Origin of the sequence: Imperialibacter sp. (assembly GCF_048007035.1) — a bacterium.
Classification (GTDB): domain Bacteria; phylum Bacteroidota; class Bacteroidia; order Cytophagales; family Cyclobacteriaceae; genus Imperialibacter.
The window spans coordinates 2,854,115-2,909,265 of record NZ_CP180355.1 but is presented as its reverse complement, the minus strand read 5'-3'; the positions used below and the strand labels follow the sequence as shown (position 1 = coordinate 2,909,265).

58 protein-coding genes (2 of these 58 running past the window's edge) are annotated in these 55,151 nt (G+C 46.8%); 23 read left to right on the top strand and 35 right to left on the bottom strand.

Going from position 1 to position 55,151, the window contains the following annotated elements:
* Together ACMVP2_RS12485 and ACMVP2_RS12480 are read right to left on the bottom strand one after the other, a co-directional pair.
* Positions 1-393, bottom strand: partial view of a DUF2141 domain-containing protein gene (locus ACMVP2_RS12485; RefSeq protein ID WP_416867928.1) — the 5' portion only. Its footprint begins 18 nt before the window's first position; the window shows 393 of its 411 coding nt (coding positions 1-393); the start codon lies at positions 391-393; its stop codon lies off the left edge, out of view.
* Positions 390-1,307, bottom strand: a complete 918-nt coding sequence (locus ACMVP2_RS12480; protein WP_226940404.1) for a hypothetical protein — start codon at positions 1,305-1,307, stop codon at positions 390-392. Before ACMVP2_RS12480 ends, ACMVP2_RS12485 begins: the two co-directional genes overlap by 4 nt.
* A 106-nt stretch (positions 1,308-1,413) precedes the next feature.
* On the opposite strand from ACMVP2_RS12480, the gene ACMVP2_RS12475 reads away from it, so the two are divergent.
* Both ACMVP2_RS12475 and ACMVP2_RS12470 read left to right on the top strand, forming a co-directional pair.
* Positions 1,414-2,643: an FAD-dependent oxidoreductase gene (locus ACMVP2_RS12475; protein ID WP_416867927.1), complete on the top strand. Its 1,230-nt coding sequence runs from the start codon at positions 1,414-1,416 to the stop codon at positions 2,641-2,643.
* Between the two features lie 86 nt (positions 2,644-2,729).
* Positions 2,730-3,713: a Gfo/Idh/MocA family protein gene (locus tag ACMVP2_RS12470; protein ID WP_416867926.1), complete on the top strand. Its 984-nt coding sequence runs from the start codon at positions 2,730-2,732 to the stop codon at positions 3,711-3,713.
* Between the two features lie 5 nt (positions 3,714-3,718).
* Here ACMVP2_RS12470 and ACMVP2_RS12465 read toward each other — a convergent pair whose 3' ends face one another.
* From ACMVP2_RS12465 to rmuC, 3 genes are read right to left on the bottom strand one after another with little or no spacing between them, the layout of a single operon-like run.
* Entirely contained in the window at positions 3,719-4,297 is a 579-nt protein-coding gene (locus tag ACMVP2_RS12465) for a Uma2 family endonuclease (protein WP_416867925.1), read from the bottom strand.
* A gap of 16 nt (positions 4,298-4,313) precedes the next feature.
* Complete coding sequence (locus tag ACMVP2_RS12460) at positions 4,314-4,694, bottom strand: co-chaperone GroES (RefSeq protein ID WP_151997806.1); 381 nt, start codon at positions 4,692-4,694, stop codon at positions 4,314-4,316.
* A gap of 59 nt (positions 4,695-4,753) precedes the next feature.
* On the bottom strand, positions 4,754-6,088 hold the full coding sequence (gene rmuC, locus ACMVP2_RS12455; RefSeq protein WP_416867924.1) for a DNA recombination protein RmuC: 1,335 nt from the start codon (positions 6,086-6,088) through the stop codon (positions 4,754-4,756).
* Between the two features lie 357 nt (positions 6,089-6,445).
* On the opposite strand from rmuC, the gene ACMVP2_RS12450 reads away from it, so the two are divergent.
* The 3 genes from ACMVP2_RS12450 to ACMVP2_RS12440 all read left to right on the top strand — a co-directional run bounded on the left by ACMVP2_RS12450 (position 6,446) and on the right by ACMVP2_RS12440 (position 8,922).
* Complete coding sequence (locus ACMVP2_RS12450; RefSeq protein ID WP_416867923.1) at positions 6,446-6,781, top strand: hypothetical protein; 336 nt, start codon at positions 6,446-6,448, stop codon at positions 6,779-6,781.
* Positions 6,782-6,910: 129 nt separating this feature from the next.
* Positions 6,911-7,459 (top strand): DUF3124 domain-containing protein, encoded by a 549-nt coding sequence (locus ACMVP2_RS12445; RefSeq protein ID WP_416867922.1) that lies wholly within the window; start codon positions 6,911-6,913, stop codon positions 7,457-7,459.
* An 11-nt stretch (positions 7,460-7,470) separates the two neighbouring features.
* The gene (locus tag ACMVP2_RS12440; protein ID WP_416867921.1) at positions 7,471-8,922 is read left to right on the top strand and encodes a potassium/proton antiporter; all 1,452 of its coding nucleotides are present in this window, start codon (positions 7,471-7,473) and stop codon (positions 8,920-8,922) included.
* A gap of 63 nt (positions 8,923-8,985) precedes the next feature.
* Here the strand turns inward: ACMVP2_RS12440 and ACMVP2_RS12435 are convergent, their stop codons facing one another.
* Entirely contained in the window at positions 8,986-10,461 is a 1,476-nt protein-coding gene (locus tag ACMVP2_RS12435) for a flavin monoamine oxidase family protein (protein WP_416867920.1), read from the bottom strand.
* Between the two features lie 300 nt (positions 10,462-10,761).
* Between ACMVP2_RS12435 and ACMVP2_RS12430 the strand changes: the two genes are divergently transcribed.
* Entirely contained in the window at positions 10,762-12,504 is a 1,743-nt protein-coding gene (locus ACMVP2_RS12430) for an ABC transporter ATP-binding protein (RefSeq protein WP_416867919.1), read from the top strand.
* A 69-nt stretch (positions 12,505-12,573) separates the two neighbouring features.
* Here ACMVP2_RS12430 and ACMVP2_RS12425 read toward each other — a convergent pair whose 3' ends face one another.
* From ACMVP2_RS12425 to rimO, 3 genes are read right to left on the bottom strand one after another with little or no spacing between them, the layout of a single operon-like run.
* Complete coding sequence (locus ACMVP2_RS12425; RefSeq protein WP_416867918.1) at positions 12,574-13,131, bottom strand: 5-formyltetrahydrofolate cyclo-ligase; 558 nt, start codon at positions 13,129-13,131, stop codon at positions 12,574-12,576.
* A gap of 6 nt (positions 13,132-13,137) precedes the next feature.
* Positions 13,138-14,700, bottom strand: coding sequence for a bacillithiol biosynthesis cysteine-adding enzyme BshC (bshC, locus tag ACMVP2_RS12420; protein ID WP_416867917.1), 1,563 nt, complete (start codon positions 14,698-14,700; stop codon positions 13,138-13,140).
* 6 nt (positions 14,701-14,706) lie between these two features.
* A complete protein-coding gene (gene rimO / locus ACMVP2_RS12415; RefSeq protein WP_350092130.1) occupies positions 14,707-16,017 on the bottom strand; it encodes a 30S ribosomal protein S12 methylthiotransferase RimO in 1,311 nt (436 codons plus the stop codon).
* A gap of 203 nt (positions 16,018-16,220) precedes the next feature.
* Here rimO and ACMVP2_RS12410 point away from each other — a divergent pair, with 203 nt between their 5' ends.
* Positions 16,221-16,682 (top strand): DUF6452 family protein, encoded by a 462-nt coding sequence (locus ACMVP2_RS12410; protein WP_317489225.1) that lies wholly within the window; start codon positions 16,221-16,223, stop codon positions 16,680-16,682.
* Entirely contained in the window at positions 16,663-17,355 is a 693-nt protein-coding gene (locus ACMVP2_RS12405; protein ID WP_416867916.1) for a DUF6048 family protein, read from the top strand. The genes ACMVP2_RS12410 and ACMVP2_RS12405 overlap by 20 nt, the downstream gene beginning before the upstream one ends.
* 11 nt (positions 17,356-17,366) lie before the next feature.
* Here the strand turns inward: ACMVP2_RS12405 and ftsY are convergent, their stop codons facing one another.
* From ftsY to ACMVP2_RS12380, 5 genes are all read right to left on the bottom strand, one after another.
* The gene (ftsY, locus tag ACMVP2_RS12400) at positions 17,367-18,323 is read right to left on the bottom strand and encodes a signal recognition particle-docking protein FtsY (RefSeq protein ID WP_339785282.1); all 957 of its coding nucleotides are present in this window, start codon (positions 18,321-18,323) and stop codon (positions 17,367-17,369) included.
* Positions 18,324-18,539: 216 nt separating this feature from the next.
* Positions 18,540-18,692, bottom strand: a complete 153-nt coding sequence (locus ACMVP2_RS12395) for a DUF4295 domain-containing protein (protein WP_151997712.1) — start codon at positions 18,690-18,692, stop codon at positions 18,540-18,542.
* Between the two features lie 2 nt (positions 18,693-18,694).
* Positions 18,695-18,877, bottom strand: a complete 183-nt coding sequence (rpmG, locus tag ACMVP2_RS12390; RefSeq protein ID WP_151997711.1) for a 50S ribosomal protein L33 — start codon at positions 18,875-18,877, stop codon at positions 18,695-18,697.
* 20 nt (positions 18,878-18,897) lie between these two features.
* Positions 18,898-19,137: a 50S ribosomal protein L28 gene (gene rpmB, locus ACMVP2_RS12385; protein WP_151997710.1), complete on the bottom strand. Its 240-nt coding sequence runs from the start codon at positions 19,135-19,137 to the stop codon at positions 18,898-18,900.
* Positions 19,138-19,213: 76 nt separating this feature from the next.
* On the bottom strand, positions 19,214-19,384 hold the full coding sequence (locus ACMVP2_RS12380) for a DUF5522 domain-containing protein (RefSeq protein WP_317489229.1): 171 nt from the start codon (positions 19,382-19,384) through the stop codon (positions 19,214-19,216).
* Positions 19,385-19,464: 80 nt separating this feature from the next.
* Between ACMVP2_RS12380 and rocD the strand changes: the two genes are divergently transcribed.
* From rocD to ACMVP2_RS12355, 5 genes are all read left to right on the top strand, one after another.
* Positions 19,465-20,745, top strand: coding sequence for an ornithine--oxo-acid transaminase (gene rocD, locus ACMVP2_RS12375; RefSeq protein ID WP_339785289.1), 1,281 nt, complete (start codon positions 19,465-19,467; stop codon positions 20,743-20,745).
* 124 nt (positions 20,746-20,869) lie between these two features.
* Entirely contained in the window at positions 20,870-22,888 is a 2,019-nt protein-coding gene (locus tag ACMVP2_RS12370; protein WP_416867915.1) for a tetratricopeptide repeat-containing sensor histidine kinase, read from the top strand.
* A 135-nt stretch (positions 22,889-23,023) separates the two neighbouring features.
* The gene (locus tag ACMVP2_RS12365) at positions 23,024-23,650 is read left to right on the top strand and encodes a response regulator transcription factor (RefSeq protein ID WP_339785295.1); all 627 of its coding nucleotides are present in this window, start codon (positions 23,024-23,026) and stop codon (positions 23,648-23,650) included.
* 59 nt (positions 23,651-23,709) lie between these two features.
* Positions 23,710-24,258, top strand: coding sequence for an ExbD/TolR family protein (locus ACMVP2_RS12360; RefSeq protein ID WP_416867914.1), 549 nt, complete (start codon positions 23,710-23,712; stop codon positions 24,256-24,258).
* 4 nt (positions 24,259-24,262) lie between these two features.
* Positions 24,263-24,715, top strand: a complete 453-nt coding sequence (locus ACMVP2_RS12355) for an ExbD/TolR family protein (protein ID WP_416867913.1) — start codon at positions 24,263-24,265, stop codon at positions 24,713-24,715.
* On the opposite strand, the gene ACMVP2_RS12350 is transcribed toward ACMVP2_RS12355, so the two are convergent.
* Genes ACMVP2_RS12350 through ACMVP2_RS12330 form a run of 5 tightly spaced genes read right to left on the bottom strand, consistent with a single transcriptional unit; the run spans position 24,712 to position 28,272 of the window.
* Positions 24,712-25,803 (bottom strand): glycoside hydrolase family 3 protein, encoded by a 1,092-nt coding sequence (locus tag ACMVP2_RS12350; protein WP_416867912.1) that lies wholly within the window; start codon positions 25,801-25,803, stop codon positions 24,712-24,714. The genes ACMVP2_RS12355 and ACMVP2_RS12350 overlap by 4 nt on opposite strands.
* Before the next feature lie 14 nt (positions 25,804-25,817).
* Positions 25,818-26,159 (bottom strand): DUF86 domain-containing protein, encoded by a 342-nt coding sequence (locus tag ACMVP2_RS12345; RefSeq protein WP_416867911.1) that lies wholly within the window; start codon positions 26,157-26,159, stop codon positions 25,818-25,820.
* Positions 26,152-26,439, bottom strand: coding sequence for a nucleotidyltransferase family protein (locus ACMVP2_RS12340; RefSeq protein ID WP_416867910.1), 288 nt, complete (start codon positions 26,437-26,439; stop codon positions 26,152-26,154). The genes ACMVP2_RS12345 and ACMVP2_RS12340 overlap by 8 nt, the downstream gene beginning before the upstream one ends.
* 26 nt (positions 26,440-26,465) lie before the next feature.
* Positions 26,466-27,821, bottom strand: a complete 1,356-nt coding sequence (locus tag ACMVP2_RS12335; protein ID WP_416867909.1) for a neutral/alkaline non-lysosomal ceramidase N-terminal domain-containing protein — start codon at positions 27,819-27,821, stop codon at positions 26,466-26,468.
* Between the two features lies 1 nt (position 27,822).
* Positions 27,823-28,272 carry a DinB family protein gene (locus ACMVP2_RS12330; protein ID WP_339785313.1) on the bottom strand — a complete coding sequence of 150 codons (450 nt, stop codon included), beginning with the start codon at positions 28,270-28,272 and terminating at the stop codon, positions 27,823-27,825.
* A gap of 141 nt (positions 28,273-28,413) precedes the next feature.
* On the opposite strand from ACMVP2_RS12330, the gene ACMVP2_RS12325 reads away from it, so the two are divergent.
* From ACMVP2_RS12325 to ACMVP2_RS12315, 3 genes are all read left to right on the top strand, one after another.
* Positions 28,414-31,575 (top strand): VPS10 domain-containing protein, encoded by a 3,162-nt coding sequence (locus tag ACMVP2_RS12325; protein WP_416867908.1) that lies wholly within the window; start codon positions 28,414-28,416, stop codon positions 31,573-31,575.
* Positions 31,576-31,671: 96 nt separating this feature from the next.
* Positions 31,672-31,902, top strand: a complete 231-nt coding sequence (locus ACMVP2_RS12320; protein ID WP_317489239.1) for a type II toxin-antitoxin system Phd/YefM family antitoxin — start codon at positions 31,672-31,674, stop codon at positions 31,900-31,902.
* A complete protein-coding gene (locus ACMVP2_RS12315) occupies positions 31,881-32,264 on the top strand; it encodes a type II toxin-antitoxin system VapC family toxin (protein WP_339785321.1) in 384 nt (127 codons plus the stop codon). Before ACMVP2_RS12320 ends, ACMVP2_RS12315 begins: the two co-directional genes overlap by 22 nt.
* Positions 32,265-32,272: 8 nt before the next feature.
* Here ACMVP2_RS12315 and ACMVP2_RS12310 read toward each other — a convergent pair whose 3' ends face one another.
* A complete protein-coding gene (locus ACMVP2_RS12310; protein WP_317489241.1) occupies positions 32,273-32,701 on the bottom strand; it encodes a DUF4783 domain-containing protein in 429 nt (142 codons plus the stop codon).
* 104 nt (positions 32,702-32,805) lie between these two features.
* Between ACMVP2_RS12310 and gpmI the strand changes: the two genes are divergently transcribed.
* A complete protein-coding gene (gpmI, locus tag ACMVP2_RS12305) occupies positions 32,806-34,326 on the top strand; it encodes a 2,3-bisphosphoglycerate-independent phosphoglycerate mutase (protein WP_416867907.1) in 1,521 nt (506 codons plus the stop codon).
* Positions 34,323-34,895 carry a hypothetical protein gene (locus ACMVP2_RS12300; RefSeq protein WP_416867906.1) on the top strand — a complete coding sequence of 191 codons (573 nt, stop codon included), beginning with the start codon at positions 34,323-34,325 and terminating at the stop codon, positions 34,893-34,895. The genes gpmI and ACMVP2_RS12300 overlap by 4 nt, the downstream gene beginning before the upstream one ends.
* On the opposite strand, the gene ACMVP2_RS12295 is transcribed toward ACMVP2_RS12300, so the two are convergent.
* Positions 34,892-35,809, bottom strand: coding sequence for a universal stress protein (locus ACMVP2_RS12295; RefSeq protein ID WP_339785330.1), 918 nt, complete (start codon positions 35,807-35,809; stop codon positions 34,892-34,894). The two genes, ACMVP2_RS12300 and ACMVP2_RS12295, sit on opposite strands and share 4 nt — an antisense overlap.
* Positions 35,810-36,105: 296 nt before the next feature.
* On the opposite strand from ACMVP2_RS12295, the gene ACMVP2_RS12290 reads away from it, so the two are divergent.
* Together ACMVP2_RS12290 and ACMVP2_RS12285 are read left to right on the top strand one after the other, a co-directional pair.
* Entirely contained in the window at positions 36,106-37,908 is a 1,803-nt protein-coding gene (locus ACMVP2_RS12290) for an ABC transporter ATP-binding protein (protein ID WP_339785333.1), read from the top strand.
* Positions 37,909-37,985: 77 nt separating this feature from the next.
* Complete coding sequence (locus tag ACMVP2_RS12285; protein WP_416867905.1) at positions 37,986-38,408, top strand: Fur family transcriptional regulator; 423 nt, start codon at positions 37,986-37,988, stop codon at positions 38,406-38,408.
* Between the two features lies 1 nt (position 38,409).
* Here ACMVP2_RS12285 and ACMVP2_RS12280 read toward each other — a convergent pair whose 3' ends face one another.
* Positions 38,410-38,577, bottom strand: coding sequence for a hypothetical protein (locus tag ACMVP2_RS12280; RefSeq protein ID WP_317489247.1), 168 nt, complete (start codon positions 38,575-38,577; stop codon positions 38,410-38,412).
* Between the two features lie 382 nt (positions 38,578-38,959).
* On the opposite strand from ACMVP2_RS12280, the gene ACMVP2_RS12275 reads away from it, so the two are divergent.
* A complete protein-coding gene (locus ACMVP2_RS12275) occupies positions 38,960-39,937 on the top strand; it encodes a TerC family protein (RefSeq protein WP_151997692.1) in 978 nt (325 codons plus the stop codon).
* Between the two features lie 14 nt (positions 39,938-39,951).
* On the opposite strand, the gene purE is transcribed toward ACMVP2_RS12275, so the two are convergent.
* The 5 genes from purE to ACMVP2_RS12250 are packed head-to-tail and all read right to left on the bottom strand — an operon-like array spanning position 39,952 to position 45,786.
* Positions 39,952-40,488, bottom strand: a complete 537-nt coding sequence (gene purE / locus ACMVP2_RS12270) for a 5-(carboxyamino)imidazole ribonucleotide mutase (protein ID WP_339785340.1) — start codon at positions 40,486-40,488, stop codon at positions 39,952-39,954.
* A gap of 1 nt (position 40,489) precedes the next feature.
* Positions 40,490-41,623 carry a 5-(carboxyamino)imidazole ribonucleotide synthase gene (locus ACMVP2_RS12265; RefSeq protein ID WP_416867904.1) on the bottom strand — a complete coding sequence of 378 codons (1,134 nt, stop codon included), beginning with the start codon at positions 41,621-41,623 and terminating at the stop codon, positions 40,490-40,492.
* Positions 41,624-41,640: 17 nt separating this feature from the next.
* Entirely contained in the window at positions 41,641-43,431 is a 1,791-nt protein-coding gene (locus tag ACMVP2_RS12260; protein ID WP_416867903.1) for a MutS-related protein, read from the bottom strand.
* A 15-nt stretch (positions 43,432-43,446) separates the two neighbouring features.
* Complete coding sequence (gene feoB / locus ACMVP2_RS12255; RefSeq protein ID WP_416867902.1) at positions 43,447-45,564, bottom strand: ferrous iron transport protein B; 2,118 nt, start codon at positions 45,562-45,564, stop codon at positions 43,447-43,449.
* 3 nt (positions 45,565-45,567) lie between these two features.
* A complete protein-coding gene (locus tag ACMVP2_RS12250) occupies positions 45,568-45,786 on the bottom strand; it encodes a FeoA family protein (RefSeq protein ID WP_151997687.1) in 219 nt (72 codons plus the stop codon).
* 84 nt (positions 45,787-45,870) lie between these two features.
* Here ACMVP2_RS12250 and ACMVP2_RS12245 point away from each other — a divergent pair, with 84 nt between their 5' ends.
* Entirely contained in the window at positions 45,871-46,035 is a 165-nt protein-coding gene (locus tag ACMVP2_RS12245; RefSeq protein WP_416867901.1) for a hypothetical protein, read from the top strand.
* A 3-nt stretch (positions 46,036-46,038) separates the two neighbouring features.
* Here the strand turns inward: ACMVP2_RS12245 and ACMVP2_RS12240 are convergent, their stop codons facing one another.
* From ACMVP2_RS12240 to ACMVP2_RS12230, 3 genes are read right to left on the bottom strand one after another with little or no spacing between them, the layout of a single operon-like run.
* Positions 46,039-48,516, bottom strand: coding sequence for a bifunctional UDP-N-acetylmuramoyl-tripeptide:D-alanyl-D-alanine ligase/alanine racemase (locus ACMVP2_RS12240; protein ID WP_416867900.1), 2,478 nt, complete (start codon positions 48,514-48,516; stop codon positions 46,039-46,041).
* Entirely contained in the window at positions 48,492-49,352 is an 861-nt protein-coding gene (locus ACMVP2_RS12235) for a GNAT family N-acetyltransferase (RefSeq protein WP_416867899.1), read from the bottom strand. The genes ACMVP2_RS12240 and ACMVP2_RS12235 overlap by 25 nt, the downstream gene beginning before the upstream one ends.
* Positions 49,352-49,684, bottom strand: coding sequence for a tRNA-binding protein (locus ACMVP2_RS12230; RefSeq protein ID WP_416867898.1), 333 nt, complete (start codon positions 49,682-49,684; stop codon positions 49,352-49,354). The genes ACMVP2_RS12235 and ACMVP2_RS12230 overlap by 1 nt, the downstream gene beginning before the upstream one ends.
* A 140-nt stretch (positions 49,685-49,824) precedes the next feature.
* Here ACMVP2_RS12230 and ACMVP2_RS12225 point away from each other — a divergent pair, with 140 nt between their 5' ends.
* Positions 49,825-50,187, top strand: coding sequence for a hypothetical protein (locus tag ACMVP2_RS12225; RefSeq protein WP_317489256.1), 363 nt, complete (start codon positions 49,825-49,827; stop codon positions 50,185-50,187).
* Between the two features lie 45 nt (positions 50,188-50,232).
* Here ACMVP2_RS12225 and ACMVP2_RS12220 read toward each other — a convergent pair whose 3' ends face one another.
* From ACMVP2_RS12220 to ACMVP2_RS12200, 5 genes are all read right to left on the bottom strand, one after another.
* The gene (locus ACMVP2_RS12220) at positions 50,233-50,796 is read right to left on the bottom strand and encodes a hypothetical protein (RefSeq protein WP_416867897.1); all 564 of its coding nucleotides are present in this window, start codon (positions 50,794-50,796) and stop codon (positions 50,233-50,235) included.
* Between the two features lie 10 nt (positions 50,797-50,806).
* Complete coding sequence (locus ACMVP2_RS12215) at positions 50,807-53,083, bottom strand: TonB-dependent receptor (RefSeq protein WP_416867896.1); 2,277 nt, start codon at positions 53,081-53,083, stop codon at positions 50,807-50,809.
* A 152-nt stretch (positions 53,084-53,235) separates the two neighbouring features.
* Positions 53,236-53,967 carry a 1-(5-phosphoribosyl)-5-[(5-phosphoribosylamino)methylideneamino] imidazole-4-carboxamide isomerase gene (locus ACMVP2_RS12210; RefSeq protein ID WP_339785374.1) on the bottom strand — a complete coding sequence of 244 codons (732 nt, stop codon included), beginning with the start codon at positions 53,965-53,967 and terminating at the stop codon, positions 53,236-53,238.
* A gap of 153 nt (positions 53,968-54,120) precedes the next feature.
* Positions 54,121-54,819: a response regulator transcription factor gene (locus ACMVP2_RS12205; protein WP_416867895.1), complete on the bottom strand. Its 699-nt coding sequence runs from the start codon at positions 54,817-54,819 to the stop codon at positions 54,121-54,123.
* Positions 54,803-55,151, bottom strand: the end of a protein-coding gene (locus ACMVP2_RS12200; protein ID WP_416867894.1) for a sensor histidine kinase. 1,283 nt of this gene lie beyond the right edge of the window; 349 of the gene's 1,632 nt are visible here — the last part of the coding sequence; its start codon lies beyond the right edge, outside the window; it ends in the stop codon at positions 54,803-54,805. Before ACMVP2_RS12200 ends, ACMVP2_RS12205 begins: the two co-directional genes overlap by 17 nt.

The following is a 55,151-nucleotide window of genomic DNA, read 5'->3' as shown; positions in this document are numbered from 1 at the left end:
GTGGGTGGCAGTCTTTGCCTGAAAGTCAACTGAAGCTTCTTCGAAATCAGGAGGGCCTAATACCCCCATGGAATCATTTCCAAAACCATAAGGTTCTTTTGGTATGCCGAACAGGCCAGTGTCAAGCTTGCCGTTTTCATTTTCGTCGTGAAACACACTAATGGCATAAGAGCCAAAGGGAAGACTTGTGAATTGCACCAGCGCCGACTCTCCGTTTACCTTTTCTACCCTGCCTTTGTAAAGCCGATCTGTGAGAAAATTTTCTTTTAAATCGTAAAGGGCCACACGAATGTCGCCCTTTACGTTTTTTATCCCTTTGACCTCCACAGTAAGTGTGCCTGATGAATCGCTTTGGAGCCAATTCAAAAGAAGGCTTAGAACTACTACTATCACTTTTCCACTACTCGGTCAAAGTCAAACTCGTCCATGAATTTCTGCGCCTCTTTAAGGTTTTGGAACTCGAAGGATTTAGATTCACCGTCTTTGGCATGAATCTCCACCTTGATAAGAATCACCTTTTTACCACCCAAAGGATCATCAACAAAAGTGGCGTTCTCCGGCACAATAAACTGGCCGTCTTTTCTAACCAGCCCCAATTTCTTGTCTTTGTGCTTTATGCGGTTACAGTACGAGCATTTGTAGTGCTGAACAATTTTGCCTTCCTCTGTTTCCGTGGCTTCGCTGATTATTTCCTCGCTTTCAAGCTTCAGCGTTTGGAAACCACACCTGTCGCACTCAATCGCAATGAGGTTGCCCGGATACTTTTCAATCTTAGTTTCGCCTGTTTCCTGATCTATCCATACATCGTAATCAACACTGAAGATATTCTCTTCCGCCTGCATCCCCTCGTCAAGGTAAACATCCTCTTCTTCTTCACTAAGCAGCTTCATTTTGTTGCCAGTTTTAGGATTGACCCGGGGAGTATATCTGAACTTTTTCAGCCTTTTTGATTGGGCTGTAGGGTAATAGAATTTAAGGATAAGAAATGCAACATAACCGTACAAAGTACCTATGGCAATGGTGATAAACAGCCTAACGAAGAACCACACAAAGTTCAGTTCGACTGTCTCGTCTTTGTAAGTGTTGGCATACGCTGTAATGGCCAGCGCAATGCACAAATGCATCACCCAAAGGAGCTTTGATTCATATTTGCTGGTAAAATCATACTTCTGCTTGAGCTCTTTAAAACTGGAAATGCGAAGCTTTGTAATAATGTATATAGCAACTGCGAGAGCAATCAATATATAGGCTCCATTTTCCATGAAGTTGTGCCAAGCCAAAAGAAATCCCGACGCCTGTTCTTCCATAATTTTCTTTTTAATTAAGGTTCTAATTCAATATTACATAAATTTCATTTACCAAGTAAAATCAAGTTACCTGAACTCTAATAACACATCAAAATAATTATACCCCATGGCCTGGAAAAATATGTCGACCATCGCTCCCAGATACGCTGAGGCCGATAATGTTGCGGATGTTTTTAAGCCTGCGCTTCCTTTGTCCACCCGTATTGCTGTGGCTGGTGCGGGTGCCTTTGGCGGGTGGACAGCGCTGAATTTGCTTAGGCTTGGCTACAAAGTAACGCTGTTTGACCCATGGGGCGCAGGCAATTCCCTATCAAGTTCTGGTGGAGAAACAAGGTTGATGAGGAGCGTGTACGGAAGCAATAGCTTTTATACGAAGCTGGCCAACGAGTCGTACGATATGTGGCTGGAAACGGAAGCATGGGAGGGTAGCAAGCTATTGCATACTACAGGCAATTTGTGGATGGTAGGTGAAAATGACAATGAAATGCAGAGCGCTGTCGCCCAGATGGATGGTTTGAACCTTCCCTACAAGATTTTCAAAGCCAGTGAAGTACCAGATCGATTTTCGTATATCAATTGCTCCGACTTTTCGTACCTGATCCTGGAAGAAAAGGCTGGTGTGCTTAAAGCCCGGGAAAGCTGCCAGGCGGTGCTGAAAAAATTCGTCTCAGAGGGAGGTCAATACTTTGCAGAGGTGTTGACGCCAGGTTCAGTTGGAAATGGTATAATGGGAGTCTGTGAAACTTCATCCGGGAGCAGGCATGAGTCAGACATCTACCTGTTCGCCGGGGGGCCGTGGCTTAAGTCGTTGTTTTCAGATGTGCTTGCACCGCACCTGGCTGTGACCCGGCAGGAAGTACATTACTTTGGTTTGCCTGCTGCAAAAGCTGGTTTTTTTGAAGCAAATTTGCCCAGCTGGATTGACATGGCCCATGATGGTGGCTTTTATGGAATTCCCGGCGGCTTCCACAGGGGCTTTAAGGTAGCGTCTGACAAGCGGGGTCGTGAAGTTGATCCAACAACCCAGAGCCGGATGCCAGAACAGCCGGAAGTGGAAAGGGCAAGGGATTATGTGCATTACAGGTTTCCCGGCCTGGGAACGTTGCCGCTGATTGAGTCCAGGGTCTGCCAATACACGAATACGCCCGATGGCAGTTTTATCCTGGATACGCATCCCGAAGCTTCGAACGTTTGGTTGCTGGGCGGAGGGTCGGGTCATGGTTTTAAGCATGGGCCTGGCTTGGGAAAAATGGCAGCAAGTATTATCGCCGGTCAGCAGGGGCTCCCTACTTTGCTCTCACTCAGCAGGTTAAAAAGTAGTGGTTTGATAGTATAACTATTGTTATAAATTGGCGTTCAAATGAAAATATTGATGTATTTAGCTAAAGATTTGTCTAATACTATTCTAATAAAAGAGAATTAATGAATACCTATCGCTGGGGGATTGTTGGACTGGGGAGAATTGCCCACAAATTTGCGGAAGCGTTAAAAGTGATTCCCACTGCCCAGCTGGTAGCAGTGGCCTCAAGAGACAAAAAAAATGCAGAGGCTTTTGCCGAACGTTTTGAAGCGAAGACGTTTTACGATAACTATGAAGATCTCATTCTCGACAAGGAAGTTGACATAGTTTACATTGCCACTACGCATCCGTCCCACGCATCACTGGCAAAAGCCTGTCTGCGTTTTGGCAAGCCAGTTCTTTGCGAGAAGCCCTTCGCCATGAATTACCAGCAGGCCAAAGAGGTATATGAGGTGGCCCGTGAGTCAGGTGTGTTTATAATGGAGGCTTTGTGGACAAGGTTTCTTCCGTCGATGAAGCGGGTGATTGAGATCGTTAAAAAGGAAGAGATAGGTCATGTTGTTTCTATTCAGGCTGATTTTGGTTTCAAAGCTCCCTATGACCCTGGAGCCCGGCTTTTTAACAAAGAATTAGGCGGCGGGGCATTGCTCGACGTGGGTATTTACCCTGTTTTTCTCACGACAGCCCTTCTGGGTGAGCCGACAAAAATACAGGCCAGCGGAGTGATTGGGCCAACCGGTGTGGATGAGCAGTGTGCTATGCTGCTGGAGTATGACAATGGGGCAATTGCCAGCCTTTCGTGCTCCATTATTTCAAATAATACTCAGGTGGCCAGCATCAACGGATCGAAGAGCCGCATCCAGATAGATCAGCCTTTTTGGGGGCAAACCAATATCAATATTTTTACAGACTGGAAGCCCCGTGGCCTTGTGAAGTTTGACTACCCGAGCAATGGGCTTAACTACCAGGTGGCAGAAGTGCACAAATGCCTGGATGAAGGCAAAACAGAGAGCGATCTTTGGAGCTATGGCGACAGCCTCCTTGTGTTAAAGACCCTCGACAGAATCAGGGAAAAAATTGGGTTGAAGTACGAGGCGGATGTTTAATCCACCTATATCAATTTCGAAAGATCCAGCCGGAAGCCAGGTAGCACGTTTTCGCCGTCCAGGAAAAAATCAAATGAGTCAACCTCTTTGACAGGCTGAGAAGGCTTGTAGATAAACGCTTTTTTCGGTTCCGGGTCGATCAGCCAGCCTAATTGTACTCCGTTGGCTATCCATTCTTCCATCTTTTTCTTCAAGGCGGGGATAGAATCAGAAGGAGATTTAAGCTCAAATACGAACTCCGGTGTAATTGGGGCAAACTTGTTTTTCTGTTCGTCGCTGATTTGATTCCATTTTTCTAACGGCACCCAGGTTGCGGGAGCAGCTTTCATAGAGCCATCTGGCAAAATTAATCCGCCATTGGAAATAGCTATTCCAAGGCTGGAATTTTTCTCTGCCCAGTTGCCCAGCTGTGCTAGAATTTTTAAGCCGAAGCGGCTTGTATGGCATCCCGCCAGTGAATCAATGATGAGATTTCCCTTTACGTCTCTTTCTATACGTAGTTCTTTGTTAGCCAGGCAGATTTCCAGCAATTCGTCATCCGAAAATCGGATTCTTTCAGGAAATTTTAAGAGAGTGGCTGCCATTTAGATAAACTGAAGTCTAATCAAATAAATCCTCTTCCCGCTCCAGCATCAAAATAGCCGACTGCGGCACAATGAAGTACTTTTCTCCCTTGTAGTGCACCTCGAAGGCAGCCTTTTGCAGGAAAATGGCCATGTCCCCTTCTTTTGCCTGAAGCGGCACATATTTCACTTTGTCCTCCTCAGCTTTCCAGGGTTCGTCGTCGTCGGCCTGCATAGGAATAGGGTAGCCAGGCCCGGCTTTCACGATGTATCCGCTTTGTATTTTTTCTTTCTCCTGCACTCCTGGAGGCAGGTAAAGCCCACTTTCGGTTTTCTCTGATTCCTTTTTTGGCTTGACCAATACCCTGTCGCCCACTATCACCAGCTTTTTCAGCTTGTTGTCTGCTGTCAATTCCATTCTTTTTTCCTTCATCAGGTTTCAAAGTTACTCTTAAACCAAAAAACGCACAAAACAGTTTAGTCCATTGATCTGTCGATGAGCCTCTGGTCAAGTTGCTTGGTAGTTTTTGCTCCCAGCTCTCTCAACCGCTCGGTTTTGCGAACAAGGTTGTCCTTGCCATCTACCAGCTTATTCATTGCCGCATCGTAGTTTTCCTTGGTCTGTTTAAGGCTGTTGCCCACCTTCACCAAGTCGGCCACGAAGCCATCGAACTTGTCGTAGAGTGCGCCGGCTTGCCTGGCAATCTCTTCAGCATTTTTGTTCTGCATGTCCTGCTTCCATATGTACGAGATAGTGCGCAGGGTGGCAAGCAGTGTGGTGGTAGACACCAGCACGATGTTTTTGTCCAGGCCTTTTTCATAAAGCGCATGATCCTCTTTGTAAGCAACAGTCAGTGCAGGTTCGTTCGCCACAAACATCATCACGTAGTCGGGCTGGCTTATTTCGTAAAGATTTTGATAGTTGCGCTCGCCGAGCAACTTGATATGGCTGTAAATGCTATCAATATGCATCTTCAGGAATTTCGCTTGTTCCAGGTCGTTTTCAGCATTGAAAAAGTTAGTGTAGGCAGTTAGCGACACTTTAGAATCGAGTACGAGGTACTTATCATCCGGAAGTTTGATAATGTAGTCGGGGCGCTGATTGGAGCCGTCCTCATTCTTGAAGTTCTTCTCTTTAAAGTAATGGATGTCTTTCTGGAGCCCGGCTTTTTCCAGGATTGCCTCCAGCTGCATTTCCCCCCAGCTTCCCTGTGATTTGCTGTCGCCCTTCAAGGCTCGGGTGAGGTTCTCTGCTTCTTTGGTGATTTGCTGGTTCAGCTCCCGAAGGTTTTTGATTTGCTCGCTCAGGCTGCTGTTCCACTTCAGGCTTTCTTTGTTGGTGTCTTCCACCTTTTTTTCAAACTCGGCTATTTTCTCCCGTAGCGGATTGAGCACCTCGGCTATATTTGTCTTATTCTGGTCTGTGAATTTTTTGCTTTTTTCTTCAAAGATTTCCTGAGCAAGGTGCTTGAACTCCACAGTGAAACGCTGCTGAAGCTCTGCCACCTCTTTTTTATGCTCTTTCAGCCTCTCCTGTAGATTTTTATAGTTGGCTTCCAGCGTAGAGTTGCGTGTGCTCAGCTGAATTACCTTTTCCCTTTCTGCCTTAATCTCCTGCACATATCCGGCTGCCTCTTTCTCCACATCTTCCAGCTTTCCCTTCAGTAAGGCGTTTTGCGTATTCTGTTCATTGCTTTTTGCCTCGAACTCACGTTGCAAACTTTGTTTGGTAGTCGACTGCCTGGCTAGCAGGACAAGTGCTGTAGCCACCAAGCCAATGGCCAATCCGATAAGGAGTGAAATCAAATCCATGGTTAACGTGTAAGAGATTTAGTGCCGAAAATAGTGCTGCTAAGTTAAGACCTTCGTTACCCTTTTATTCCCTGATGTGCCACTAATTTTCATTTATTGCCCGCAATCGTAAGTGGGCAAATGTATTGTTCTTAAATAAGTTGATGGGTTAAAGATGCATTACTAAAACAGACCCGCACAACCTATAGAATGACTTTCAAAACTGTTTTAGCCTCGATAGTGCACGGCTTTGGGGATTCCGGCTCGGGGCAGTTGAACAGCTTAAAGATAAACCCCCGACCCTGTGTTGAATGAAGTTTACCATTCCATGGAACTTCTTTGTCTTTCCCTTTGTCTCAAATGTTGTTATTTTGCAATATGCTGCTACGGTTCCGGGTCATCGCACTCTTACTTTTACTCATCATCGCTTTTCCCCCGGGAAACGAGACTGTGCGCACCGTTTTCGACCAACACGATGACGAGCTGACCTCGCTCACATCCGACACAGCAGTGGAGTTTTTATTCCAATCCCGGCTTAACCCCACTCGCCAAAAAACCCAACTACCTTACCTTCTTCTCTTTTGTGCACGCCCTGCTGCGTTTTCGGCTGTGCATGTCAATGGCAATGATTTGGTTCAATCGGCGGGGAATGCCTGGCCGTGGCTGCAGCTTTTCCGATCCACACAACTATTCCCCTTTCATTTCTTCAGGTAACATCCCTTTTTTTTAGTCAGCCGCAGGTGGGTGCTGCTTTCACATTTCCCGCCTCCGCAAAAGACTGATACCGAATATCAGGCGGATTGAATCTGCCTTTATACAGTTTTAACTAAAAAAGAAGCTTACATGGATGATCCAAAAAAACAACTCCTGCGAATTGCAGGGGGCTTTCTGCTTGGGTATATATTTCTCGTAGTCATTACCCTCTACCTGGCCCAGATGCAGGAAGACATTTCAATATTGAGTGAAAGCCACATCGAAGAAAACTATGTGGCTCCACCAGACATCACATTGGCGAGAGGCCAGAAGATGTATGTGCCCGCCTATTCAAGTATCCCATTGTCCGACAATTCCCGGCAGAATCTTTCTATCTTGTTGAGCATACGGAACACCGACCCCACCACGTCAATTAACATCACCCGGGTTGACTACTACGACACCCGAGGCCAGCTGGTCAGGCACTTTACACCCGGCATCGTAGAAGCGGGGCCAATGGAAACTATCGAGTACTTTATTCCGCAGAACGACGAATCGGGTGGGTCTGGCGCCAACTTTTTTGTAGAATGGAGTGCCGAAACGGCCGTCTTCCAGCCAGTGGTGGAGGCACTGATGTATGGAAAAACGGCAGGAAGGGACCATGAGTTTAAAAGCATTGGGCTTGTAGTAAAAAAATAGACAGAAAGCAGATGGTCATAACCAGTCACAATATCCTTTTGGTGGGTTCCATCCTGCTGCTGCTGAGCATTTTTGCCGGCAAAACAACCTATAAGCTGGGCGTGCCTACCCTTATTCTTTTTCTTATTGTTGGCATGCTGGCAGGTTCGGATGGTATTGGGGGCATCTATTTCGATAATCCCGTATCGGCGCAGTTCATTGGCGTGGTTGCCTTGAACATCATTCTGTTTTCAGGCGGGCTCGACACCCGTTGGGACAGTGTGAAACCGGTGCTTGGCCAGGGTATCACCCTGGCCACGGTGGGGGTGTTTCTTACAGCAGGCAGCGTGGGGTTGTTTATTTACTGGATATCAGACTTTACACTTCTTGACGGACTCCTGCTGGGCTCCATTGTATCTTCAACGGACGCAGCAGCTGTATTTTCTATTCTTCGGTCAAAAGGGATCAACCTGAAAGGAAATATAAGGCCCATTCTTGAGCTTGAAAGTGGGAGCAACGACCCCATGGCCTACTTTCTCACCATCACGCTTGTAGGAATTGAACAGGTGCACGAGTTAGATTTTGTTGCGGCGCTGGGGAGCCTTTTCTTTCAATTTGCTTTGGGTGGAGCCTCTGGCTTCCTCTTCGGGAAGCTAAGCAAGCTGGTGATCAACAAAATCAAGCTGGATTTCGAAGGACTATACCCTGTGCTTGCACTCACCTTATGCTTTATTACGTTCTCCGTCACCGATTTTATTGGGGGCAATGGCTTTCTGGCAGTTTACATCTGTGCCGTGATGTTGGGCAACACCAACCTTATTCACAAAAGCTCGACTATCAAATTCTTTGATGGGGTCGCCTGGTTGATGCAAATCATATTGTTCCTTACGCTTGGGCTACTGGTGTTTCCATCCCAAATCATTCCCGTCATTTCAATTGGCCTTCCAATAGCCTTGTTTATGATCCTGGTAGCAAGACCATTGAGTGTGTTTGTGAGCCTGGCGGCCTTCAGGCTTGGGTTTCGTACCAAACTTTTTATTTCGTGGGTTGGGCTGCGGGGCGCTGTGCCCATCGTTTTTGCCACCTATCCCATGGTGGCAGGCGTGGAAAATGCTGATGTAATTTTCAATATCGTTTTCTTCATCACTTTGCTGTCAGTGACTATTCAGGGCACCACCATTTCCTTTATGGCCAAATTATTGGGAGTGAAAGATGCCGACAAGGTACCTGAGGGATTGAGCTCCGGCTTCATCGAAAACGTGAAAGGCACTTCCTCGGAAATACTGGTACGCCCCGACAGCAGTGTGGTGGGAAAGAAAATTTACCAACTGGGCATACCTGCCTCTGTGCTGGTGGTAATGATCAAACGGGACAAAAAGTATTTTGTGCCCGGCGGAGCTACGGAGCTGGTAGAGGGCGACTTCCTATATATCATTGGGGACGATGTTAGCAGTATCGACTCCACCCGAGAGCTTTTCGCCTGACACAAGAGCCTCAGAACAGGCGCCGAGTGTGCTGGGTGTGTCTTCACAACCAGCCTGCCGACCTCAAAAACTATTTACCTCCTTCGCCGCTCTGTTGCCTGACTCAATAGCACCCTGTATCCACCCATGATAGGCGGAAGCATGCTCCCCGGCAAAGTGAATGCGGCCCTCGGCCGTGATCAGGTGGGGCAGGTGTAACGTTAAGTCATTGGGCGTGCCGATGGCGTGCGCATACCCGGCCCAGGGGTCTTCACCCCAAACTTTAATAAAGGCCCCTTCCAGCTGCGGCTTGAGGCCGGGAAAAACCGAGTCGACATGGTTGGCAGAAAAGGCCAGGCGCTCCTCAGCACTCATTGTCATAAACTTACCTGCGTCCCTGCCTTTCACATAGTGAGCGATAATGCCCCGGTTGGCATCCGACTCATAGTGTGGATCCCAGATTTCGGAAGGAAGGTCAGTAGCAGCAAAGCCCGTCAGGCCGTCCTTTCGCCAGTAGCGGTCTTTTACCTGCATCGCCGTGCGACCGAGGTTCCAGCCCCCCATATTGTTGATAGCAGTTTGTTTGGGGCCCGAGAGCGTCTTCACAAAATCCATTTTCTTCAGCACCGGCAATGGCAAGGTACAAATCACCCTGTCGGCCCTGAGTGTGGAGCGTTCGCCTCCTCTATCCACGGTTACGCTTACACCCGTCTCATCCTGATCGACGGCCAGAACTTTGGTGCCGTATTGTATCAATCGCCCAAGGTCTTTGGCCAACGCACGGGGCAGCAGGTCATTGCCTCCCACAATCTTGTTGCGAGTGGCACCAAACGACAGGATTGTCTCCCGAACCATCTCAAGAATCGAGAAGTAGAGTCCTTTTTCCCCTGCTTCTTCCCAACCCAGCATCAGCGCACCAGCGATATCCGGGCTGTAGCCCTCGCTCACAAGAAACTCTTTGAAAGTGAGCTTGTCGTAGCCTGCAATGGCGGCCGGTGGCCAGCTCAAATCCCGGGCATCACCCACCTGAGTCATGATGGATTGAAACGGTTGTGTACTAATGCCCGCCCAGTCCATGGCGACTTCTTTGGGGGTGAGTGAAAAGGGATAATCTTTCAATGGTGCTGGTTGGTTGCTGGTATAGCGGATTTTTTCCCCTTTTACCATGTGCAGCAAACCGCCTTCAGAGGGGTTGAAAGGATATAGCTCAAGCCCGTATTGCCTCACATATTTCATGGTCCACTCATGATCTTCAGGGATTCGGGCGGCGCCCATGTCGGCATAGAGTCCGTCAGCAAACATATTGCGGGCAGTAAACACACGACCTCCGGCCCGCATCTGCCCCTCAATGATTTGGACGTCATGACCCAGGTTGCGCAATTCCATACCGGCCGCTAAACCGGACATCCCTGCGCCGATAATGATCACTTTTTGCTTAGAGCCACGTTTCGATTTCCAGGGGTCGTTGACGGACAGCGCCTGTACAGGCTGTGTGGCCAAAGCGGCTGCGAGAATTGAACTGAGTTTTACAAAGTCCCGGCGGGTAAAGGTAGGGTGCATGCTGTGGTTGGGTTAACGGATAAAATAACTTGATAGCAGATGAAACATGCTTCGATACTGGCCTTTCGAAGTAGTTACAAAAAATGAAAGTACAGAATTTCGTAATAATTCGCTTGCTTTGATAAATGCCATCCACAGGCAAGTCGCACACTAAATGAGATTTTTTATCCTGTTCTTAAAGTAATCTATGATGCCTGTGCGTCTTTCTGACAGGGCGCCCGTCTTAGGTAGAACTATTTACCCCGCTAAATCAGTTACTAATCCGTTAACTTACAACCGAATCCAACCATCCCTTTTTTCATGTCCAAGCCGAAATCAAAAGTAACCGTAGCCCAGGCGTTCAAAGACTTTATCTGGCCACGTCGCAAGATTGTGGCGGTTGGCCTGGTGCTCATCATCATCAGTCGCCTGGCCAGCTTAGTGCTGCCGGGAGCCACCAAATACCTGATCGACGACGTGATCGTGAATCACGATTTACACATGCTTAAGTTGTTGCTCATAGCCGTGGTGGCATCCATTACCTTGCAAGCCGTGACGTCGTTTTCTCTCACCCGCCTGCTTAGCGTAGAGGCCCAGCTGCTCATTAGTAAACTCAGGGCACAGGTGCAGCGAAAGATTTTGTCGCTGCCCATTTCGTATTTTGATAACAACAAGTCAGGCGCCTTAGTCAGCCGTGTCATGAGCGACGTGGAAGGCGTGCGAAACCTGGTAGGTACCGGCCTGGTTCAATTGGTTGGGGGAAGCATTACTGCCGTTATTTCGCTGGTGCTGCTGATTCGCATCAGTCCGATAATGACGTTCTACGTGTTGGTGCCGGTAGGTATTTTCGCCTTTATCGCCATGAAGGCCTTTGGGAAAATCCGCCCTATTTTCAGAGAGCGTGGTGTGATCAACGCCGAAGTGACAGGCCGCCTCACTGAAACCTTGAATGGCGTTCGGGTGATCAAAGGCTTCAACGCCGAAGAGCAGGAAAACAATACTTTTGCAGCTGGCGTGGAGCGGCTTTTTCAAAATGTGAAAGCAAGCCTTACTGCCACCGCACTAGTGACGAGCTCCGCTACTTTCCTGCTTGGTTTGGCTTCCACAGGCATTATGGGCATAGGTGGCTACCAGATCATCACCAACGAGATGACCATGGGTGATTTCATTGCTTTCACCCTCTACCTGGGCTTTATGATTGCACCGATTGTGCAAATGAGCAATATCGGCAGCCAGCTAACCGAGGCCTTTGCAGGACTTGACCGCACAGAGGAAATCATGAACATGGATCCTGAAGACATGCCGGAGGAAAGGCCGATACAGCTGAAAAAGCTGAAAGGTGATTATGCCTTTGAGAATGTCAGTTTTGCTTATGAAGAAGGCAAGGAAGTGATCCACGATATTACGTTCACCGCTCCTTCTGGTTCGGTCACAGCCCTGGTGGGCTCTTCAGGCTCGGGTAAAACAACCATAGCGGGTTTGGCAGCCACCTTCCTCACGCCAAAATCCGGCCGCATTATGCTCGACGGGGAAGACCTTTCGAAAGTGGGGCTGAAAAGCTTCCGTCAGTACCTGGGCGTAGTATTGCAGGACGATTTTCTTTTTGAAGGGACGATAAGGGAAAACATCTTATTCCCAAGGCCCAACGCCACCGAAGAGGAGCTGAAAAATGCGGTAACGGCCGCCTATGTGCATGAGTTTACTGATCGCTTCGAAGAGGGGCTGGACACCGTGATTGGTGAAAGAGGCGTTAAACTTTCAGGGGGGCAGCGCCAGCGTATTGCCATTGCCAGGGCCATTCTGGCCAACCCCAAGGTAATCATCCTGGATGAAGCTACCTCCAACCTGGACACAGAAAGCGAGTCAATGATCCAAAAGAGTTTGGCAGAGCTGATGAAAGACCGCACCACATTTGTCATTGCTCACCGTCTCAGCACCATCCGCCGGGCAGATCAGATCCTGGTGATTGAGCAGGGAAAAATTGCTGAAAGGGGTACGCATGAAGAGCTGATAGAGAAGAAAGGCCGGTACTTTGATTTGTATACTTATCAGGCGAGGATTTAAGGAAGGTAATTGGTAATCAGTAGACAGTAAGTGGCGGCTGGCTTCCCAGTAACTACTTGCTATTGGTTGTCAATTTCTCTCCGGTGCCAAAACCATGTCAAGCTTCACGTCATGCTGTTCCGCTACGTGGATCTCTTCCAAAATAGGTAGCAGAGAGAGTCCTACTTTTTCTATTGCGGGGGAAATCGAAGAAAGAAACCCATCATAAAACCCTTTGCCATAGCCAATACGGTTCCCGTGTTTGTCGGCTACCAGAAGCGGCACAAAAATCACCGTGCAGAGCGAAGGATCAGCCGGAGGAGCATTTACGGGCTCTGGAATCCCCCATTTACTGGTGTTGAAATGTGTTTTGTCGTCAAACCAAACGTGAGACAGGGTGCCTCTCCCAGTGTCGGTAACGGACGTCATCGTGCGAATCCCTTCCTGCCACAGCCATCGAATGATGGGCCAGGTGTCTACCTCTTTAAACTTCTCTATCGGCAAAAAAATATGAACCGGACCACCTCCGATCAGTGCTGCATTGCTTTTCACCTGCTTAAACAGGCTGTCACAAGCCATCCGCCACTCTTCCTGGCTTAGTGCTTTTCTCTTCTCAAGGTAAATTTTACGAAGCGCCGGTTTGTCCATTGAAACTTATTCTTCCATAAAAATATGGAAGGAAAAGTCGAATGCATCAAATCCGTTGAGGAACTCGTCTAAAATAGCAGGATTGGTGAGGTAAAAGTTGAGGAAGTTGTCGTGGCGCTCCTGCAAGGAGCCTCCCGGGAAAAGCTTTTCTTTAATACTTTCAATCTGGTTGATTGCCACCGCCTGATTATTCTCTTCGGCCTTTTGCAGCTTTTTCTCCATGCCTTCAAACTCCTGTAGCAGCCGGGTTTCCTGCTTGCCCATGTAGCCATCCAGCGTTTTATCAATGGCCACTGCTTTGGCTTTCACCTGCTCCATGAGCTTCGCAAAAGCTGCTTTCTCTTCTCCCAGCAGCAGGTCATTTTCGGAGTTCTCCCTCACATACTTCTTCCTGATCTCATGCCCTTCCATAAACAGATCAGCAAGCTTCAAACCCAGTTTTTCAATTTTACTTGCCTGGCTTTTTTGCACCACCAGCCCAAAATTGCGGGGCATCAGCATGGGGAAAGGTAGCTGATAGTGATCGAAAACAGCCTTGAATTGCAGCCAGTAGGCTACCTCAGCCGGGCCACCTATATAGGCCAGATTAGGGAGAATGACCTCCTGGTACACGGGCCTCATGATTACATTAGGGCTAAATTTCTCCGGGCTTTTTTCCAGCAGTTGCCAGAGCTCTTCCCTTGTGAACGACAGGTCAGTATTGTTTACTTTGTAGATGCCGTCCTCTTCTATAATCCTGTCCCGGTGGATGCTGTTCAGGTAAAAGAAGTTGATTTCCCGGGCATGTACCTGCGTCTTAAAGCCAGCATCGTCAAGTTTTTTAGTGGTTTCATCTACCAGCTTGCCCGACACATGCTCTTCAATATCTTTTTTGATGATCGGAGCAAAAATCCTTTTTAAATCCGGGTGATCCCCATCCACCATCACAAGACCTTCATGACCGAATAGCTCATTCACATAGTATCGAACGGCATCAGCCAGGTTGCTGTGGTCAAGATAGGCTTTTTCAAAAACAGGAGCCTTGTCTGGCATCTCATCCAGCACCTTGCTCAACGACTGAGGCATAAAACGCCCTACGGCACCTTTTTGATCAGTTTCCCAGGTATATTTCTTGCCGTACAAATAACAATAGCTAATCTCCTCAAAGTCGTGATCCTCAGAAGCAGCCCAGTACACCGGCACAAAGTGGTAGTCGGGGTACTTTGCTTTTAGTTGTTTACAGGCATCTATCACCGTCACAATTTTGTAGATGAAGTACAAGGGCCCGGTGAAAATATTTAGCTGGTGCCCGGTGGTGACGGTAAATGTGTTTTCTTCAGAAAGTGCGTGAATATTCTCTCTCAGCCTGGGCGACATATCCAGCGCACCATACTGCTCATTGAGTACTGCCTCCAGCCTTAGCCTGTTTTTTTTTGGAAAAGCCTTTTTCAGCGCTATCTGTTTCTCAGCATTTTCAACAGAGGGATAGTATTGATAAAAGTCTTTTAGCGACTCATTTTTTGCCAGGTACTCCAAAAAAATAGGAGAGAACTGTCCAGTCTCTCCCAGGGATATTTTTTCTACTCTCATTTCAGGTTACAACAATTCTCCAAACAAATCGAATTCGGCAGCATCATAAATCTTAACTGTGGCGAAGTCGCCAATACGTAAATAATTTTCTTTTCCATCAATGATGACTTCGTTGTCAACTTCGGGTGAGTCATACTCTGTTCGACCGATGAAATTACCACCTTCTTTGCGATCCACCAACACTTTAAAGGTCTTGCCTATTTTCTGCTGGTTCAGCTCGTAGGAAATGGCTTCCTGAACCTCCATAACGGCATCGGCCCGTTCTTGTTTAACATTTTCAGGAATATTGTCTTCAAAGCTATATGAGTGGGTGTTTTCCTCATGTGAGTAGTTGAATACCCCCAGCCTGTCAAACCTGGACTTTTGCACAAAGTCCATCATCTCTTCAAAATCTTCCTCAGTTTCGCCCGGGTGCCCGGCAATCAGTGTGGTGCGGATGGCAATGCCGGGTACTTTAGAACGCATGGTGGCCAGCAGGTCTTCGGTTTTCTCCCGGGTGGTGCCCCGCCTCATCATCTTCAACATGTTGTTAGAAGCATGCTGAAGGGGGATATCTACGTAATTACAAATGTTAGGGCGCTCTGCCATTACATCAAGTGCATCCATAGGGAAGCCAGCCGGAAATGCGTAGTGCAGACGGATCCAGTCGATGCCATTGACATCCGAAAGGCGCTGAAGCAATTCAGCAAGGTTTCTTTTCTTGTACAAATCCAGGCCATAGTAGGTTGAATCCTGCGCAATGAGCAAAAGCTCCTTGGTGCCGTTTTTGGCTAAATGAGCCGCTTCTTTCACTAACTCCTCAATAGGCCGGGAAATATGGCCGCCACGCATCAGCGGTATTGCGCAGAATGAGCACGGTCTGTCGCAACCCTCCGATATTTTCATGTAAGCGTAGTGAGCGGGGTTGGTGAGGATTCTCTCGCCTACCAGCTCGTGCTTGTAATCTGCCTTGAACTCCTTCAGCAGCCTGGAAAGGTCTCTCGTCCCAAAATAGGCATCCACTTCCGGGATCTCCTTCTCCAGGTCGTCCTTATATCTTTGCGAGAGACAACCCGTCACATATATCTTTTCAACCAGCCCTTCCTTTTTCGCATCTACATAGCGCAGAATGGTGTCGATGGATTCTTGCTTAGCATTGTCAATAAAGCCACAAGTGTTAATCACAACCACATTGGAATCGTCATCCTCAGATTCGTGCACAGCGTCGATTTCGTTGCCCCGCAGTTGGGTAAGCAAAACTTCCGAATCAACAGAGTTTTTGGAACACCCCAGGGTAACGATGTTCACTTTCGTATTTTTTAGTCCTTTAGTTTTCAAATGTCAGATTGGATTTGGCCACTGGTTTCCTCGAATTCGGTCTCTATCTTCCAATGGGCTCGCAAGTTAACAATTTCCTGTGGTGTTAGTTCCCCGTTGGCAAAAGTGTTGCGTTTAGTATGATAGCTCCTATTCAAATTTGGAATAGGGTTAGGTATCCAACAATAAATTCTATTTTTGCCGTTGGGTTAGTTCATATGATCTTGAAGAAATTTTCCTGGCATCTTTGGTTATTAATTTTTGTGTTGGGCTGGTCTGCCTGTGCACCCGACCCGTCCTGCTCGGATATTTACCTGCCTTATGTAACGGCAAGCTTTTACACGGTTAACGACGCTGGTGTTGAAACCGTTGAATCTGTTCAGCTTGACTCGCTTTGGGCCGATGATGCCGATACATTACTTTATGCCGACACAACGCTTTCTATTTATGGATTATACGTCAATCCGGAAGCAGCGAGCACCACTTACCATTTCTGCCTCAACGATACGTGCAACTCAGTGACCTTTGCCTACGACCGAAAGGAATACCTGATTTCGCCAGACTGCGGCCCCCGGTTCAGGTTTCAGAATCTTACGACTGAATTTGAAGGCTTTTACGACTCCGTCATTGTAAACAAGCCAGAACTTACCCTACTTGGAGAAGTCAATGTTAAAATCTACCGCTAGCCAACTTTTGTTTTTTCTGATGCTGCTGCCAGCAGTCAGCTGGGCTCAGGACGAGGACTGGCGTCCGTCAGCGGTTAGAGTGGGAGCAGACGTTTTCGGGCTTGCAAAAACAGCCCTGACCGATGGTTACAACCGGCAGGAAATTCAGGCAGACATTGATTTAAATAAATACTTCTTTGTGTTGGACCTGGGCAGGGAGGAGATAGACAATTCGGCAGAGGGGTTTACACACACCACCAATGGCACATTCTACCGGGCCGGGGTCGACGTTAACCTGACTCCTTACAACCCAAACAAAGACGTTGTTTTTTTCGGGCTAAGATATGCGCACGCCACTTTCGACGAGTCGCTGGCTTTCGATTATGCGGTGCCGTACTGGGGCCCTGCCAGTGTCGACGTGGCTAACGTTGGCCTCAAGGCCCACTGGATAGAGGCTGTGTTTGGCATGAAAGTGAAGGTGTGGAAGCAGTTTTATATGGGCTACACCCTAAGAGGGAAGTTTGGCCAAAAGACAAAGGGAGCAGAAACGCTCATTCCGTATACTGTGCCCGGTTATGGGGTAGTGACCAGTGGCGGAAATTTTGGTTTCGGTTACCACATCTACTATAAGCTGGCTTTCAGGGACAAAGCCGTTCCCTTGCGGCCGAAGGATTCCAAGAAAAAGCTAAAGTAGCGCCGGGCCGCTTAGTTGCGGGTAAAGAACGACTCCACAAAAGCCATTTTGTTGAACACCTGCAGCTCCTCCATTTTCTCACCAACACCAATATACTTCACCGGAATCTTGAACTGATCTGAAATACCAATAACGACACCTCCTTTGGCGGTGCCATCCAGCTTAGTGATGGCCAGAGACGTAACATCCGTCGCTTTTGTAAACTCCTGCGCCTGAATAAAGGCGTTCTGTCCTGTGCTACCATCAAGCACCAGCATTACTTCGTGTGGAGCATCCGGAATAAACTTCTGGATTACTTTTTTAATCTTCGAAAGCTCATTCATCAGGTTCACTTTGGTGTGAAGGCGACCTGCCGTGTCAATAATAACAAGATCGGCCTGTTCATCTACACCTTTTTTCACTGCATCGAAAGCCACTGAAGCCGGGTCGGTATTCATGCCATGCTCCACCACAGGCACGCCAACCCGCTCTCCCCAAAGCTTGATCTGGTCTACAGCCGCTGCCCTGAAAGTGTCAGCTGCACCCAGTATCACTTTATATCCTTTTTGCTTGAACTGATGTGAAAGCTTGCCAATGGTAGTAGTCTTGCCGACACCGTTGACACCCACCACCAGGATCACATACGGCTTTTTGTCTTTTGGCAATTCAAAATCTTCAACATCCTCAGTGTTGTTTTCGGAGAGCAGCCCGGCAATCTCCTCCCTCAGAATGACGTTAAGCTCAGAGGTGCCCAGGTACTTGTCTTTGGCTACCCTCGCCTCCACTCTGTCAATTATTTTTACTGTGGTTTCAATGCCAACATCTGACGATACCAGCACTTCCTCAAGCTCGTCGAGCACATCTATGTCTACCGTCGACTTTCCGGCTACCGCCTTGCCGAGCTTCGAGAAAAAATTCTCCTTCGTTTTTTCCAGTCCTTTGTCCAGCGACTCTTTTTTGTCCTTGGACATGAATCCAAATAAAGCCATATATAATAGGGTTGCTTATTGACTGTGGAGTTGCACAATGAGTATCTCCTTTAGCCAACGGAAAATACAAATTACAAACTTAAACCACCGGAAAATGATTCTCCGTTTGGTTAATATTGAAAAAATAATGGAGGTGCCAGGAGCTGGCCTCCATCTCTTGATAACAAAAAAAGTCCCATGAAGGGACTTTCTTGTCAATAAGTACTGTTAACTAGCTTATTTCGCTAGTGTATCTTTTACGAGGTCAGCAGGAACCATTTCCTCACGGAAAGTATATGCACCAGTTTTCTCAGACCTTACAGCCTTGATCACTTTCGCATAGGTTTTGCCACCTTCTTTCTTCAGGGTTGCAACTACTTTCTTTGCCATGATTATTTAATTTCTTTGTGGACAGTATACTTACGAAGTATGGGGTTATACTTCTTCATCTCAAGTCTTTCAGGAGTATTTTTCCTGTTTTTTGTGGTAATGTGACGTGACGTGCCTGGTAGACCAGTCGTCTTGTGCTCTGTGCACTCTAGTATTACCTGAACTCTATTTTTGTTCTTAGCCATGACTATTCTATTCTTCTAGCTTAAAATACTACGTTGCCCTTAGCTCTCGCCTTTTTCAAAACAGCGCTGATACCATTCTTGTTGATGGTTCTTAAAGCAGTTGATGAAACCTTCAATGTAATCCAAAGATTTTCTTCAGGGATAAAAAAACGCTTTGTGTGCAGGTTTGGGTAAAACTTGCGCTTCGTTTTATTGTTTGCATGAGAAACATTGTTTCCCACACGTGTGCTTTTTCCGGTTATCTGACAAACTCTCGCCATTGTCTTATAAGTGTATTTTTGAAATGGGTCTGCAAATATCGGAAAAATTTGATTACCAACAAACGAGGGTGAATAATTATGCATCTTTTCTTTTGTAGTTGTAAGGGCAGTGCCTGCACCCGCTCTTGCAACAATAGCCTCTTTTCAGGTGGTATTCCTTTGTAAAGACAAGGAACCCCTCTTTGGTGTGGTAGTAATCTTCGGTCTTTAACCCGTACTCAACCTTCTTTGCTGATTCTTTCTCCATCGCCTTTTTCGGTCTAGGGGCTTTTATTTACCTTTGAAACCCTGCCCAACAGGCAATTGTTCAATCCTAAAGTCAAAGATATGATCAAGACAATGAGTAGCAAAGAAGCGATGGAGCTGGAAAACAAGTATGGAGCGCATAACTACCATCCGTTGCCGGTCGTACTTTCGAGGGGAGAAGGAGTCTTTGTGTGGGACATTGAAGGGAAGAAGTACTACGATTTTCTTTCGGCCTACTCAGCTGTCAATCAGGGGCACTGTCATCCAAAAATCATTGGCGCTTTAAAAGAACAGGCGGAGACTTTGACGCTGACGTCGAGGGCCTTTTATAGTGATGCCCTTGGTGCCTTTCAAAAATATGCCACTGAATATTTTGGCTTCGAAAAAGTGCTGCCAATGAATACTGGCGCTGAAGGCGTCGAAACTGCACTTAAAATTTGCCGGAAGTGGGGTTATGAGAAGAAAGGCATTGCTGCCGACCAGGCAAAAATCATTGTCTGCGAACAAAATTTCCATGGCCGCACCACTACTATCGTGTCTTTTTCCAGCGATGAGGGGGCCAGAAGAAACTTTGGGCCGCTTACGCCTGGCTTCGTAAAGATACCCTATAATGACATCGAAGCTTTAAAAGAAGCCTTGAAGGATCCCAATGTTGCCGGGTTTCTTGTGGAGCCTATTCAGGGTGAAGCAGGAGTTTACACACCAGCCGACACCTATATTAGAGAAGCCGCTGCTTTGTGCAAAGCCAGCAATGTTCTTTTCATTGCCGATGAAATTCAAACGGGCATCGCCCGCACTGGCAGTTTGCTGGCAGTTTGCGGCAACTGCTCGTGTGAAGGCAATTGCGAGCGACAGCCTGCAACTTATACAAAGCCTGATATTCTCATCTTGGGCAAAGCCATGTCGGGTGGTGCTTATCCGGTGTCTGCCGTTCTTGCCGATGACCGTATCATGGATGTGCTCACCCCAGGCACTCACGGGTCTACCTTCGGTGGCAACCCACTGGCATGCAAGGTGGCCATGGCGGCGCTCGACGTTGTAAAAGAGGAAAAGCTGGCGCAGAATGCCCGCCAACTGGGGGCGATCTTTCGTGAAAGAATGAGCAAGTTCATAGCGACAACGAAGCTTGTGAAAATGGTGCGGGGCAAGGGACTGCTCAACGCCATTCTCATCAACGATACAGAAGACAGCAGCACTGCCTGGGATATTTGTGTAGCTCTTAAAGACAATGGCCTTTTGGCCAAGCCAACCCATGGCAACATTATTCGGTTTGCCCCCCCATTGGTAATGACCGAAGAGCAGCTTCACGATTGTTGCGACATTATCGAAAAAACAATTCGGGAGTTTGAGCAAAAAAGCTGATTGGTAAACTACAGCTGCGATTTGTTTTTATATGTGAGCAACAGGCTTGGCTTATACCCCATAAGGGGCATTTGCAATTCCATGTTGCTCATCTACCTTTATGGGTTTACAGCCAACTGCTAGTATGAGCCTAAGGGGAGTATTATTTTTTATTTTCTTGCTTTTGAGGGGGGCAACCCTATTGGCGCAAAATGCCGAACTCGACAGCCTGGAGAAAGCTTTGCCACGCCAAACGGGCAACGACAAAATATCCACCCTCAACGCCATTTCCTGGCACTACCGGCAGGCAAATACAGAAAAAGCCATGGAGTTTGCTAAGTCTGCCCTTGGCTTATCGCAATCAGCAAATTATCTGGAAGGAGAAGCATTGTCACTTCAATCGGTTGGTGCTGTTTATGAAGCCACCAGCAACTTTGACAGTGCGCTGCATTTCTTCAACAAGTCCCTGGCCATCAAGCAGGCACTTGGTGACACTACCGACATCGCCGCATCACTCAACAACATAGCCATGGTGTATGACCAGCTCGGCAAAGATGAAATGGCGCTGACCAACTACTTTCAGGCTCTAAGGATGTACGAAGCCGTCAATGACCTTTTCTCCGAAGCCATGGTACTTGGCAACATTGGCATTGTCTACAAAAAACAAAAGGACTATGACAAAGTGCTCACTTACTACGAGCGGGCCCTGGAAATTTACGAAAACGAACAATCGGTTTTCGGCTCATCAGTGGTGCAGGGAAACATCGCCTCGATTCTTATTATTCTTGGAAACTACAATCAAGCCATTGAGGTTGCTAAAAAATCGCTCCAGGGTTATGAAAGCCTCGGATACAGCAGGCTCATGGCCTACCCACTAGGCAACCTGGCAATCGCTTATGACAGCCTGAAAGAGCTTTCGGTTGCCCGTGACTATTACATACAGGCACTAACACTGCATAAAGAAAATAACAACACGGCTGAAGTTTCCTTCACACTAAAGAACCTTGCAGGCAACGAGCTGGCGTCGGGAGAGTACACGAAGGCACTGGCTCACGCCACGGAGGCGTATGAGCTGGCCTCAGTCACCAAAGCTAATGACGTGCTGATGCAGGCATTGGTAATAATTACAAAGTGTGAGCAGCGGTTGGGCAACTACCAGAAGGCATTTACCTATCAACAACAGTACATAAGCCTACGAGACAAAGCCTTTGAAGAAGAAAAGACGAAGGCAACATTGGAGCTTGAAGCGAAATATGAAACTGAAAAAAAGGACCAGGAGCTTGAGCTGCAACGCCTGTCTCTTGTTGAAAAGGATCTTGAGATTCAAAAAAGCAGGGTCGCCCAGCTGGCACTTGGAGGCGCCTTACTTTTGCTTTTCGTATTCGGCCTGCTTGTAAGAGCGAGAACCAAGCTTAGCTACCAGAGAAAGTTGGATGAGGAAAAACTGGCTAAGCAAGAGGAATTGCTAAGGGCCGTGATCAGCTCAGTGGAGGGTGAAAGAAAGCGCTTTTCCGAGGACTTGCATGACAGTTTTGGCCAGCTTATTTCGGTATTGAAAATCAACGTCGATTCACTGTCGGCAGCACCTCCTTCTGCCTCAGCCGACCGCCAGCGAATGTTTGACCAATCGGTGTCGGTGCTCAACGACATGTATGGTGAGTTGAAAAACGTATGCTTTAACTTAATGCCAAAGGCGCTGATTCAACACGGACTGCCAGTTGGTGTCAATGAGTTGGTGTCACGAATCAATCACACAGGAAAGCTCCGTGCGGAAAGTCATTTCTTTGATCTGGATAATCGGCTAGTCGATATTCAGGAAATATCCTTGTACCGGATTGTGCAGGAGTGGACGAACAACATCCTCAAATATTCCGATGCCAAAAATATTTTTATTCAAATCACACGTGATGAAGAGGAAATAACGCTTACCATAGAAGACGACGGCATGGGCTTCGACGAAAAAATACTAAAAATGGGCGAGGGAAACGGGTGGAAAAACTTGCAGTCACGCACTAATCTGATGAAAGGCACAATTGATCTGGACACAGCCACAGGCCGAAAAGGTACTATGCTGACGGTGAACGTTCCGGCTATTCTAAAGAGAGATCAATCGAAAACAGACGCTGATAAAGTGGAAGCATTACTTACCTATGCGCTGTTTTAGTAAGGGCTGGTACGTAGTGCAAAATCACCTGCCGGGGGGATGTTGAAAAATTGATTGCCTGACTAATTTTCAGACATGAAGCCTTTCAGCAATATTTCCTCTAAATTCATCCGGAAGTTTAGCGGAACTAGAAAAATGAATAGAACAAAGGTGTACCTGGTCGATGACCATGCCATCCTCATGGATGGTGTCAAGTCGTTGCTCAATGCTACCGATGAGTATGAAGTGGCTGGCACAGCTTCTACCGCCGAGGATGCATTGAAATACCTTCAGAATGAACCGGTTGATATTCTCATTTCGGACTACAGCTTGCCTGGAATGGACGGCCTGGGGCTGGTAAAAGTGATGCAACGCATAAAACCGGAAGTGAAAATCCTCATTATGAGTATGCACGATGAAGCACATCTGGTAAAAGAAATTCTAAAGGAGGGCATTAAGGGTTACTTGCTAAAGAAGGACTCACAGAAGGAGCTTATTGCGGCACTTGACCAAATAAGAGCTGGCAGAACTTATCTGAGCAATGAAATCAACACGTTGCTGATCCAAAATTTACAAAACCCCGATGAAGGAAAACTGCTCACCGAACGGGAAAGGGAAATACTGAAGCTGATTGCGAAAGAATACACGAATAAGGACATTGCTGAAGAACTGTTCATTAGTGAACGCACAGTGGAAACTCACCGCAAAAATATCTTTCGCAAAACCAAGACTAACTCATTGGTCGGGTTGATCAAGTTTGCCTATGCCAACAACCTGGTGTAAAAAAGGCCAAATCAAACTGTGACTTTTGGGCTTCCTCCTGATTATACAGGTAAAAAGCCATGAAAATCACCCGAAAAGTAAACCAGGAGCCAGTCAATACAGGCTCAATGGCGGACATCGCCTTTCTGCTTCTCATATTCTTTCTTGTCTCCACCACCATCCTTCAGGAGAAGGGATTCATGATCACCTTACCGCCAGATCAGGAGAAACAGCCTGTGATGCCTGTGAATGATAGAAACCTCTTCAAAATAAGCATCAACTCCAAAAACGAATTCCTGATTCAGGACGAACCCAGGCAAGGCCTTGTCGGGCTCAGGGAAGAGCTGAGAATGTTCATTTTGAACCCCACCGCAGCAAGCGACCTGGCTGAATCGCCCAAAAAAGCAATCATATCCCTGAAATCGAATCGTGGCACCGATTACGCTGCATTCATCGCTGTACTCGATGAACTAAAGGGTGCTTATTACAACATTTATGGAGAAAGGGTTGGACTGTCTGGTGACGAGTACCGTCACCTCGACCTGGACGATCCCCGGCAGCTAGCCTTGTATGAGAAAGGAAAAGAGGGGATTCCTATGAATATATCCATTGCCGAACCAAACAAATAGCGCCATGAAGTCATTTAAACGAAAGACCGTTGTGAATGCCGAGATTTCTACGGCGTCGCTTCCTGATATCGTCTTCCTACTGCTGTTCTTTTTTATGGTAACGGCTGTTATCAGAACCGACGAAAACCTCGTGAAGTACGAAGTGCCCAAGGCGAAGCATATCAACAAGGCTGAAATGAAGACCCTCATCAGGGAGCTTCAGGTGGGCTTGCCAGCCAATGCCCGACTAGGCACGGAGCCGTTGATTTCCGATGGAAGCCACTATTTGAAGATCAACGAGTTGGTACAGTGGGTCAACCAGGAAAAGGCTACCTTACCGGAGGCATACAAAGATCAGATGATCATTGTGCTGAAGGCTGATGAAGCAGTGAAGATGGGGTTGATCGCCGATATACAACAGGAACTACGGAAGTCGAATGCGAGAAAGGTGCTGTACAGGTCAAAGGAAAATATTTAGAATCCTCGGGCTCTCTTCAGCTTCACTATTCTGTCATAAGATTGCTTGATTCTGTCTTTTGAGATTTCGCCATTTTCCACCTTGCTTCGGATGATCTGATGGATTTGCTTCGCCGAATACCTTTCTGTTTGGCCCACATTATTGCAAATCAGCAGCATGTCTACTCCTGCGTTGATAGCCAGCTCAATGGCTTTGTCCATGCCATAGTGTTTGCTGATGGCATGCATCTGCATATCATCGGAGAAAACAACGCCGTTAAACCCGATGAAGTCCCTGAGGATGTTTTGAACAATTTTCTTTGAAAGTGTGGCTGGCAGAGAATCAGGATCGAGGTGTGCATTCACAATATGCGCCGACATCACGGCATCCAGGCGGCCGTTGTCAATAAGCAACTTAAAAGGTCTGATTTCGTCAAATTGCCAGCTATTGCTCACGTCGGCCATACTGCTGTGCGTGTCCTTGCTGGAGCTGCCGTGGCCGGGAAAGTGCTTGATGGAAGTGACAATGCCTTCCTCCTGATGTGCTTTAATGAAAGCAGCTGCATGCAAGGCCACTGAATCAGCATTGCTGCTGAAAGACCTGCCGAGCTTTACGATGACCGGGTTGTCGGGATTCACCGCTACATCCACCGACGGAGCAAAGTTAAGGTTGAAGCCCAATTTTCGCAGCTGGACTGCCATGCGCTTGGCCTGGACGTACGTACTGTCGGGAATGCCCTGCTTACCCAATTCTTGCGCCGACTTCGTTGTGACAAACCCATATTTCGGCTTCAGGCGGTTGACTCTTCCACCTTCTTCATCAATGGCAATCCACAAAGGAATAGCTGACGCATATTTCAGTGTGTTGTTGAGCTGCCGGAGATTTTCAGCTGTATTGGTTTTGGTCAGGTTTTTCTCAAAATAGATCACTCCACCCACCTTGCCATCTTCAATGGCCTGCAGCAGCAAATCTCCCTTTTTAATAGATTGCCTTTCCTCCAAACCAATCATGATCATTTGGCCAATCATGATATCGAGGCTGTCTGTTTGGGAAAAGGTTTTGGAAGAAAAAATGAATATACATAAGAAGAAAAACAATCGTTTTTTCATAAAGCGTATCCAGCTTAGTCAATTTCGTCGAGTAGCAGTAGTAACTGAGCCCTCAGCACAGAGAGGTCATTTTGAACAATATCCCATATGATTTCCAGATCCACTCCGAAGTATTCATGCACAATCTTATTTCTAAGTCCTGAAATTTCTCTCCAGGGGATATTCGAGGACTGTTTGAAGTCAGGATGGATCCGTTTTGATGCTTCACCAATTACCTCAAGATTTCTAACAACTGCATCAATTCTTAACTCATCGTGAAGGAAGTCTTCGAAGCTAAGGTTTAATGTGTATCGCTCAATTTTGCCGATGCAGGAGAGAATGTCTTCTACCATGAGTTTGGAATCTCTTTCAGACATAAATGAGATCCTTTTCGATAAACTTCCAGTATCGATCGTCAATAGCTCTTCTTGAAACAAGGTCCACTTTTTTACCCAACACTTCCTCCAGTTCGTCAGCTATGGTTACAAATTTTAGACCTACCTGACCATTCAGTTCCACAACAATATCCACATCGCTTTCCGCAACAGCTTCTCCACGAGCTATTGAGCCAAAAATTGCCATACTTTTGATGGGGTACTTAACGAACAATGCACTCTTGGCGGAAGTCAGCCTTTGTATGATGTCCTGGGTTGTCATTGGGTTAGTTTTACCGAATTTAAGAATTATTCAGTAGCGGTTTCCACGAGGGAACTTATTATTTCCGAAAAATAAGCACCATTGTAAGGCCCAAACCAGTTCATGGTGCGTGTCTCGTACTTATTCAGGTCATACCATTCATCTTTCGTAATATAACCTATATAGCCCCCGTTGAAGCTGGTCACCATCAGATTTTGCCCCCGAGCCCTGGCCATGCTGTCGAGTGGCGCCATCAGCTCCCCCGAAAAGTCGCAGGGTGTGCCAACCAAAAGGTTGTCCCCAATCTTCAAATAACTAATGCCCGAATCATAGTTGCCAAACAACCAGTAAAACACCCACGGCCGTGCGCTGATGTTCTCCGACACCTTGAAGCTCGGCTGGCGCAATTCCAATGGAAGGTATCCGCTCGAAATCGACTTCACGTATTCCGGCTGTATTAGAAAACTAATCTGGGCAAATTGTTCTGACAGGTGGTCGGAAATATATTCCGCCTTTTCCCAGCCCTCAATTCCTTTTGGGCTATTAGGCCCTTGACTGCCCACAGCACCCGCACCGTATATCACGAAGTCTGCCAGAGAGTCGGCGACAAAGGTTTTTCGCAATGCAGCCGGGTAGTCTGCCGACAAGGCCAGGAAGCTGGAGGGTAGCGTGGTGGCATGTGCCGCAAACGTTGTAAACAAGGCACTTTTGCCGGAGTCTTTCACCACCTTCATCACCCTGAACCACGGATCGATCGTTCCTTTTTCTTTTACAAGACGATTGTAAATAAGCTCCCCGGCATCGAATGTCGCAAACCCGATTTTGGCCCTTTCTCTGTTTCCTTCCGCATCCTTTATGCTTTGTATCACCGCTTCAGCAATAAAATCAGCTACTTCCGGTTGGTAAGTGCCTGCAAACAACGTTCCTGTCAATCCGGGACTCCAGGCCCCAATGCTGCAATGCGAGTGGACGGCAGTGAAAAAAGTGTTTTGCATAGAGTAGCCTAATGACGGAAGCAGGTTTTTTAACCTGATAACCACCTCGGGGGGCGTGATAAGGAGATCAAAGCTTACGATTGCTGCCTTTGCTTTCCCGTTGGAAAACACCATCGCTTTCACACCAACAGAATCATGAACACCCTCAAAGTGGGCTCCTTTTCTTTTTCCATATCCAGCCAATGGAATTGACTCAGGATAAACCAGAGAAGCTTCCGCCCAGCCAACTTGCAGCGTGTCGCCAACTGAGTTTTGGTAGGCGGCAGCCAGGGAGTCCATCCTGGCATGCATGGCCTCATAGTAGGGCATTTCCTGATAGGGAGTCCTGTCAATGGTCGTCAGCAGGCTTAACGCCAGTACTAAAACAACGCCGACAATCCAGGCCAGTACTTTTAGGAGGCGCATCATATTAGCTGGCCACTATTCTGCGGAAGTAATTGATCTGTCCGTAATGGTAGTTAAGGTGCCCACTAAGATGAATGAGGAAGTTTTGCGTCGTCATTGGCTTGCCGAAAACCTCAATAGGGTAGTTGCTGTGCAGTTGCTCGGACGTCATTTTGGCCAGCGTTTCAAGCACAGCCTTTCTTGTTGCTTGTAGCTCACTCGCCAGTTCGCTTTTGGGCAGTCCCTTTTTTCCAAACTCCCCCTCCCTGTCTCTTACGAAAGATGTTTTGCCAATAACAGCGCCAATGAAATGCTGCAGGTTGCCTGCCAGGTGGAGGAAAAGATTGCCAGGCGAATTATTGATTTGCCCTACGGTTTTCCACAAAACAGCATCGGGTGTCAATTCGAGCTCTTTCTGTAGCCTATCTATATCTCTTTCGAAAAGCTCCATTAAATCTTTAACAACAGTTTCCATCGCTTCTTATTTTTGTATTCAAAGACTAAAATTCCCGGCCAGTTCTATGAGTGGTGTTGGGCTTTAGGCTCGAAATTAAGACATTGGAAGAAAATACTACCTCAAAAAACCTATTTACTTAGAGATATAACCAACCTGAACATGATGAAGAGAAATCTATTGATTCTTCTGGCACTAATCCCCACCATGCTTTTTGCGCAGAAAAAAGGAGCCAAAGAAAAAACAGAACAAGTAGCGCTGGATGAAAAGCTTTACGCTGGACTTGAGTGGAGAAACATTGGGCCGACAAGAGGAGGCAGGTCCACAGCAGTGGCCGGTGTGTTGGGCGACGACCAAACCTACTACATGGGCACGGTTGGTGGTGGAGTATGGAAAACAACCGATGCTGGTATTACCTGGAAAAACGTCACCGATGGCTTTTTCAACACCGGAACGATCGGGGCAATTTCCGTAGCCGCATCCGATCCAAATGTCATCTACGTTGGCACGGGCGAGGCACCTATTCGTGGGGTGATGACTTCCAGTGGCGACGGTCTTTACAAATCGACCGACGCTGGCAAAACCTGGAGCCATATTGGGCTGGAGAACTCCATGCACATTTCTAAAATTGCTATTCACCCCACCAATCCAGATTTAATCTACGTGGGCGTTCAGGGTAATCCTTATGGACCAAGCGACAACCGGGGCGTTTACAAAAGCACCGATGGAGGCAAAAGCTTCAAGGTTGTACATTTTGTCAACGAATTCACCGGAGTGAGTGACTTGAGCATGGACGAGTCGAATCCCAGGATTCTTTATGCAGCCATGTGGGATCATCAACGCCTGCCATGGTATTCGAGAAGTGGCGGCGCTGGAAGCGGCATATTCAAAAGCGTTAATGGCGGCGAAACCTGGGAAAAGCTTTCAGAAGGTTTGCCAAAAGTGGTGATGGGCAAAATTGGTGTGACAGTTTCGCCAGCCGACCCCGAAAGAGTGTATGCGATTATCGAATCGGACGAAGGAGGCTTGTACCGTTCGGATGATGCTGGTAAAACCTGGAAAAACATGAACAAAGAGAGGGTGCTGAGAGCTCGTTCGTGGTACTATATGCATATTCAGGCCGATCCGGCAAATGCAGACGTTGTTTATGTGATGAACGCCCCACTGCTCAGAAGCATCGACGGCGGAAAATCTTTTGTCAGCTTGCCTGTGCCACATGGCGATACCCACTCAATCTGGATCAACCCTGATCGACCAGCCAACATGGTATACGGCGGTGATGGCGGCGCTGCTATTTCCTTTAATACTGGCAAAACCTGGAGTACGATTGAGAACCAACCCACTGCACAGTTTTATAGGATCAATGCTGACAATCGGTTCCCCTACTGGGTGTATGGCGGCCAGCAGGACAACTCATCAGTAGCCATTCCCAGCAGCACCAACGGGCCGGTGATCGACTGGCAGGATTGGATTGCGGGCGTAGGTGGCTGCGAAAGTGCTTATGTAGCATTTGATCCTAACAACCCAATACTGATGTATGCAGGCTGTTATCAGGGGATTATCGATGAGTATAATCTGGCCAGCAAAAAATCGAAGGGAATAAAAGCCTACCCGGAAAGCGGGCTGGGCGAACCGTCCGACGAAGTCAAATACCGGTTCAACTGGAATGCACCAATCATTGTTTCTCAACACAACCCCAACACAATTTATCACGCAGGGAACAAAGTACTCCGCTCTACCAACCGGGGATTGACTTGGGAAGAAATGAGTGGCGACCTAACCAGAAACGATTCCACAAAGCTGGGGCTCATGGGCGGCCCGATCACCAACGAAGCCGCTGGTGGAGAAATCTATCATACCATTTATTACCTGGCCGAGTCTCCTCATGACGCAAAGGTTCTTTGGGCAGGAGCAGATGACGGCTTGTTGCATATTACCAGAGATGCCGGAAAGACGTGGACGAATATTAGCCCTAAAGAGGCAGGTGAGGGAATGATTAACTCTATCGAAGTATCTCCACATACCCCTGGCACTGCCTATGTAGCGTTTACAAAATACAAATTCGGGGACTTCACTCCTTATTTATACAAAACGACAGACTACGGTCAAAGCTGGCAAATGCTTACCAAAGGTATTGGCGCAAAGGCATTTGTGAGGGTTGTGAGAGAAGACCCTAACCGCAAGGGGTTGCTTTTCGCCGGCACCGAAAGAGGACTTTACATCAGCTTTGATGGTGGGCAGCAGTGGAGCCAGTTCAAGCTTAATTTTCCGATGACGCCGGTAACTGACCTGAAGATTCACCACAACGACCTGCTGGCGGCTACTTCAGGAAGAGCATTCTGGATTCTTGATGATATCACCTCTTTGCAAGAGCTGACCCCACAGCTAGCAACAACTGATGCCTATTTGTACAAGCCACGGGAAGTTGTTAAAAGCGGTAATGCTTTCGATTTGCCAAATGTAACCGTAGGCAAGAGCGCCTATAAAGGAGCCCTTATCCGATATCATTTGAAGGAAATGGGGGAAAAAGACTCCACATTGTTAAAACTTGAAATAGCTGATGCAGAAGGTAAGGTTTTACGAACTTTCAATAGCGCTTCTAAAAAGAAAGCAGAGCAACTTCCAAAAAAGGCGGGCATGAATGTGCTGAAGTGGGACTTAAGAGGTGAAAATATCGAGACAGCCGAAGGCGTATTTGTACCAAGCTTTGGTGGCGGGGGCATGTCGAGCTATATGGTGGGCCCAGGCACTTACACAATAACGCTGACCTTTGGCGACAAAACAATGCAGCAGGCACTCAACATACTTCCTGACCCTAGGGACGCTGCAACACTGGCACAGCACCGGGAAAAGCAGCAAGTGCTGGAAAGGATAGCGCTGGACATTGAGGACATATACCAATCGCTGAAAGACCTGCAGCAAGTGCGCAAGCAACTGAAAGCCATGGATGAAAGACTGGGCGATTCTGACGAATACAAATCGATCAATGACAAGAGCAGGGCCATTATAAAGAAAGTGGGAGCGACTGAAGAAAAACTGATCCAGCCGAAGCAGGAAACATTTCAGGACGTGGTCAACTTCCGCAGCATGCTCGACAGCCAGCTGTATGACCTTTTGCAAACCATTGACGGGAATTCGCCCCCGCTTACCGATGGCGAGAAGGAACGCTATAACGACTTGAAAGAAATATGGAATACAAGGAAAACGGAAATCATGCAGATTTTGAACGATGATGTTCCGGCCTACAACAATATGCTGGAAGAGAAAGGTGTGCCCTACGTGGCTCCGAATAATGACAAGAAGGAAGAAAAGTTAGGAAGCTGATAATATCAACTATTGATCGACAAAAAGGCCAGTTGCAGTACTGGCTTTTTTGTTTTACGTACGAACTATTTATATTTATCGTACGTATTGTCAACTATGGGAATAACAACTTCAAAACTAAGGCAGAACATTTATAAGTTACTTGATCAAGTGGCTGAAACTGGCGAGCCCCTGGAAATAAAACGAAAGGGAAAAACCCTCAAAATTGTAGTGGAAAATCAAGCTTCTAAGTTGGCTAACTTGAAAAAACGTGATGTGATTGTGGGAGACGCTGAGGAGCTTGTTCATATAGACTGGAGTAGCGAATGGAACAAGAAGCCTATTTAGACACACATGTCGTTATCTGGTTGTATGGGGGAGAAATTAATAAAATTTCGCCGAGAGCAATCTCAGTCATAGAAGAATCCAAACTACACTATTCCTCATTTGTAAGACTTGAGTTGAAATATCTCTTTGAAATAGGAAAGATAAAAGTAGCCCCAGATGTTGTTCTGAAGAGTTTGGAAATAGAGATAGCCCTTACTAATCGGGACAGCCCGCTGCATGTGCTTGTGAATAAAGCGATGGAACATTCCTGGACACGAGATCCATTCGATAGAATGATTGTAAGTCAAGCGCAATTAGAAAATTTTGTCCTGGTAACCAAGGACTCACTTATTGGAGAAAACTTCGAGAATGCAGTTTGGTAATTTGGAGACTATTCCTTAGTCAAGTCAAGCGTATCCACCAGATACTTGCCATTGAACGATTTCAGCAGCATGTATACCCTGTACGTTCCGTTGGGGTGTGAAAGCTGACCAATGGTGTAGAGCAAACCTTCTTTCGAATTTCCCTGGTGTATATAGTCAAATGAAGAAGGAGGATTCTCTTTGAAGAAATCCTTCATAATTATTTCGGCCTGTGTTTTACTGTAATTCGACTTTTCGCCGTCTACATTCAGCGACACAGTTTCGTTAAAATAGCGCACAAGCTCTTTGGAAGAGCCAGCTTTAATAGCCGCTTTCACATTGCCTACTACCTCCGTTTGTGTTTGGCCAAAGGCCATGGTAGCAGTAAAAAGAAATAATATTGTAAACCGTTTCATGATTCTGAATTCAACAGTTGTGAGCAACAAAAATTGCGCCATTATTGAGCAGTTTGAAAAATAGAGACTAAGAATTTGATAGAATGAAACTAACATAATCAGGCAGCAGTTACAAAAGAAAAAAGGACAACCGTATATTTGCCCCTATGAATAAGAAAGTAATTCTGATGATTTTGGATGGCTGGGGAATCGCCTCCAACCCGAAAGTGTCTGCTGTTGATGCAGCCAATACACCTTTTGTAGATTCGCTCTATAAAAAATATCCACACAGCAAGCTTCAGGCCTCGGGTCTGTTCGTCGGTTTGCCGGACGGACAAATGGGCAACAGTGAAGTAGGGCATATGAACCTCGGAGCCGGAAGAGTTGTGTATCAGGATTTGGTAAAGCTCAACAAGGCAGTCGAAGAAAACACCCTTGGCGATAACGAAGAGCTGATCAAAGCATTGGTTTATGCCAAAAAGAACAATAAGAAGGTGCACTTCATTGGGTTGGTTTCCGATGGCGGTGTTCATTCACACATTCTGCATTTGAAGGGGTTATGCTCTCTTGCCCATGAAAAAGGGCTGGAAAAAGTATTTGTGCACGCCTTCACTGACGGCCGTGACTGCGATCCAAAGTCGGGGCTTGGCTTTCTGAAAGACCTTCAGTCGCATATGAGCAAAACTGCCGGGGCCGTTGCAAGCATCACTGGGCGCTACTTTGCCATGGACAGAGACAAGCGTTGGGAGCGGGTGAAGCTGGCCTACGATGCTATGGTGAAAGGTGAGGGCAAAAAAACTGGTGATGTATTGAAAGAAATGCAGGCCTCATACGATGAAAATGTTACTGACGAATTCATCAAGCCTATCATACATACGGACGCCGCTGGGAAACCGCTGGCTGTTATAGAAGAAGGAGATGTGGTTTTGTGCTTCAATTTCCGTACTGACAGAGGAAGGGAGATTACCGAAGTGCTCACGCAAAAAGACTTTCCAGAGCACGGCATGAAGAAATTGCCGCTGTACTATGTGACCATGACCAACTACGACGACACCTTCAAAGAAGTGAAAGTGTTGTTCGATAAGGACAATCTGGTCAATACCCTTGGCGAGGTACTGGCAGCCCACGGCAAAAAACAGATTAGGATTGCAGAAACAGAGAAATACCCCCACGTTACGTTCTTCTTTTCCGGTGGAAGGGAAGAGCCGTTTGATGGGGAGAAAAGGCTTCTTTGCCCGTCGCCTAAAGTGGCTACGTACGATTTGAAACCCGAGATGAGTGCTGAGGACATTCGTGACGCCATCATCCCGGAGCTAAAGAAGCAAGAAACCGACTTTGTTTGCCTCAACTTCGCCAACCCCGACATGGTAGGCCACACCGGGGTGTTTGAGGCGGCTGTAAAGGCGGTCGAAACTGTTGATCGTTGTGCTGAGGCTGTTGTGAATGTGGCCCTTGAAAATGGCTACAGCACATTTATCATTGCCGACCACGGCAACTCCGACATGATGATCAATGAAGATGGATCACCCAATACAGCCCACACCACCAACCCTGTGCCGTGTATTCTCGTAGACAACGACTATCGTGGCCCGATTAAGGATGGAAAACTCGGAGATTTGGCGCCAACGATTCTTAAGATGATTGGCATTCCAAAGCCAGCAGAAATGACTGGCGAAGAACTTATATGAGGAATATTGTTATCGGCTCATTAATGTTGGGCCTGGCGCTGAGTAGCTGTGAAAGCAGCTCCTCAGCGAAAAAAATTTCGAATTACTTTGATGTGGCTGAGTTGTTTCTGTCGCAGGCTAAACTTATAAAAAACGTTTCGTTTGAAAAATCTGCCTCTATTGACAGCCTCATTGAGACGAAGACGCTAAAGTTTGATAGCCTTGAATGGACCAAGGAGCTATCAATGTTCATTAATATGGACATTAACAAAGCAGTGCTGGTCGGGGCGTTCAGTGAGGAAAAGACCAATTCATCTGATGGCAGCAGCGTTCTTTACAAAAAGAAGCCAGAGGTTGAATCTGGTGTGCAGTGGATGAAGCTTGATTATGATAGTCAGGGGAATGTGGTTGCGTTTTCAGGCAGGTTCGAAGAGGAAAACGCATTATACCAAAACAGTCGTGAGCTATCTGCCACTTTTGCTACGCAAAACGGGATGTCCACCTTAGAAAGCTACAGCATCAGGGGCTTTCAAAAAATATTGATGAAGGACACAGTAAACTATCAAATTGAGGCAAAAGCACTCAATTAAAGGTTCTTGAAGGCTTGCATGAATCCCATGTTTGCCTTTTTGTCTTTTACGATCATATAAGGAATCTCTTTATTGGCCCGTAAGAGCTCAACAGCGACACTTCCCATAAGCAAGGCAGCCACCATCGTTCTTCCTTTCGAACCGAGGATGATCATGTCGGCCGATTGCACTTTGGCCTCCGTAAAAATCACATCAGCTGGCTTGTCATCTTCATCAAGGTTAAAAACTTGTGTTACATCCTCCCCATTGATTTGATATGCACTCAAAAAAGTCTTCATCTGCTTTTCCGCATTGTGCTTCATAATGATGGCAAAATCGACGTACTCTTTGCCGGTGTAGTGATAGCCAACGGGAACTTTGTAGACATTTTGAAGAAGAACCTCCACATTTCCCAATTTTTTTAAGGCCATGGCCTGATCAACTGCCATGGCAGAGTTTTTGGAAAAATCGACAGGTACCATCACCCTATCTAGTTTGAAAGAAGCGTTTTCAGGCACAAACAACACTGAAGCATGGCAGATGGCGGTTATTTTTGCTGCATTGGTGCCAGCACCCTTCAAAGATTTTTTGAGCCCCATCACAATCAGGTCTATTTCCTTCACCTGCGACCATTTCAAAATCTGTTCAGTCTCGTTGCCGTCTTTCACTACTGCCTCATAAGGCGTGTCACATTTATTCGCAAAATACTTGGAGGCCTCGTCATTGATTCCTTTTTCAAGCGCCTCATCCGCCGGCCCGGTGATGTTCGGGAACATTTTCTTGATCTCCTCAGGAATCTCCAGCTTTTTTGAGACATGGATAAAGTAGACTTTTGCCTCGGGAAGCACTTTGCTAAGATGGGCTGTATACTCCATCAGAGTCTGATCGATGGGTGACAAGTCTAGGCAAACAAGAATTCGCTGAAGTGGGTACATGACGGATTGATTATAATGGCACTTTTGACTTAAAAGAATATTTGGCTCAAGAATAACTTGTCCCCGAAATGGGCAGGCAAACTGAGCAATATCCAGACATGAATATTTGTCATATTTCTGATAATTACAATGAATTTTATAAGAGTCATTGATGATTTCCGTCAGGCCGTCGAAATTGTCATTCGATTTCTCTCTCGATTCGGGGATTAGGTTCTTAACTTTGCACCGAACAAAACTTTTTGTCAGTACCCAATGTATTACTTAAGGTTTTGAATATTGTTTGATATAAGTAGCTGATGGCAAGAAGTAACTCACGGTTCTCCACACTTGAAAAAGAAGAGAAGCGCCCCCTCAATAAAGATAATTTCAAAAAGCTTTTAGGTGTTTTCAGATTTATTTTGCCCTATAAGGCTGGATTCATAGCAGGCTTGGTTCTATTACTTTTTACAAGTGGCATACTGCTGTCCTTTCCTTATGTGGCCGGCAAGCTCATCGATGTTGCCTCTGGCAAGGGGTCGTGGTTGCTCAACGACATCACGTCGATTGCGCTGGCACTCATAGGGATTTTGCTGGTGCAAAGCATTGTCTCCTTTTTTCGGGTTTATTTCTTTGCAACCGTGTCTGAGCGCACAGTCGCCGACATAAGAACCCATCTTTATCAAAAGCTTATCAGGCTGCCCATTACCTTTTACGACAGCAAGAGAACAGGAGAGCTGATCAGCCGAATCACTTCGGATGTGACAATGATTCAGGACACATTTACTGTAACCCTGGCGGAGCTGATTCGTCAAACATCAATCTTGATCATTGGCCTTGGGCTGATTTTTTACACGATGCCGTCGCTGAGTGTTTTTATGTTGGCCACTTTCCCGGTGTTAATTCTGGCAGCGATGTTTTTCGGCAGGTTTATCCGGAAAATGTCAAAAAAAACCCAGGACGCTTTGGCCAACGCCAGCGTAGTGGCCGAAGAGACGCTCCAGTCTGTTCATACCGTAAAAGCTTTTACCAACGAGCAGTATGAGATCAAAAGGTACCGGACGTCAATGTCGGCGGTAGTAAAGGTGGCTTTGAAAACCGCTACTTATCGGGCAGGTTTTATCTCTTTTGTAATTTTTGCCTTGTTTGGCGGCATAGTTGGCGTGATGTGGTATGGTGCCACGCTGGTTCAAAACGGAGAGCTGACGGTTGGTGATCTGCTTTCATTCGTGCTCTACACCACTTTCATCGGTGGGTCAATTGCCGGCCTAGGGGATCTGTTTGGTCAGATACAGAAGGCAATTGGTGCTTCGGAGCGGATCCTGGAGATTCTTGAGGAAACTGAGGAGGTGGAAAGCAAGGAGCAGGAATCGATCAATATAGAAGGCGAGATTGCTTACGAAAATGTGACCTTTAGTTACCCTACCCGCAAAGAAATGCCAGTGCTGAAGAACATAAGCTTCCACGTGCCTCATGGTAGCAAGGTGGCGCTGGTAGGTCAAAGTGGAGCGGGTAAGTCGACAATCATTCAGCTGCTGATGAGGTTTTATCAGCCAGATACGGGAAAAATATTGATTGATGGAAAGGACAACCAATCTTATTCTATTTCAGCTTTGCGGAAGCACATCGGTATTGTGCCTCAGGAGGTGATTCTTTTCGGCGGCACTATTTTAGAGAATATTCGCTACGGTAAACCCGACGCCACAGAAGACGAAGTAGTGGAAGCTGCCCGGCAGGCTAACGCCCTGGACTTTATCCTAAGCTTTCCCGAACAGTTTGATACCATTGTGGGCGAGCGGGGCATAAAACTAAGCGGGGGTCAGCGGCAGCGGATTGCTATCGCCAGGGCTATTTTGAAAAACCCTTCTATTTTAATACTAGATGAAGCCACCAGCTCGCTGGATGCCGAGTCGGAGCGACTGGTGCAGGATGCCCTGGAGAAACTCATGAAGGATCGCACAACGATTATCATTGCTCACCGACTGGCGACGATTAGAAAGGTGGATCGGATTTATGTGATAGGTGACGGGCAAATTACTGAGCAAGGGACTCATGACGAGTTGACAAATGATGAGGAGGGGAAATACAGCCAACTGGTGAAGCTTCAACTCGAAGTGTCCTAATCACTTTCAGTCTAATCAGGAGCTTTGTATATTGTTCAAAAATTACTGTACAACCAAACACCCGGTAGCATACAGGAATGTCAGAATTAATTTTAAAAGAAACGCTCAAAGGACATCGACTGCGAAACACGCAATGCAGGACGGACATACTTGCTATATTCTATGAGCACGATTTTGCCTTGTCGCATGCCGATATTGAGGACAGGGTAAGCGAACATTACGACAGGGTGACTGTGTACCGAACGCTAAAGACCTTTGTAGATAAAGGTTTGATTCATAAAGTTCTTGATGATAACGGAGCTCAGAAATATGCTTTGTGCAATGCCGACTGCTCCGAAGACTTGCACAAGCATGAGCATGTTCACTTTAAATGCATCAGGTGTGGGCTCACAACTTGCCTCGACGAATCAGACATTCCTGGAATAAAACTACCGGCCGGGTATGTTTTGATGGATGTAAGCATGCTGGTGACCGGGTATTGTAAAGACTGTCAACAATAACTCAAACTGGCATTTCTTCCCGCTCTTCTTCGTCAATGAACACCAGTCTTGGATTGCCGTCTGGCAGGCAAACGCCTGGAGGGAGATCGATTTCTGGAGGCCCCTTGACAGTGATACCTCCGTCGTCGTCGTCGTCATGCCCGCCGACATCTTTATTTCTCTTCTTCATTAGAGTGACCATCAGATACACGAGTATCAGATAAGCAATCCCAACAAGGATAAGGTCTAAAGTATAACCACCTAGCATACAGCTCTTTTATACAATGATTTTACAAAAAAACCGTAGTATTATCAAATGAAATGAGTTAATTCAAACAATTTAGTTCACCTCAAATAGGATTTCCGACAAGGTCAGCTATCCTAATGATATTCATACGTATTTTGAGAAACTTTTAAATTGTACATTTCCAATATAATCCACTCTTTTGACTATCAGCGTGGTTTTTTATATTGCCTAATTCTTGTTTAATTTGCCGGTCGTTTGAAAAAAACCGCAGCTATTATTTTCTTTACAATGCCTTTTTTGACCTGTGTCCTAACGCCTTTTGTTTATGCTTGATCAACTGCTAGCCAACAGTGAAAACCTCTTGTATGGCATTTTCGGTATTGTAATCACTATTTTTTTAATTCTTGATCTAGGCGTCTTTCACAAGAAACCAGGAAAGATTAGCCAAAAGGATGCCCTTCAGCAGTCGCTCTTTTGGGTTGTTGTTTCTATTATTTTCGGCGGCGTTATCTATTTCTACTATGAAAATCCTGTGCCTGGCGTTACGCCCTATGAAAGTATGCTTGAATTCTACTCGGCATATCTCACAGAGAAAGCACTAAGTATTGATAATATATTTGTTATTCTTCTTATCCTTCGCTACTTCAAAGTGAAGGATGAATACTATCATGGTATTCTTTTTTGGGGGATATTGGGCGCCATCATTTTCCGGGCAATATTCATTTTCGTCGGGGCGCTTTTGATCAGCAAAGCACATTGGATTCTGTACGTCTTCGGCGTGTTTCTTGTCTATTCCGGGCTTAAAATATTCAAGGATGATGAGGACATGGAAATTGAGCCAGAGAAGAATCCCCTCATTCAACTTGCCAGAAAGTTCTTTCCCATCTCAAAAGGGGACATGGGCGGCAGGTTTGTCATCTTCAAGCAAGGTAAGCTTATATTTACGCCACTTTTTCTGGTTATCATTCTTATTGAATCTACCGATCTCATTTTTGCTGTAGATTCCATTCCCGCTGCGTTTGCGATCACTCAGAACCCGTTCATCATCTACACATCCAATATCTTTGCCGTGATGGGCCTAAGGGCGATGTTCTTCCTGCTGTCTAACGTGCTTGATAAGTTTTATCTGCTTCAAAAAGGCCTGGCGATCATCCTCATATTCATTGGAGCGAAGATGCTGGTGGACATTTTCAGTATTCACGTCCCCGTGATATGGTCATTCAGTATGATTTTGGTAGTGTTGATAGGATCTATCATACTCTCACTTATCTTCCCGAAGAAACCTGAATTGGTAAACAACTAGCAGTTGTAGCTGAGCTATTTTTTGAAACCTATTTGTGCGGACTTCCACCCCTGACTTTCGAGCTTGGTGGCACTGTCCTCGACTGTAGATTTTAGTTTGTCTTTGTAGGCCTGCAAGGCGTCGGCAACCTTGTCATCAAACGTCGAAACAATCTCAGCTGCAAGTATTCCAGCATTTTTGGCTCCGTCCAGTGCTACTGTTGCTACCGGAATACCGCCAGGCATTTGTAGAATAGAAAGGATAGAGTCCCAGCCATCAATAGAATTCCTGGATTTAACCGGCACTCCAATCACAGGTAAGGTGGTGATGGAAGCGACCATGCCTGGAAGGTGCGCTGCGCCGCCTGCACCGGCTATAATTACTTTCAGGCCTCGTTTGCGGGCTTGCTCAGCGTAGGAAATCATTCTGTGTGGGGTGCGATGTGCTGAGACAATGGTTACTTCGCAGGGAACACCTAGCTCTTCCAGTATTTCTGCAGCCTCCTGCATCACAGTGAGATCCGACTGGCTACCCATGATCACGCCTACTATTGGTTTTTTATCTTCAGCCATTTTATGCCTTTATTTTCAGTTTATCTTTTACCCAATAAGCCAGGGTTTTCAGGTCTTCAGCACTTTCGTTGACTATGGTCACGTGCCCCATTTTTCTAAAAGGCTTTGTTAGCCTTTTGCCATAAAGGTGAGGATGTACCCCTTCTTTTTGCAGCACCTCTTCCAGTCCTTCGTAAACAGCTTCTCCCTGAAAACCTTCCTCTCCGAGCAAGTTGACCATGGCAGCCGGAGTATGTGCTCTGGTGCTTCCCAGGGGCCACCCTAAGATGGATCTCAGATGCTGCTCATATTGGGAGGTAATATTCGCCTCTATCGTCTGGTGTCCGCTGTTGTGAGGCCGGGGGGCAACTTCATTAACGAGAATCTCGCCGTCTTTGGTAAGAAACATCTCCACCGCCAGCAGCCCAACCATCCCAAGTTTGGTGATCACTTTTTCAGCAAGGGCCCTGGCCTTCTGTTCCACTTCACTTGAAATCTGTGCTGGAGAAAACAAAAACTCAACGAGATTCGCCTCTGGATGATAAACCAATTCCACCACAGGAAAGGTTTTGATCTCGCCCTGCTCATTTCGGGCGACAATTACGGAAAGCTCTTTCTCAAAGTCTATCAGTTTTTCCAAAAGCCCCGGTTGATCGAATGCTTTGGCCAAGTCTTTTTCGGACCTGATTACCTGAACACCACGGCCATCATAGCCTTCTCTTCCTAGCTTGTTTACTGCTGGCAGAAAGTCGGCATGAGCGGCAACATCGGCTGCACTTTCGGTCAGAACAAATTCTGCAGTGGGAATGCCTTCCTTTTGATAAAACTGCTTCTGGAGTCGCTTGTCCTGGATCAGCTCAATAATATGGGGCTGAGGGAAAACTTTTTTGCCTTCTTCTTCCAGTTTTCTGAGCGCTTGTGTGTTCACATGCTCAATTTCTATGGTAACAACATCACAGTCCCTACCAAATTGATAGACCGTTTCGAAGTCTTTGAGATTGCCATTAACAAATCCGTCTACAAGGTCTTTGCAGGGAGCTGAAGGGTCTGGGTCGATTACTTTGAAGGGGATGTTAAAATCGATGCCGGACTGTATGAGCATGCGCCCAAGCTGGCCACCACCTAGAATGCCAATTTTTCTGTTTACTGTTGCCATGGTTTGATGCAGCGAAATTAGGGAATTATTTCTATTCCTATGTTCTTCATCAGTTGTGAGGCGTTGAAGCTTTTGCAGGGCCCCTCGGTCAGCTTGTAGTCGAACAGCAGCTCATCGCCCTTCACAAGGCTGTTAAAGCTGAAGTTGCTTACAAGCGGGTCGGTATTGCCCAACTCGCTTAAGGAGAGGTCGTGGGTAGAAATAAAGCCAGCTGCGTTCTCTCGGAGCAGCTGCCTCACGAGGGCTTTTGTGCCAATATGCCTGTCCTCTGAGTTGGTGCCTTTCAATACCTCGTCGAGCATGTAGAGAACCGGAGCTCCTGTTTCCAATAGATCCAAAAGCTGCCTGAGCCTTTTTAGCTCTGCATAAAAAGACGATACGCTTTCCGATAGGTCATCGTGGGTGCGCATGCTGGTGAAGAGCTCCATATAGGAGATCGTCATGCCGCCGGCACAGACTGGTGCCCCTGCCAACGCCAGCACAGAGTTCACACCCACTGTCCGCAGGAAAGTGCTCTTTCCTGACATGTTGGATCCTGTAATCAATATTAGCCCCTTGCCATCAAGCACGAAATCATTTACAACTCGTTTAGCCGCTGGAATCAAAGGGTGGCCGAGCTGACTGGCTTTTAGGTCGAAATCTCGCTCCGACATTTCCGGGTAGACATAGGCCGGGTTGGCAAAGGCGAACCCTGCAAGGCTGCTGATGGCCTCCATTTTGCCCAGGGCTTCCATCCAACCGCCCACGTGATCAATGTTCTCGTCAAACCATTTTTGTGCCAGCGTAATAAGCCAAAAGTCGAGCAGAAGAAACGAGTTGAGTATTTGATAAACCATATTGATCCGGTTGTCGAACCGATTTACCACGTCGTGCAGTTTTTTGAAGGCTACTGATGCAGATTGGCCTGTGCCTATCAAAACAGACTGATGTTCACGAAGCAAGCTGTTTTCAAACTTGCCCGTTTCAATGCAACTGAACAAATCTACATAGACGGATAACTGTTTTGACAGACCCTGCATTTTTTGATACTCCTCGTTCATTGACTTCATCAGTGCAACGAGAAAAAAGCTGTTGAAAATTGCTGCTAGAAACACCCACTGCCAAACCAGCACAGACGAGATCGCCAATCCGTAAATGACCAGCGAAACAGCCATAGAAACGGCTGCCCAAATTTTAAAGCCTTGAGAGATAGGGGCTGGCTTTGACAAAAGCTGCTCTAAGGGCACTACCGGCTTTGACTTATCCGGAAGATTCACCCTCCCAAAGGCCTCAAAAGACTGCCTCCATTCGATTTGACTTTCAAGCTCACGAACAGCCTGCTGCCTGGGGCTAACAACGCTGGCATTTGCCGGGAAGCTTAGCCACGAAGCAAGGGTGGCCGTTCCCGGCGGGGTCGATCCACGGTTGACGAGCTGAAAAATGGAATGCCGCCCGAAAATATCGAGATCGGCTACATAAGGGTGATTTTCGCTGAGGAATTCATTGCCATCCGAAAGGTGCTTGATGTCGAGCTGTTGCCTTCTGACTTCATCTTGATTGACCGTCAGCATCGATTTAAGAAACGAAAGCCTCTTTTTCGTTTTGTTGTACACATTTACAAGCGAACCAAAAATCAAAAAGAAGCCCACGAGAACAAGGAAAACCGGCCACGCCATTCTCTCATTGGCGAAATAGACTAAAGCAATGATGGATACTACAAAAATGCCTATTCTATAGGTAGACCACTCTCTGAGCTTACTGGCAACTTCCGATGTCTGATGTTCAAATGCGGTAATGCGAGCCTTGAAAAACGCTTCTTTTTCGTCCATTTCTACGATTTGTTCCTATGATAACAAATTGTATACGGCCAATGCGGACAAATAGGCCAACGCAGACATATAAAATAATTGGATGGCAGGCCATTTCCAGCCTTTGGTCTCCCGATAAACGATGGCGATGGTGCTCATGCACTGCATAGCGAATGCATAAAAGACAAGCAGAGAGAAGGCAACAGCCGTGGTAAACATGGGGCCGCCGGTCTTCGGATTTTTTTCTTTTTCCAGTCTTTGTCTGATGGTTGTATTGTCTTCTCCTGCCGAGCCCACGCTATATATGGTGGCAATTGTTCCTACGAACACTTCTCTGGCAGCAAACGAGGTGATAAGGGCAATGCCAATTTTCCAATCATAGCCCAGGGGAGCAATAACCGGTTCTGTTACCTTGCCCAGGTAACCAGCATAACTGTGCTCAAGCTTATAGGAGGCAACCCTGTCATCCATTTCCTCTTCCGAAAGATTCAGATGAGCGCTCTCTTGTTGTACGGTTTCTTCCGCCTTAGTGAGAGCGTCGCCTGGCCCGTAAGATGCAAGCACCCATAGCACGATAGAAATCGCCAAAATTACTTTTCCCGCCTCGAAAACAAAGGTCTTTACTTTTTCAACGATGGTGATACCCACATTTTTCCATCTCGGCATTCTGTAAATCGGAAGCTCCATAAGAAAGAAGCTGCGTTCTTTCATTTTCATAATGAGCTTCATCACATAGGCGGAGAGCAAAGCGGCGATAAAGCCAAGCAGGTACATCCCCATAAGGGCCACACCCTGCAGACTGAAGAACCCGAGAACGGAAGTAGAAGGCACTACAAGGGCAATCAATATGGTGTAAACCGGCAGCCTTGCCGAGCAGCTCATCAGGGGCGTCACCATGATGGTCACGATCCTGTCTTTCCAGTTGTCGATGTTTCGGGTGGCCATCACTGCTGGAATAGCACAGGCAACTCCGGAAATCAAGGGAACCACACTTTTCCCGTTCAGACCAAACTTTCTCATGATCTTATCCATGAGAAAAACAGCCCTTGCCATATAACCTGATTCTTCAAGGATGGCGATGAAGGCAAACAAGAAGGCAATTTGGGGAATAAAGACAACTATGCCGCCAATGCCGGGTAAGATGCCTTCGGTGATTAGCCGATTGAGAATGCCGTCAGGCAGAACAGACCCTACAAAATCTGATAGCGCAGAAAAAGTCAAGTCTATAAAATCCATCATCGGTTCTGCCCAGGCAAAAATTGACTGAAACATCAGGAAAAGCACCAGAAAGAAGATCAGGTAGCCCCATACCTTGTGTGTCAAAACTCTGTCGAGCTTGTTCGAAAACTGTCGTTGTTCCTGGGTAGGCTTTCTGCTGAGCACCTTGGCAAGAATACCATCAATCATTGAGTAGCGCTCAAGCGTTTCATGAGCCTGAATAACTCTCACCTCAAGGTCGTGCTTCTGAATAATGTGCTTGGCAATCGACTCGCCGTCACCGTTGAGGCTGGGCAAAGTGGGGGAGTTGATCAGGTATTGGTATGCCTTGTAGTTGTGATCCAGCTCCAGTTTTTCTTTGGTTTCCTCTATAGCCTCGGGAGCTAATGCCAGCACGTCGTAAAGTGGTGGGGTAACCGGTCCTAGAGGAATAGTTAGTGCATTTTTTAGTCTGTCGAGCCCGGCGCCCGTTCTGGCGTTGATTGAAACAACCGGAACCTCGAGCACCCTGCTCAGAGCGGTGGCGTTAATGTCCAGCCCTTTCTGGCTGGCCACGTCCATCATGTTGAGGGCGAGAATGACCGGAATGCCTAGGTCGTGAACTTCAGTAAAAAGTAAAAGGTTTCTTTTAAGGTTGGAGGCATCGACAATGACTATGACGACATCAGGGTAGTCGGCCGCATTTTCGTTGAGAAGTGTGTCTACCACTACCTGCTCATCCATCGAACGGGGATAAATGCTATAGGTACCTGGTAAATCGAGCACCTCTATCGCCTGGCCATTGGGTAGATGTGCCTTACCTACCCTCTTATCAACCGTTACTCCCGGGAAATTGCCAATTTTTTGATTGAGACCTGTGAGGTAATTAAAAAGCGATGATTTGCCCGCATTAGGGTTTCCTACGAGCGCAACTTTAACTTTATGTGAATCAGGCATTCTTTAGAGGAGTGAAATAGTCGATGCCTCGTTCTTTCTCATGGACAGGTTATAGCCAGAAACTTCTATGCAAACCGGATCACCAAAGGGGGCAATAATCTTCATAATAACTTCCGTACCAGGCAAGACACCCATTTCTAATAACTTTATGGAAAGCTCCTGATCAGAAAATCCTGTAACAGTTCCCCTTTCTCCCGGACGCATATCAGCTACTGTTCTCATCCTCTATTCTTATTTAGATTAGTTCAAAATTGCTAAATTTGTTTCGGTTTTCAAACCTGATTCTTGTCATTCATTCAAATTCACATGAAAAAACAAAGAAAAGAGAAATCCGAAGGCCGAAATAAGGAAAACGAAAGGCCAAAAAAGCTGACTTCTATCAGGCCTGATAAAAATCAGGAGACTGAGGAAGAGAGTAAGTTTGGCGGCATTCCAGAAAGGGATTTTAAGAAAAACCTTGGGTGTGGCTAGGCCTTAAAAGCTCAGATACTCTCTCTTTACTCGCTCAGACACAGAAGTGAGGATTTCATAGGGAATCGTGCCTGCCCATTCCGCAACCTGGTTTGCAGATGGGTGCTCACCAAACACTACTACCTCGTCGCCCTCCCGCACATCAACGCCCGTTACGTCCACCATCGTCATGTCCATGCAAACGCTGCCAATGGTAGGCAGCAGTTGCTCCTTAATCAGCACCTTCCCTTTGCCATTTCCCAGCGACCTGGGGTAGCCATCAGCGTAGCCGATAGCAATGGTAGCCACATCGGTGTCCTTATTGGTTTTGCCAGCCCGGCTGTAGCCAACAGTCTGTCCGGCTGCCAGCCTCCGGACTTGAGACACCACGGTTTTTAGCCTTGCCACCACTGTGAGTTGCCCTTGCTTCTCCTCCGTAGACTCGATGCCGTGCAGGCCAATGCCTACTCTTACCATATCAAACTGATACGATTTGAATCGGCTGATGCCTGCTGTGTTTACCAGATGGCGGATGGGTTTGTAGCCAAGGTGCTGGGACAACTGTTCGTAGCAATCAAGAAAGGTCTTGGCCTGAACATGAGTGAAGTCGTCAAAGGCACTGTTTTCGGAGCCAGCGAGGTGAGAAAAAATAGAGGCTACTTTGATATTTGGATATCGATCAAGCACCTCAGCAATTGCCTCTATTTCATCGGCAACGAAGCCAAGCCTGTGCATGCCTGTATCCACCTTAATATGAATAGGGGGAACTCCACTCTTGCCCAATGACCACTCGCCATAGTTTTGCAACTGCGAGAGCGAGAAAATTTCTGGTTCTAGGGAATATGCTGGCAGTTTATCAAAGCTTTCTTCGGGTGCGTTCATGACCATCACCGGAAGATGAACACCCTGCTCTCGAAGCAAGACACCTTCGTCGGGGTAAGCGACAGCCACATAGTCAGCCTTAAGGTATTGAAGTGTTCTTCCTATTTCGCCGCTCCCGCTCCCGTATGCAAATGCTTTCAGCATCACCATGGTTTTCACTCGTGGCTCAAGAATGCTTTTGTAAAACTGAAAATTATGCTGCAGCGCTTCCAGGTTTACCTCCAGCACAGTTCTGTGCACCTTGGCTTGCAACTTTTTTACAATCTCTTCAAACCGGAAACTCCTGGCTCCTTTAATCAGCACCGTTTGTCCAGCGAATTGTTTTTCCTTGACCTGCTCCAGGAATGCTTCCGTGGATACATAAGTCTCACAGGCCATCCTGAAAGCATCCCCATAGGCGAAGATAGTCGGGCCAATGGCAACTAATTTTGAGACACCCTTGCTCATCAACATGTCGTTCACATGCTGGTACAGCTCCTTTTCATTTTCACCAGCCTGGAGTATATCAGAAAGAACAACAGAGATTGGCTTGCCGTGGCTATGGGTGATAGCCAGGTCAAGTGCGGCCTCCAGTCCCTGAAAATCGTTGTTGTAAGAGTCATCGACCAGTCGACTGCCGAAAACCCCTTCTTTCAGCGACAGCCGCATAGGGATGGCAGACAACACTGATACCTGCCGGGCCAGGGAGCTCGGGTTGATTCCCATTTCGAGTGCAGTTACCACGGCATGACAAAGGTTTTCAACCGATTTGTCATCTGTAAAAGGCAGGTCAATCTCAACCTCGCCCATTTCCCATGCTAGCTTCAGTTTGCTTCCAACTGTACTAACGGCATATTTTGCGCCCTTTCCCTGCCCCCAGCCTATTCGGGCTACTCCCGGCAATACATTGCCTGACAGGAATCTGTCTATAGCGAAATGGTCTGTGCAGTAAATTAGCTTTTTGCAGCCCTCAAAGAGCTTCATTTTTTCAACAAGCTTTTGCTCCCTGGATGTGAAAAGTGCGTCGTGAGCGGGTCCAATGTTGCTGATGATGCCGATGGTAGGCTGGATAATATTTTTAAGGTGAGCCATTTCATCTGGTTGTGAGATACCTGCCTCGAAAATTCCAGCTTCGTGGTGCTCGGCCAGCGGCCATACCGACAACGGCACTCCAACTTGCGAATTCCAGCTCTTTGGGCTTTTGACAACGGATACACTGCTGGCCAGTAGCTGATACAGGTATTCTTTCACAATGGTTTTTCCGTTGCTTCCGGTGATAGCTACTACAGGCAGGCTGAACTGACTTCTGTGGGCAGCCGCCAGGTCCTGCAATGTTTGCAGGGAGTCGCTTGTGAGAAAGAAAGAGGCACTTTCAAACCGCTCAGTGTCCTTTGGCAGAGACTCCACCACAAACAGTCTCCAGCCTTTTTGATATGCCTCCCAGAGAAAAGAGTGGCCATCGTGGTTTGGCCCTTTAATAGCAAAATAAACAGCCCCCTCACCAGGAAATACTTTGCGTGAGTCGAGTGACAGCGACAGGACTGCTGATGGAGTATCAGCACCGCTGATTTTGCCTTTACAAAGCTTTGGCAGGTCGGAAAATAGTATGTTTCTCCTCATAGCGTCAACTCCATTTCCCATTGATCTACCTGGTTTTCGAACCCGACGTTCAGCAAAAAACCTGCAATGTCTTTTGCAGCTTCAGGGATGTTAATGGCAGTCAGGTTTTTCTTTCCACTTTGAATATACGCTTCATAAACTAGTCGTGTGCCAATACCCTTTCTTCTCAAGCTGGCATCAACAGCCATGCGTGTTATCCTTCCGGATTGAGCCTGAAAAATAATGTAACCAACCACTCTGTCGCCACTACGGCACTCCACGAAGGTCTCGGAGGATGCATTGTATGCCAACTGATCGAACGTGTCAGAAAACGAAGTTTCCACGCTGTCCAGTTGCTGGTACAAATCTATCCTGCTGAGGGAACCACAGGCAATCAGAAATTCGTCTTGGTTTAGATTAGAAGGCTCAAGTACCTTGTTAAGCTTGTAGCAATTGTAGAACCCCACTTTTCGGAAACCGATCTCTTCATAAACTTTGATAGCGACTTCATTGACAGTAATTACCTCGAGCACACATCTTTTTGCCTGCGTGCCAGCTTTCTCCTGAAACGCCAGATACAATTGTCGGGTCAGGCGGTTGCCTCTGTGCCCGGGAATCACCCCTGTACCGCCATTGTAAATACTGGTAATGCCTTTGTATTCGTTCAGGCTGTGAAATATAAACCCCACCAGCTTCTGACCTGAAAACGCCCCAAACGAAAGGTCAAATCTGATATTCAGCTTGCCAAGCATCCTCTTTTTAAAAAGAGAATAGCTAAGCTGCATAGGCACGGGATATTCAGAGAACGCTTCCAAAAACGACCTGTGCATTTGCCTCAGGTCATTGTGCTGGAGCGGACGAATTTCGTATTGACTCATTAATGCAGCATTGCGCCATTGGGCACTTTAAGTTCGGGAGTGCAAAGTACAATATCACCTGACACGTTAGCAAACCCGGTAACAAGTACTTCAGACATAAAATTCGCTATTTGCTTGGGAGGGAAGTTGGTAACACACACTATTTGCTTCCCAACCAAATCCTCCGGAGTATAGAGCGCTGTGATTTGAGCGCTGGATTGTTTCACACCTAGCTCTGCGCCAAGGTCAATTTTAAGAATATAGGCAGGTTTTCGTGCCTTTGGAAATGGCAACACTTCCACAATGGTTCCAACTCTTATGTCTACCTTTTTAAAGTCACTCCAGTCAATCATGGTTTAGTAAATTATACGAAAGTCAAAAAAAATATGTTAAATCTAATATTAAGGGATGAAAGGTAAATGTTAGATGCACGCATTAGGAATCTTAAACAAAATTTTAGTATCTTGGTTTCCCTTTCAGGTCTAAAGCACATATGATTTATACCAAGAATATTTTCAGATCACTACTACTTGCGGGCTGTATCTGCCTGCTTCCTTCTTTGGCGTCAGCATCTGTAGAAGATGGGAGCGAAGACAAGTCAAAAGATAATAAGGAGCAGTGCGATCAGGAAGATAAGGACAAGAAAGCAGCAGAGGCTGCTGTGGTGAAGGAAAAGCCAAAGGCTGTTAACTATACTGCTTCAAGTCAGAAGAGTCGTGAAATTGTGCCAGGTTTGAGCAACAAAGCTGATTCGTCGTCGGTGCTCTCTTATAACTTCATATTCTATCTGGTGTACAAGTTTAAATACTCAGAGTCGGAAGAAGAGTTTTCTCAGGAATCGAGAACTACAGACTAAAAATATAAAGGGCTTTTCAGCCCTTTTTTTATTCCCGGAATCGCCTTATTGGATAGTGACATTGAAAGGAGGTGCTGTTTCAACGTCTGTTTCGCCTGCCGCATTGGTAGCATCGCCATCCCTTACACCCGCCGCAGTTTTATTGGGTTCGTGTCTCAAAATCACAGTCAGCGTCCCTGAGCCGGCGGCTCCCGCAACAAAAGTATTCTGCAAACCAATCGGATATCCGTCAGCATCCTGATCGTCGTATGTTGTTGTCAACTCAAGGCCATCGCCTGTGATAAAAAAGAACTGATGTTCGGTTCCTTCCTCACTCACCTCAGCTGAAATGTCGTCAGCGGGTGTGGTTGATTCATTGAGTAATACTACCGAGACAGCATAGGTTTTCCCAGCCTCTAGCGAGATGTCGTCCACTGTTGGCAGGTTGGCTCCGTCTCCATCGGCATCTTTCCATTCAGCCACGAAAGAGTTGTCACCCTCCGTAAATGTGAGCTTGACAGTAGTGATAAGCTCTTCTTCATTCTCAATAACCGGATCAGCGTCATCATTACAAGAACCTAAAAGCAACAATGTTGCAAAAAGAAAGTTGGAAACAAATAGTGTTTTCATCGTTGTTAAATTAAAATTTATAGTTAAACCTTATAGTGATCGTTCTTCCCAGTTCGTCGGCGTAGTACCTGAACCGGTTTAGGTACTCTCTGTACGAAGTATTGAGGAGGTTGGTACCCTCAAGAAAAACTTCGTAGTCATTGCCAAACAGCTGTGATCCGTAGCCCACGTTGAGGCCAAACAGCTGATATCCTTTCGGTGGATCTACATAATCTACCCCGCCTGGATAGCGGTTTTGTCTGCGCACAAGGCTATGCGAGGCTGAAACAAAAAATGTCTTCTTAGACTGGAATGGATAGCTCCAGGTGGCACTGTTTTGGATACGGTCTCCGGGCATAAAGATGAGATAATCATCTTTCAAAACGTCTTTAGCACGGATAATGGAACCCTTGAGGTTGTATTGCCATTGCTTGCTCAATTGAGCCGACACAGAAATGTCTGTCCCTGCCATAAAGGCGTCCGTTTGCACGTAAGAGTATACGGGAAAAGCTCCCCGGATAGTCAGCCGTGGTTCCGGCTGTGGCTGTAGATAGATGTAGTTGTCAATTTCCTGTGCATATATCGACACTTCAGCTGACCAAATGCCTTTGCGAATCAGCAGCTGGTTGACCCACTTCAGCGCCTGCTCAGTGTCAAGTTCTGTGTTGCCTTCCTCTATGGTGGCCGCTCCATGGTGAAGTCCCTGGCTGTAGAGCTCGCTCACATTCGGTGGCCGCCAGGCTGTGCCGAGGTTGGAGGTAACCTTCCATCCATCTGCTGGCTTTAGCACTAAGCCTACTGATCCTGAGAAGTTGTTGAAATTGTATTTAGGTCTTATTACTTCGTTGTTCTCGTCAAAAGTAAATACCTGAAAAGCTCTATTGTCAAACCTTAGCCCCGCCTCTATCTCCCAGCGATCCTCCATCCACCTTTCGATGACAAACATCCCTGACGTGGCACTGTTGTAGTTGGGAATCAACGGCTTGATGCCTGTGCCAGGTACGTTCCTGTTTTCCTGATAAATAAAGCTTCCGCCGATTTGCCCTCTAAGCTTCTGCCAGGTGCGTTGTTCCCAAATAAGGTCGGTTGAGTGGGTGAGCAGATCCATGTGCAAAGCGGGCGTTTCTCCTCTTCCTCCACGCCTGATGTCAAACTCCTTACGAATATTCCTTTGGTAGCCGTACACCAGTTTGACATCACCCAGGCGACCTTTTTTCCCAAAAGTTGCCTTTGCCAAATCGTGACTTATCTCCTGCCTTGGGTTGTCGATTTTGTAAGAAAAGTCTTCTACAATGAGTGGTCTATCGCTTTCAAAGGCCGCCTGAAGATCGGTTAGGTTGCCAATGTGTGCGCTTCGTAAAATACCAAGCTCAGTGGTAAACTTGCTGTAATAGGCCTCCGCCAACCAGTCGTTCTTTTTGTATCCAATGGCTCCTGAAAAATCCGCCTCTTTTAAACCAGTATTGGTGAGCATGTAGTCGGGTGCTTTGAAGTCGCCGGCACGACGCCCCGTCGCCTGTATCCTCCATGCCACCGATTCTGCTTTGCCCAGTCCCCCCTGAAAGGTTGTCGATGCCGACCCCATTCTCCCATTGTCGGCGGCCATCAGCCTCAGGTTACCGTGGAGGTGTTTGTGCTCATAAGGCAAAGCCGGTGGTTCCACCACCACAATACCGCCAATAGCTTCCGGCCCGTAACGAACGGCGGCGGCACCTTTCACCACCGAAATTTGCGTGGCCATCATTGGATCTATTTCGGGAGCGTGTTCAGTTCCCCATTGCTGACCTTCCTGCCGAAGGCCATTGTTGAGGATTAGGATTCTGTTGCTATGGAGTCCGTTAATGATTGGCTTGGAAATGGTTGGGCCCGTTTTGAGACTTGAGACTCCGGGGAGCTCCTGCAAACTTTCTCCCAATGATTTTCCGCTGGCTCTGGCCAACTGGGTTTCGGATAGTGTTACTTCTGATTGTGTTTTGTCAGGCGAAATAGCTTCACCCTGCACGGTTACCTCGTCTATCAACACGTCATCTTCCTCCATCAAAACGAAAAGTTCGTTCTGTAGCGGAAGCGTGATGGTCAGGTGCTTTTCTTTATAGCCCAGGTAATGAATGTCGGCGGTGAAGGTGCCTGCGCATAGCCCTTTTATATTGAACCTTCCCTTTTCGTCAGTGGTAGTTCCTTTTTCGGGCCCTACTAACCAAATAGCGGCTATGGGCAGCGCCTCTTTGGTTGTTATGTCGATGACCGTGCCCTGTAAAGTTAGGTTACAGGGCTGGGCTTGAGCGAAAATGACGCTCGCCTTTGTCATAACCAACACACATGTAAACGCTACGATTTTCTTGCTCAAGCCAGTTGAATCAAACTCTGTAAAGAACAAAAGTAGGGCGAGGGAATACTAAATGCAACAATGTTGCAAAAAAGAAATTCACTATTCTTTGAATGGTAAAGCGTGGTAGTTTTTCAGACACTCTTTACTACCAGGCTCTCAATGTCTTTTAGTGTGATTTTGCCTTCATAGTAGGCTTTCCCGAATATGACACCATACACACCGATGTCGGCCAGGCGCTTGATGTCATCAACATTGCGAACGCCGCCGCTGGCAAATATGTGGAGGTTGGGAAAGCGGGCTACCAGTTGCTCAAACAGGTCGAAAGACGGGCCTTCAAGTACTCCATCCCTTGAAATGTCGGTAGTTTTAAGGTATTTGAGGCCGTTCTGGTAAAAAAAGTCAATATGCTCAAACAGGTCTATGCTGGTATCTTTCAGCCAGCCACCTACCCGAATCTGCCCATTGAGCGAGTCAGCTCCAAGCGCAATCTTATTTCTGCCGTAGGACATCAGCCATGAGGTGAAAAGCTCCGGCTTGTAAACGGCCATGGTGGCGGAAGTAATGCTGTCTGCACCAAACTCAATCAGCTTCAAAATATCGCCATCGGTGTGAACACCACCTGCGTAGTTAATTTTAAGCTTGGTGTGTCCGGCCATCGCCTCCAGCACATGATAGTTAACGGGACTGCCCTTTTTTGACCCCTCAAGATCAACCAGGTACACCCTTTCGATGCCATGTTGTTCAAACTGCATTGCAACATCCAAAGGAGGCTCATCATAAATGGTCTCACTGGAAAAGTCTCCTTTAGTAAGGCGCACTGACTTTCCCTTCATCACTGTTATGGATGGTACAAGCTGTATCATATATATAAATTGTTGAGCCCGTGAAAATAGTAAACTTTAGCGGTAGAGACCCTCGCCTTTAATTATATTTTCCAGAATTCGGTCAGGGGTTAAAACTACCGGAAATGTTTGTTTAGCCAGGCTGCAATACAAACTGAACAGAAAATACAAAATCTATTTGAGCTCCACAAGCTTGAAGCCCTGGCCATGCACGGTAAGAATTTTGAGGCGTTCGTCTTCTTTCAGGTATTTACGAAGCTTCGCAATGTATACATCCATGCTTCTGGCGTTAAAATAGCTGTCGTCGTGCCATATTTTCATGAGCGCCTCTGCCCTGTCAACCGTTTTGTTGAGGTTTTGGCAGAAAAGAAGAAGAAGGGAATTTTCTTTTGAAGTAAGCTTGATTTCTTGCCTGGGGCTTTTCAGCAAATTAAGGTGGGCGTCAAAATATAAGCTGCCAATTTCGAACTGAAGATTCGTTTCCTCACCATTACCATGCACATGAGTCCTTCTAAAGATCGCCTTCATTCGAAGAAGTAGCTCTTCCATTGAAAACGGCTTTGTTAAATAATCGTCAGCACCAATCTTCAGGCCTTCGATGGTATCATCTTTCATCGATTTGGCCGTTAGAAAGATAATGGGGACGGTTTTGCTTTTCTCTCGTATTTCTCTGGCAAGGGTAAACCCGTCCTTCTTAGGCATCATCACATCGAGAATGCACATATCGAAGCTATTGCGGGCAAAGGTTGTAAACCCTGCCTCTCCATCGGTGCAGAGGGTTGGTTCGTAGCCCTTTACCTCCAGGTACTCCCTTAGGATCTGGCCCAAATTCGGATCATCTTCAACGATTAACAATTTAGGCTTCACTTCCATAGGGTAGATGTATTTCGAATGTACTTCCTTTTTTTAGCTCACTTTTTACTTCAATCGTGCCTCCATGCGCTTCCACCATAGTTTTCACATAGGCAAGGCCAAGCCCAAAACCTTTAACGTCGTGCAGGTTGCCTGTAGGCACCCGGTAGAACCGGTCAAATATCTTCTGAACAGACTCTTTGCTCATCCCCAGCCCATGGTCTTCCACCGTGATGATAATCCCATTTTTGTTATTAGAAGTTTTAACCAGAATTTCGGGGTCTTCGGGCGAATACTTATTGGCGTTGTCGAGCAGGTTGTGTATGATATTAGTTAAGTGCATTTGATCCCCG

Bases quoted from the DNA above. Each gene is read 5' to 3' on its own strand.
- ftsY (WP_339785282.1), bottom strand. From the start codon at position 18,323: ATGGCTTTATTTGGATTCATGTCCAAGGACAAAAAAGAGTCGCTGGAC.
- bshC (WP_416867917.1), bottom strand. From the start codon at position 14,700: ATGAGAGTAGAAAAAATATCCCTGGGAGAGACTGGACAGTTCTCTCCT.
- purE (WP_339785340.1), bottom strand. From the start codon at position 40,488: ATGGCTGAAGATAAAAAACCAATAGTAGGCGTGATCATGGGTAGCCAG.
- ACMVP2_RS12340 (WP_416867910.1), bottom strand. From the start codon at position 26,439: ATGACAACCCAGGACATCATACAAAGGCTGACTTCCGCCAAGAGTGCA.
- ACMVP2_RS12405 (WP_416867916.1), top strand. From the start codon at position 16,663: ATGTTAAAATCTACCGCTAGCCAACTTTTGTTTTTTCTGATGCTGCTG.
- ACMVP2_RS12205 (WP_416867895.1), bottom strand. From the start codon at position 54,819: ATGGAAGTGAAGCCTAAATTGTTAATCGTTGAAGATGATCCGAATTTG.
- ACMVP2_RS12225 (WP_317489256.1), top strand. From the start codon at position 49,825: ATGATTTATACCAAGAATATTTTCAGATCACTACTACTTGCGGGCTGT.
- ACMVP2_RS12290 (WP_339785333.1), top strand. From the start codon at position 36,106: ATGGCAAGAAGTAACTCACGGTTCTCCACACTTGAAAAAGAAGAGAAG.
- ACMVP2_RS12350 (WP_416867912.1), bottom strand. From the start codon at position 25,803: ATGAAAAAACGATTGTTTTTCTTCTTATGTATATTCATTTTTTCTTCC.
- ACMVP2_RS12215 (WP_416867896.1), bottom strand. From the start codon at position 53,083: ATGACAAAGGCGAGCGTCATTTTCGCTCAAGCCCAGCCCTGTAACCTA.
- ACMVP2_RS12275 (WP_151997692.1), top strand. From the start codon at position 38,960: ATGCTTGATCAACTGCTAGCCAACAGTGAAAACCTCTTGTATGGCATT.
- ACMVP2_RS12285 (WP_416867905.1), top strand. From the start codon at position 37,986: ATGTCAGAATTAATTTTAAAAGAAACGCTCAAAGGACATCGACTGCGA.
- ACMVP2_RS12465 (WP_416867925.1), bottom strand. From the start codon at position 4,297: ATGGCAGCCACTCTCTTAAAATTTCCTGAAAGAATCCGATTTTCGGAT.
- ACMVP2_RS12355 (WP_416867913.1), top strand. From the start codon at position 24,263: ATGAAGTCATTTAAACGAAAGACCGTTGTGAATGCCGAGATTTCTACG.
- ACMVP2_RS12295 (WP_339785330.1), bottom strand. From the start codon at position 35,809: ATGTACCCACTTCAGCGAATTCTTGTTTGCCTAGACTTGTCACCCATC.
- ACMVP2_RS12480 (WP_226940404.1), bottom strand. From the start codon at position 1,307: ATGGAAGAACAGGCGTCGGGATTTCTTTTGGCTTGGCACAACTTCATG.
- rmuC (WP_416867924.1), bottom strand. From the start codon at position 6,088: ATGGATTTGATTTCACTCCTTATCGGATTGGCCATTGGCTTGGTGGCT.
- ACMVP2_RS12445 (WP_416867922.1), top strand. From the start codon at position 6,911: ATGGATGATCCAAAAAAACAACTCCTGCGAATTGCAGGGGGCTTTCTG.
- feoB (WP_416867902.1), bottom strand. From the start codon at position 45,564: ATGCCTGATTCACATAAAGTTAAAGTTGCGCTCGTAGGAAACCCTAAT.
- ACMVP2_RS12210 (WP_339785374.1), bottom strand. From the start codon at position 53,967: ATGATACAGCTTGTACCATCCATAACAGTGATGAAGGGAAAGTCAGTG.
- ACMVP2_RS12360 (WP_416867914.1), top strand. From the start codon at position 23,710: ATGAAAATCACCCGAAAAGTAAACCAGGAGCCAGTCAATACAGGCTCA.
- ACMVP2_RS12235 (WP_416867899.1), bottom strand. From the start codon at position 49,352: ATGAGTCAATACGAAATTCGTCCGCTCCAGCACAATGACCTGAGGCAA.
- ACMVP2_RS12325 (WP_416867908.1), top strand. From the start codon at position 28,414: ATGATGAAGAGAAATCTATTGATTCTTCTGGCACTAATCCCCACCATG.
- ACMVP2_RS12260 (WP_416867903.1), bottom strand. From the start codon at position 43,431: ATGGACGAAAAAGAAGCGTTTTTCAAGGCTCGCATTACCGCATTTGAA.
- ACMVP2_RS12280 (WP_317489247.1), bottom strand. From the start codon at position 38,577: ATGAAGAAGAGAAATAAAGATGTCGGCGGGCATGACGACGACGACGAC.
- ACMVP2_RS12365 (WP_339785295.1), top strand. From the start codon at position 23,024: ATGAATAGAACAAAGGTGTACCTGGTCGATGACCATGCCATCCTCATG.
- gpmI (WP_416867907.1), top strand. From the start codon at position 32,806: ATGAATAAGAAAGTAATTCTGATGATTTTGGATGGCTGGGGAATCGCC.
- ACMVP2_RS12430 (WP_416867919.1), top strand. From the start codon at position 10,762: ATGTCCAAGCCGAAATCAAAAGTAACCGTAGCCCAGGCGTTCAAAGAC.
- ACMVP2_RS12395 (WP_151997712.1), bottom strand. From the start codon at position 18,692: ATGGCAAAGAAAGTAGTTGCAACCCTGAAGAAAGAAGGTGGCAAAACC.
- ACMVP2_RS12230 (WP_416867898.1), bottom strand. From the start codon at position 49,684: ATGATTGACTGGAGTGACTTTAAAAAGGTAGACATAAGAGTTGGAACC.
- ACMVP2_RS12220 (WP_416867897.1), bottom strand. From the start codon at position 50,796: ATGAAAACACTATTTGTTTCCAACTTTCTTTTTGCAACATTGTTGCTT.
- ACMVP2_RS12380 (WP_317489229.1), bottom strand. From the start codon at position 19,384: ATGGAGAAAGAATCAGCAAAGAAGGTTGAGTACGGGTTAAAGACCGAA.
- ACMVP2_RS12335 (WP_416867909.1), bottom strand. From the start codon at position 27,821: ATGATGCGCCTCCTAAAAGTACTGGCCTGGATTGTCGGCGTTGTTTTA.
- ACMVP2_RS12450 (WP_416867923.1), top strand. From the start codon at position 6,446: ATGCTGCTACGGTTCCGGGTCATCGCACTCTTACTTTTACTCATCATC.
- ACMVP2_RS12320 (WP_317489239.1), top strand. From the start codon at position 31,672: ATGGGAATAACAACTTCAAAACTAAGGCAGAACATTTATAAGTTACTT.
- ACMVP2_RS12250 (WP_151997687.1), bottom strand. From the start codon at position 45,786: ATGAGAACAGTAGCTGATATGCGTCCGGGAGAAAGGGGAACTGTTACA.
- ACMVP2_RS12475 (WP_416867927.1), top strand. From the start codon at position 1,414: ATGGCCTGGAAAAATATGTCGACCATCGCTCCCAGATACGCTGAGGCC.
- rpmG (WP_151997711.1), bottom strand. From the start codon at position 18,877: ATGGCTAAGAACAAAAATAGAGTTCAGGTAATACTAGAGTGCACAGAG.
- ACMVP2_RS12330 (WP_339785313.1), bottom strand. From the start codon at position 28,272: ATGGAAACTGTTGTTAAAGATTTAATGGAGCTTTTCGAAAGAGATATA.
- ACMVP2_RS12240 (WP_416867900.1), bottom strand. From the start codon at position 48,516: ATGGGAAATGGAGTTGACGCTATGAGGAGAAACATACTATTTTCCGAC.
- ACMVP2_RS12265 (WP_416867904.1), bottom strand. From the start codon at position 41,623: ATGGCAACAGTAAACAGAAAAATTGGCATTCTAGGTGGTGGCCAGCTT.
- ACMVP2_RS12470 (WP_416867926.1), top strand. From the start codon at position 2,730: ATGAATACCTATCGCTGGGGGATTGTTGGACTGGGGAGAATTGCCCAC.
- ACMVP2_RS12370 (WP_416867915.1), top strand. From the start codon at position 20,870: ATGAGCCTAAGGGGAGTATTATTTTTTATTTTCTTGCTTTTGAGGGGG.
- ACMVP2_RS12435 (WP_416867920.1), bottom strand. From the start codon at position 10,461: ATGCACCCTACCTTTACCCGCCGGGACTTTGTAAAACTCAGTTCAATT.
- ACMVP2_RS12425 (WP_416867918.1), bottom strand. From the start codon at position 13,131: ATGGACAAACCGGCGCTTCGTAAAATTTACCTTGAGAAGAGAAAAGCA.
- ACMVP2_RS12315 (WP_339785321.1), top strand. From the start codon at position 31,881: ATGGAACAAGAAGCCTATTTAGACACACATGTCGTTATCTGGTTGTAT.
- ACMVP2_RS12310 (WP_317489241.1), bottom strand. From the start codon at position 32,701: ATGGCGCAATTTTTGTTGCTCACAACTGTTGAATTCAGAATCATGAAA.
- ACMVP2_RS12440 (WP_416867921.1), top strand. From the start codon at position 7,471: ATGGTCATAACCAGTCACAATATCCTTTTGGTGGGTTCCATCCTGCTG.
- ACMVP2_RS12460 (WP_151997806.1), bottom strand. From the start codon at position 4,694: ATGGAATTGACAGCAGACAACAAGCTGAAAAAGCTGGTGATAGTGGGC.
- ACMVP2_RS12345 (WP_416867911.1), bottom strand. From the start codon at position 26,159: ATGTCTGAAAGAGATTCCAAACTCATGGTAGAAGACATTCTCTCCTGC.
- ACMVP2_RS12300 (WP_416867906.1), top strand. From the start codon at position 34,323: ATGAGGAATATTGTTATCGGCTCATTAATGTTGGGCCTGGCGCTGAGT.
- ACMVP2_RS12245 (WP_416867901.1), top strand. From the start codon at position 45,871: ATGAAAAAACAAAGAAAAGAGAAATCCGAAGGCCGAAATAAGGAAAAC.
- rpmB (WP_151997710.1), bottom strand. From the start codon at position 19,137: ATGGCGAGAGTTTGTCAGATAACCGGAAAAAGCACACGTGTGGGAAAC.
- rocD (WP_339785289.1), top strand. From the start codon at position 19,465: ATGATCAAGACAATGAGTAGCAAAGAAGCGATGGAGCTGGAAAACAAG.